Annotated in this window: 56 protein-coding genes and 1 pseudogene (2 of these 57 only partly in view); 38 read left to right on the forward strand and 19 right to left on the reverse strand. The window is 56.8% G+C overall.

Annotated features, from left to right (window positions below):
- Nucleotides 1–689, reverse strand: the 5' portion of a protein-coding gene (locus H7K52_RS04960) for a benzoate/H(+) symporter BenE family transporter (RefSeq protein ID WP_039660287.1). 484 nt of this gene lie to the left of the window's left edge; only the first 689 of its 1,173 coding nucleotides appear in the window; the start codon lies at nt 687–689; its stop codon lies beyond the left edge, outside the window.
- Nucleotides 690–810: 121 nt separating this feature from the next.
- Between H7K52_RS04960 and H7K52_RS04965 the strand changes: the two genes are divergently transcribed.
- From H7K52_RS04965 to H7K52_RS04975, 3 genes are all read left to right on the forward strand, one after another.
- Entirely contained in the window at nt 811–1,368 is a 558-nt protein-coding gene (locus H7K52_RS04965; protein WP_039660285.1) for a helix-turn-helix domain-containing protein, read from the forward strand.
- 66 nt (nt 1,369–1,434) lie between these two features.
- Nucleotides 1,435–1,860: a MarR family winged helix-turn-helix transcriptional regulator gene (locus H7K52_RS04970; RefSeq protein WP_003853479.1), complete on the forward strand. Its 426-nt coding sequence runs from the start codon at nt 1,435–1,437 to the stop codon at nt 1,858–1,860.
- Between the two features lie 15 nt (nt 1,861–1,875).
- Nucleotides 1,876–2,436, forward strand: coding sequence for an isochorismatase family protein (locus tag H7K52_RS04975; RefSeq protein ID WP_110411445.1), 561 nt, complete (start codon nt 1,876–1,878; stop codon nt 2,434–2,436).
- A gap of 44 nt (nt 2,437–2,480) precedes the next feature.
- Here H7K52_RS04975 and pqqU read toward each other — a convergent pair whose 3' ends face one another.
- Nucleotides 2,481–4,601, reverse strand: coding sequence for a TonB-dependent receptor PqqU (gene pqqU, locus H7K52_RS04980; protein WP_182629775.1), 2,121 nt, complete (start codon nt 4,599–4,601; stop codon nt 2,481–2,483).
- 193 nt (nt 4,602–4,794) lie between these two features.
- On the opposite strand from pqqU, the gene H7K52_RS04985 reads away from it, so the two are divergent.
- Nucleotides 4,795–5,655, forward strand: a complete 861-nt coding sequence (locus H7K52_RS04985) for an NAD(P)-dependent oxidoreductase (protein WP_078804381.1) — start codon at nt 4,795–4,797, stop codon at nt 5,653–5,655.
- Nucleotides 5,652–6,431 (forward strand): AraC family transcriptional regulator, encoded by a 780-nt coding sequence (locus tag H7K52_RS04990; protein ID WP_033762954.1) that lies wholly within the window; start codon nt 5,652–5,654, stop codon nt 6,429–6,431. Before H7K52_RS04985 ends, H7K52_RS04990 begins: the two co-directional genes overlap by 4 nt.
- Here the strand turns inward: H7K52_RS04990 and leuA are convergent.
- Nucleotides 6,352–8,067 (reverse strand): annotated as a pseudogene (leuA, locus tag H7K52_RS04995) (2-isopropylmalate synthase). The gene H7K52_RS04990 and the pseudogene leuA overlap by 80 nt on opposite strands.
- Nucleotides 8,068–8,234: 167 nt before the next feature.
- On the opposite strand from leuA, the gene H7K52_RS05000 reads away from it, so the two are divergent.
- From H7K52_RS05000 to H7K52_RS05075, 16 genes are all read left to right on the forward strand, one after another.
- A complete protein-coding gene (locus H7K52_RS05000) occupies nt 8,235–9,251 on the forward strand; it encodes a dipeptidase (RefSeq protein WP_105099285.1) in 1,017 nt (338 codons plus the stop codon).
- Between the two features lie 143 nt (nt 9,252–9,394).
- Nucleotides 9,395–9,466, forward strand: a complete 72-nt coding sequence (gene pqqA, locus H7K52_RS05005; RefSeq protein WP_010245082.1) for a pyrroloquinoline quinone precursor peptide PqqA — start codon at nt 9,395–9,397, stop codon at nt 9,464–9,466.
- Nucleotides 9,467–9,520: 54 nt separating this feature from the next.
- Nucleotides 9,521–10,438: a pyrroloquinoline quinone biosynthesis protein PqqB gene (pqqB, locus tag H7K52_RS05010; RefSeq protein ID WP_039660279.1), complete on the forward strand. Its 918-nt coding sequence runs from the start codon at nt 9,521–9,523 to the stop codon at nt 10,436–10,438.
- A gap of 3 nt (nt 10,439–10,441) precedes the next feature.
- A complete protein-coding gene (gene pqqC, locus H7K52_RS05015) occupies nt 10,442–11,197 on the forward strand; it encodes a pyrroloquinoline-quinone synthase PqqC (RefSeq protein ID WP_003853494.1) in 756 nt (251 codons plus the stop codon).
- 3 nt (nt 11,198–11,200) lie between these two features.
- A complete protein-coding gene (gene pqqD, locus H7K52_RS05020; RefSeq protein WP_003853497.1) occupies nt 11,201–11,479 on the forward strand; it encodes a pyrroloquinoline quinone biosynthesis peptide chaperone PqqD in 279 nt (92 codons plus the stop codon).
- Complete coding sequence (gene pqqE, locus H7K52_RS05025) at nt 11,442–12,608, forward strand: pyrroloquinoline quinone biosynthesis protein PqqE (RefSeq protein ID WP_003853499.1); 1,167 nt, start codon at nt 11,442–11,444, stop codon at nt 12,606–12,608. The genes pqqD and pqqE overlap by 38 nt, the downstream gene beginning before the upstream one ends.
- The gene (gene pqqF / locus H7K52_RS05030) at nt 12,608–14,884 is read left to right on the forward strand and encodes a pyrroloquinoline quinone biosynthesis protein PqqF (RefSeq protein WP_182629776.1); all 2,277 of its coding nucleotides are present in this window, start codon (nt 12,608–12,610) and stop codon (nt 14,882–14,884) included. The genes pqqE and pqqF overlap by 1 nt, the downstream gene beginning before the upstream one ends.
- Before the next feature lie 115 nt (nt 14,885–14,999).
- Nucleotides 15,000–15,584 carry a YceI family protein gene (locus H7K52_RS05035; protein WP_003853502.1) on the forward strand — a complete coding sequence of 195 codons (585 nt, stop codon included), beginning with the start codon at nt 15,000–15,002 and terminating at the stop codon, nt 15,582–15,584.
- 444 nt (nt 15,585–16,028) lie between these two features.
- Nucleotides 16,029–17,009 carry a 6-phosphofructokinase gene (locus H7K52_RS05040; protein WP_008925154.1) on the forward strand — a complete coding sequence of 327 codons (981 nt, stop codon included), beginning with the start codon at nt 16,029–16,031 and terminating at the stop codon, nt 17,007–17,009.
- Between the two features lie 9 nt (nt 17,010–17,018).
- Nucleotides 17,019–17,333, forward strand: coding sequence for a PTS sugar transporter subunit IIB (locus H7K52_RS05045; protein WP_003853506.1), 315 nt, complete (start codon nt 17,019–17,021; stop codon nt 17,331–17,333).
- Nucleotides 17,326–18,693, forward strand: coding sequence for a PTS sugar transporter subunit IIC (locus H7K52_RS05050; protein WP_008925155.1), 1,368 nt, complete (start codon nt 17,326–17,328; stop codon nt 18,691–18,693). Before H7K52_RS05045 ends, H7K52_RS05050 begins: the two co-directional genes overlap by 8 nt.
- Nucleotides 18,680–19,522 (forward strand): class II fructose-bisphosphate aldolase, encoded by an 843-nt coding sequence (locus tag H7K52_RS05055; RefSeq protein ID WP_003853511.1) that lies wholly within the window; start codon nt 18,680–18,682, stop codon nt 19,520–19,522. Before H7K52_RS05050 ends, H7K52_RS05055 begins: the two co-directional genes overlap by 14 nt.
- Before the next feature lie 94 nt (nt 19,523–19,616).
- Complete coding sequence (locus tag H7K52_RS05060; protein ID WP_003853512.1) at nt 19,617–19,886, forward strand: hypothetical protein; 270 nt, start codon at nt 19,617–19,619, stop codon at nt 19,884–19,886.
- Nucleotides 19,887–19,895: 9 nt separating this feature from the next.
- Entirely contained in the window at nt 19,896–20,333 is a 438-nt protein-coding gene (locus H7K52_RS05065) for a PTS sugar transporter subunit IIA (RefSeq protein WP_008925156.1), read from the forward strand.
- On the forward strand, nt 20,330–20,953 hold the full coding sequence (locus H7K52_RS05070) for a P-loop nucleotide/nucleoside kinase family protein (protein ID WP_003853517.1): 624 nt from the start codon (nt 20,330–20,332) through the stop codon (nt 20,951–20,953). The genes H7K52_RS05065 and H7K52_RS05070 overlap by 4 nt, the downstream gene beginning before the upstream one ends.
- On the forward strand, nt 20,922–21,362 hold the full coding sequence (locus H7K52_RS05075) for a thiol-disulfide oxidoreductase DCC family protein (protein WP_182629777.1): 441 nt from the start codon (nt 20,922–20,924) through the stop codon (nt 21,360–21,362). The genes H7K52_RS05070 and H7K52_RS05075 overlap by 32 nt, the downstream gene beginning before the upstream one ends.
- Before the next feature lie 49 nt (nt 21,363–21,411).
- Here the strand turns inward: H7K52_RS05075 and H7K52_RS05080 are convergent, their stop codons facing one another.
- A complete protein-coding gene (locus tag H7K52_RS05080; protein WP_182629778.1) occupies nt 21,412–22,347 on the reverse strand; it encodes a quinone oxidoreductase family protein in 936 nt (311 codons plus the stop codon).
- Between the two features lie 73 nt (nt 22,348–22,420).
- On the opposite strand from H7K52_RS05080, the gene H7K52_RS05085 reads away from it, so the two are divergent.
- The gene (locus H7K52_RS05085; RefSeq protein WP_008925160.1) at nt 22,421–22,915 is read left to right on the forward strand and encodes a MarR family winged helix-turn-helix transcriptional regulator; all 495 of its coding nucleotides are present in this window, start codon (nt 22,421–22,423) and stop codon (nt 22,913–22,915) included.
- 14 nt (nt 22,916–22,929) lie between these two features.
- Entirely contained in the window at nt 22,930–23,829 is a 900-nt protein-coding gene (gene psrA / locus H7K52_RS05090) for an L-proline-binding transcription factor PsrA (RefSeq protein ID WP_003853527.1), read from the forward strand.
- Here the strand turns inward: psrA and H7K52_RS05095 are convergent.
- Both H7K52_RS05095 and tcuC read right to left on the reverse strand, forming a co-directional pair.
- Nucleotides 23,804–24,613, reverse strand: a complete 810-nt coding sequence (locus H7K52_RS05095) for a molybdate ABC transporter substrate-binding protein (RefSeq protein WP_003853528.1) — start codon at nt 24,611–24,613, stop codon at nt 23,804–23,806. The genes psrA and H7K52_RS05095 overlap by 26 nt on opposite strands.
- A 10-nt stretch (nt 24,614–24,623) precedes the next feature.
- A complete protein-coding gene (gene tcuC / locus H7K52_RS05100) occupies nt 24,624–25,931 on the reverse strand; it encodes an MFS transporter (protein ID WP_105099194.1) in 1,308 nt (435 codons plus the stop codon).
- 550 nt (nt 25,932–26,481) lie between these two features.
- On the opposite strand from tcuC, the gene H7K52_RS05105 reads away from it, so the two are divergent.
- Nucleotides 26,482–27,375: a dihydrodipicolinate synthase family protein gene (locus H7K52_RS05105; protein WP_110411420.1), complete on the forward strand. Its 894-nt coding sequence runs from the start codon at nt 26,482–26,484 to the stop codon at nt 27,373–27,375.
- A 14-nt stretch (nt 27,376–27,389) separates the two neighbouring features.
- Here H7K52_RS05105 and H7K52_RS05110 read toward each other — a convergent pair whose 3' ends face one another.
- From H7K52_RS05110 to H7K52_RS05120, 3 genes are all read right to left on the reverse strand, one after another.
- Nucleotides 27,390–27,884 (reverse strand): P-loop nucleotide/nucleoside kinase family protein, encoded by a 495-nt coding sequence (locus H7K52_RS05110; RefSeq protein WP_003853536.1) that lies wholly within the window; start codon nt 27,882–27,884, stop codon nt 27,390–27,392.
- Between the two features lie 270 nt (nt 27,885–28,154).
- Nucleotides 28,155–28,394 (reverse strand): hypothetical protein, encoded by a 240-nt coding sequence (locus tag H7K52_RS05115; protein ID WP_008925164.1) that lies wholly within the window; start codon nt 28,392–28,394, stop codon nt 28,155–28,157.
- Nucleotides 28,395–28,659: 265 nt separating this feature from the next.
- Nucleotides 28,660–28,989, reverse strand: a complete 330-nt coding sequence (locus H7K52_RS05120; RefSeq protein ID WP_003853538.1) for a cupin domain-containing protein — start codon at nt 28,987–28,989, stop codon at nt 28,660–28,662.
- A gap of 139 nt (nt 28,990–29,128) precedes the next feature.
- On the opposite strand from H7K52_RS05120, the gene H7K52_RS05125 reads away from it, so the two are divergent.
- Nucleotides 29,129–29,767: an RpiB/LacA/LacB family sugar-phosphate isomerase gene (locus H7K52_RS05125; RefSeq protein WP_003853539.1), complete on the forward strand. Its 639-nt coding sequence runs from the start codon at nt 29,129–29,131 to the stop codon at nt 29,765–29,767.
- A 66-nt stretch (nt 29,768–29,833) separates the two neighbouring features.
- On the opposite strand, the gene H7K52_RS05130 is transcribed toward H7K52_RS05125, so the two are convergent.
- The 6 genes from H7K52_RS05130 to H7K52_RS05155 all read right to left on the reverse strand — a co-directional run bounded on the left by H7K52_RS05130 (nt 29,834) and on the right by H7K52_RS05155 (nt 36,264).
- Nucleotides 29,834–30,598: an ABC transporter ATP-binding protein gene (locus H7K52_RS05130; RefSeq protein WP_033762966.1), complete on the reverse strand. Its 765-nt coding sequence runs from the start codon at nt 30,596–30,598 to the stop codon at nt 29,834–29,836.
- Between the two features lie 9 nt (nt 30,599–30,607).
- Nucleotides 30,608–31,474: an ABC transporter ATP-binding protein gene (locus H7K52_RS05135; RefSeq protein ID WP_182629779.1), complete on the reverse strand. Its 867-nt coding sequence runs from the start codon at nt 31,472–31,474 to the stop codon at nt 30,608–30,610.
- The gene (locus H7K52_RS05140; protein ID WP_003853540.1) at nt 31,446–32,351 is read right to left on the reverse strand and encodes an ABC transporter permease; all 906 of its coding nucleotides are present in this window, start codon (nt 32,349–32,351) and stop codon (nt 31,446–31,448) included. Before H7K52_RS05140 ends, H7K52_RS05135 begins: the two co-directional genes overlap by 29 nt.
- A complete protein-coding gene (locus tag H7K52_RS05145) occupies nt 32,348–33,379 on the reverse strand; it encodes an ABC transporter permease (RefSeq protein WP_182629780.1) in 1,032 nt (343 codons plus the stop codon). The genes H7K52_RS05140 and H7K52_RS05145 overlap by 4 nt, the downstream gene beginning before the upstream one ends.
- Nucleotides 33,376–35,007: an ABC transporter substrate-binding protein gene (locus H7K52_RS05150; protein ID WP_182629781.1), complete on the reverse strand. Its 1,632-nt coding sequence runs from the start codon at nt 35,005–35,007 to the stop codon at nt 33,376–33,378. The genes H7K52_RS05145 and H7K52_RS05150 overlap by 4 nt, the downstream gene beginning before the upstream one ends.
- Before the next feature lie 102 nt (nt 35,008–35,109).
- The gene (locus H7K52_RS05155) at nt 35,110–36,264 is read right to left on the reverse strand and encodes a mandelate racemase family protein (RefSeq protein WP_182629782.1); all 1,155 of its coding nucleotides are present in this window, start codon (nt 36,262–36,264) and stop codon (nt 35,110–35,112) included.
- A 351-nt stretch (nt 36,265–36,615) separates the two neighbouring features.
- On the opposite strand from H7K52_RS05155, the gene H7K52_RS05160 reads away from it, so the two are divergent.
- From H7K52_RS05160 to H7K52_RS05175, 4 genes are all read left to right on the forward strand, one after another.
- Nucleotides 36,616–37,731, forward strand: a complete 1,116-nt coding sequence (locus H7K52_RS05160; RefSeq protein ID WP_003853552.1) for an ABC transporter substrate-binding protein — start codon at nt 36,616–36,618, stop codon at nt 37,729–37,731.
- A gap of 165 nt (nt 37,732–37,896) precedes the next feature.
- Nucleotides 37,897–38,304, forward strand: coding sequence for a DUF2231 domain-containing protein (locus H7K52_RS05165; RefSeq protein WP_003853554.1), 408 nt, complete (start codon nt 37,897–37,899; stop codon nt 38,302–38,304).
- Between the two features lie 12 nt (nt 38,305–38,316).
- A complete protein-coding gene (locus H7K52_RS05170) occupies nt 38,317–39,618 on the forward strand; it encodes a PQQ-dependent sugar dehydrogenase (protein ID WP_003853556.1) in 1,302 nt (433 codons plus the stop codon).
- Between the two features lie 630 nt (nt 39,619–40,248).
- Nucleotides 40,249–40,881 carry a DapH/DapD/GlmU-related protein gene (locus H7K52_RS05175; RefSeq protein WP_039660257.1) on the forward strand — a complete coding sequence of 211 codons (633 nt, stop codon included), beginning with the start codon at nt 40,249–40,251 and terminating at the stop codon, nt 40,879–40,881.
- A gap of 36 nt (nt 40,882–40,917) precedes the next feature.
- Here H7K52_RS05175 and H7K52_RS05180 read toward each other — a convergent pair whose 3' ends face one another.
- Both H7K52_RS05180 and H7K52_RS05185 read right to left on the reverse strand, forming a co-directional pair.
- Entirely contained in the window at nt 40,918–41,304 is a 387-nt protein-coding gene (locus H7K52_RS05180) for a hypothetical protein (protein WP_258195887.1), read from the reverse strand.
- A gap of 113 nt (nt 41,305–41,417) precedes the next feature.
- Entirely contained in the window at nt 41,418–42,620 is a 1,203-nt protein-coding gene (locus H7K52_RS05185; protein WP_182629783.1) for an MFS transporter, read from the reverse strand.
- A gap of 128 nt (nt 42,621–42,748) precedes the next feature.
- On the opposite strand from H7K52_RS05185, the gene H7K52_RS05190 reads away from it, so the two are divergent.
- Both H7K52_RS05190 and H7K52_RS05195 read left to right on the forward strand, forming a co-directional pair.
- Nucleotides 42,749–43,204: a winged helix-turn-helix transcriptional regulator gene (locus tag H7K52_RS05190; protein ID WP_008925175.1), complete on the forward strand. Its 456-nt coding sequence runs from the start codon at nt 42,749–42,751 to the stop codon at nt 43,202–43,204.
- A 236-nt stretch (nt 43,205–43,440) separates the two neighbouring features.
- Complete coding sequence (locus H7K52_RS05195) at nt 43,441–44,871, forward strand: purine-cytosine permease family protein (RefSeq protein WP_003853564.1); 1,431 nt, start codon at nt 43,441–43,443, stop codon at nt 44,869–44,871.
- A gap of 88 nt (nt 44,872–44,959) precedes the next feature.
- On the opposite strand, the gene H7K52_RS05200 is transcribed toward H7K52_RS05195, so the two are convergent.
- Both H7K52_RS05200 and H7K52_RS05205 read right to left on the reverse strand, forming a co-directional pair.
- Entirely contained in the window at nt 44,960–46,282 is a 1,323-nt protein-coding gene (locus H7K52_RS05200; RefSeq protein ID WP_105099188.1) for an MFS transporter, read from the reverse strand.
- Between the two features lie 190 nt (nt 46,283–46,472).
- Nucleotides 46,473–47,483, reverse strand: a complete 1,011-nt coding sequence (locus tag H7K52_RS05205) for a GT-D fold domain-containing glycosyltransferase (protein WP_182629784.1) — start codon at nt 47,481–47,483, stop codon at nt 46,473–46,475.
- Nucleotides 47,484–48,152: 669 nt separating this feature from the next.
- Here H7K52_RS05205 and H7K52_RS05210 point away from each other — a divergent pair.
- The 7 genes from H7K52_RS05210 to H7K52_RS05240 form a co-directional block, all read left to right on the forward strand.
- The gene (locus H7K52_RS05210; protein WP_182629785.1) at nt 48,153–50,510 is read left to right on the forward strand and encodes a membrane-bound PQQ-dependent dehydrogenase, glucose/quinate/shikimate family; all 2,358 of its coding nucleotides are present in this window, start codon (nt 48,153–48,155) and stop codon (nt 50,508–50,510) included.
- A 301-nt stretch (nt 50,511–50,811) separates the two neighbouring features.
- Nucleotides 50,812–51,792 carry a TIM barrel protein gene (locus tag H7K52_RS05215; protein WP_003853574.1) on the forward strand — a complete coding sequence of 327 codons (981 nt, stop codon included), beginning with the start codon at nt 50,812–50,814 and terminating at the stop codon, nt 51,790–51,792.
- A 55-nt stretch (nt 51,793–51,847) separates the two neighbouring features.
- On the forward strand, nt 51,848–52,888 hold the full coding sequence (locus H7K52_RS05220) for a sugar ABC transporter substrate-binding protein (RefSeq protein WP_182629786.1): 1,041 nt from the start codon (nt 51,848–51,850) through the stop codon (nt 52,886–52,888).
- 15 nt (nt 52,889–52,903) lie between these two features.
- The gene (locus tag H7K52_RS05225) at nt 52,904–54,406 is read left to right on the forward strand and encodes a sugar ABC transporter ATP-binding protein (RefSeq protein ID WP_110411410.1); all 1,503 of its coding nucleotides are present in this window, start codon (nt 52,904–52,906) and stop codon (nt 54,404–54,406) included.
- 32 nt (nt 54,407–54,438) lie between these two features.
- Nucleotides 54,439–55,410 (forward strand): ABC transporter permease, encoded by a 972-nt coding sequence (locus H7K52_RS05230; protein ID WP_003853579.1) that lies wholly within the window; start codon nt 54,439–54,441, stop codon nt 55,408–55,410.
- Nucleotides 55,410–56,267: a MurR/RpiR family transcriptional regulator gene (locus H7K52_RS05235; RefSeq protein ID WP_008925181.1), complete on the forward strand. Its 858-nt coding sequence runs from the start codon at nt 55,410–55,412 to the stop codon at nt 56,265–56,267. Before H7K52_RS05230 ends, H7K52_RS05235 begins: the two co-directional genes overlap by 1 nt.
- 2 nt (nt 56,268–56,269) lie before the next feature.
- Nucleotides 56,270–57,080, forward strand: the 5' portion of a protein-coding gene (locus H7K52_RS05240; protein ID WP_182629787.1) for a PfkB family carbohydrate kinase. 50 nt of this gene lie beyond the right edge of the window; 811 of the gene's 861 nt are visible here — the first part of the coding sequence; the start codon lies at nt 56,270–56,272; its stop codon lies off the right edge, out of view.

The raw sequence follows: 57,080 nt of genomic DNA on the forward strand, positions 1-57,080 counted from the left end.
TTCTGCGAGGCCATCGTCACCAGGAAGTAGGGCACGCCCATCCCCAGCAGCGTGGCCAGGGTAAAGTGCGGCATCACCGGCTCCGGCAGAGCCAGCATAATCGACTGCTGCGGAAAGTGGATAGCGTGCTGCGCCAGCGCAATCACAACGCCCACCAGCAGCGTCACCAGAATGGCATAGCGGGTAAGCCAGCGACGCGCCAGCAGCCAGGCCAGGCACATGCTGCCGCACAGCACAAAATTGCTCTGTAAATCGGCAAAGGTCTGAAGTCCGAAGCGCAGCAGAATACCCGCCAGCATCGCCGCTGCCAGTGAAGCGGGAATGTGGTTCATCAGCCGGGCAAACAGACCCGTCACACCCGACACGACAATCAGCAGGTTGGCGAAAACAAAGACGCCAACCGCCTCATTCAGCGAAATGCCGTGGAAACTGGTCGCCAGCAGTGCGGCGCCCGGCGTGGACCAGGCGGCCAGCACCGGCATGCGATAACGCAATGACAGCCCTATTGAGACAATTCCCTGCGCGAGGCCCAGCACTGACAGCCAGCCCCCAATCTGTGCGGGCGAGGCACCTGCCGCCTGAAACATCTGATAGATGATTGCGCCGCTGCTGCTGTAGCCCACCAGCACAGCAACAAAACCCGAGACCAGCATCGGCAGGGTAAAACGGGACGATTCCGCTCTCGTCATGATCAGACTCTCAGTAAGGTTGTGCGTTATAGCGCACATAGTCGCATGATGCGCTATAACGCACAAGTGTTACACTATTACCCTGGTGTCATAGACCCGTGACCGGAATTCAGGAGAGAAAATGGCAGATTTTCAGCAACACCTGAGCGGCGCGCTCAGACAGTTGCGCCAGGCCAATGGCTGGAGCCTGACACTCACGGCGGAGCGAACCGGCGTCAGTAAAGCGATGCTGGGGCAGATTGAGCGAGGTGAATCGAGTCCCACTGTGGCGACACTATGGAAGATCGCCACCGGTTTTAACGTGCCTTTTTCCTTTTTTATCGACGGCAGCGCACTACCTCCCGGCACAGCGACAGGATTCAGTCAGACTAATGCCGAAATGTCCGTGCGCTCGCTGCTGCCTTACGATCCACACCTCCGATTTGATCTGCTGGCAGTGGAGCTGGCAGCGGGCGCGCAGAGTCATTCTTCGCCCCATGAAGCAGGCTGCGTGGAGCAGGTAGTGGTGATTGAAGGTGAACTGCTGCTGGGTGTCGGGGATGTCTGGCGGCGTCTGCTTACCGGTGAAGCCTTTCAGTTCAGGGCCGACGTGCCGCACAGCTACCGGAACCCGCTCAGCACACCGCTGCGCTTCCACAGCCTGATTCACTACCTGCAACGCCCGGACGTTACAAATTGATACCGCAGCAAACTACACAGTTTACCTTCCTATCTTTATACTTTCGCTTATCGATGGAGACGAGTAATGAGCGATCTGACTGAATCTGCTGCCATGCTGCGGATGCTGGTGGGCAAACTGGGCCGCCGGTTACGCGAGTCGGCACCGCCTGGCGAACTCACCTGGTCGCAGGTGGCGGTGTTGGGCCATCTGGTGCGCGACGGGGCAATGACGGTAACGCAACTGGCGGCTGCCGAGGGCGTACGTACTCAGTCAATGGGCACAACTGTCGCTGGGCTGGTGGCGGCAGAACTGGTGACCGGCGAGCCGGATCCCCACGATGGTCGTAAAACCCGCTATCGGCCCACCGAATCAAGCCTCGCGGTGATTAGCTCAAGTCGCGCGATGCGCGATGACTGGCTGGTCCGGACGCTGGATGCGCGGCTTAGCCCGGCAGAACAGCAGCAGCTGACCGACATTCTCCCTCTATTGCAACGACTTACTGACGATTAACCCCGAGGATTCAACATGGCTGTCACCACACTTGATGCAAAAACTGCGCTGATTGTTATCGACCTGCAACATGGCATTGTGGCGCTGCCGCTGGTTCACGAACCGCAGCCAGTGATCGAACGTTGTGCCGATCTGGCCGAAGCGTTTCGCGCACACGATCTGCCGGTCGTGCTGGTTAACGTGGCCGGTGGAGCGCCAGGCCGCAACGAGCAGGGGCGTCACAGCGGCGAATTCCCTGCCGACTGGGCGACGCTGGTTCCGGCGATGACCCCGCAGCAGAATGACCTCACCGTCACCAAAAAAACCTGGGGCGCTTTTCATGCCACGTCACTGCACGATGAGCTGCAACAGCGCGGCATCACTCAGGTGGTGATTTGCGGTATTGCGACCAGCATCGGCGTGGAATCGACCGCGCGTCAGGCGTATGAGCTGGGTTACAACGTCACGTTAGCCACGGATGCGATGACCGATCTGAACATGGATACCCACAACAACAGCGTAAAATTGATCTTCCCGCGTCTGGGTGAAACCGGCAGCTGTGAGGATATTAAGGCGCAGTTGAAAACACGCGGCTGATTAGCGAGTAGATCGGGGCCACCGCCAGGGTGGCCCGGATGCTTTTAGCGGAAGGCGTAACCCAGCGTTAAACCGACACTGTAGTTACGGCCAGGTGCTGACTCGAAGTAGCGACCATTACTCTCATTCACAATCACTGAACCCACATAGTGCCGGTCAAACAGGTTATCGACCCGGCCAAACAGATCCAGCGTCCAGTTCCCAACCAGCCACTTATAGCCACTGTTCACCGCCGCCACGGTGTAAGACGGGGTATTCACGTTGTTCTGATCTTCAGCGGCGATCTGGCTCAGATAGCGAACCTCACTGCCTGCGTAAAATCCCTGTTCCGGCAGATAGCCGAGTCCGGCATAGGCCATGTTGCGGGCGATGCCAGGGATGCGATTGCCGTCACAGCTGTCGCTGCCACAGGCGTTACTGCGGTAGCGCGCATCCAGCAGCGTATAGGCCATCTTCAGCCGCCAGTTCCAGGCGAACTGTTGATCCAGGCTTAACTCCAGACCGCGACGACGGGTCTGACCGGCATTTTTATAGGTCGTGCGGCCGCCGCTGCTGGCATCCGCCACAATCTCATCACGGGTGTCGGTCTGGAACAGCGCCGCGCTGACCAGGCCATTGCCGATGCGTTTTTTGCTGCCGATCTCCAGCGTGTCGCTGGTGGCCGGTTTCAGGCCCAGATTCAGGCCCGTCGCGTCATCTGAACGGTAAGACAGCTCATTAATGGTCGGAGTTTCAAAGCCGCGACCGGCAGAAACATAGGCATTCCAGCCCGGGTCAAAGGCATATTTCAGCGCCGCAGCGGGCAGCCATTTGTGATAGCGCGCCTCACCGCTGTCGTCACCGTTACCAGGCCGGATATAGAAGTCATTGGAGTCAAAGTTCACGGTGCTGAAGCGCACGCCGGCATCCAGCGACAGCTTATCGGTCAGCTGCCAGGCGGTCTGCAGATAAGGATCAAGCGTCCACATCAGATTGCGTTCATTGCGGCGCAGATTGCCCTGTTCACCCAACTGCGTCACGCCGTTGCTGACCGTGAAGTTCTCATAGCCCTTGCGGCGCTCGGTCATAGTTTCGTAGTCGAGGCCGCCGGTCACCGCCACCGGAATCGACAGCAGCGTGTCGCGATGGGTCCAGCGGGTATCGACGCCCTGATAGTGGCGGGTCAGGGCGATGACGCCACCCGGATGAGACGGAGTGCGCTGAACAGCGGCAGGAATTGACTGGAACTGCGTGGTTTCGCGCATCCCGGCATAGAGCATCACGCTGAGGTCGTCGTTTTCACTCATCTGGCGCTGATAACGCAGGCCACCCTGAGTCTGATCCACCGTTTTACGGGTGTTATAGAGCGAAACGTTACTCACCACCTGACGCGGATTGTCACGCCATTGCGCTTCGGTTAAACCGCCAGGATCCTGTGCATCAATGTGAACGCTGTTAAACAGCAGCGTCAGGGTACTGACATCATCGATCCGCACGCCCAGCCGGGCATTGCCGAGGTTCTTTTGCGCAGCACTGTGATCGCGATAGCCGTGAGTGGTAAAGCGTGAGGCGGAGACCGTGTAGTTCACATCCCCGGCGTGGCTGCCGTCACCGGTCGCACCACTGGCTTTGACGCTGTTGCGCCAGCTGCCATAACTGCCGTACCAGCTGCTGGCTTCAAGCGTGGTTGGCTGCTGTCCCTGCTGGGTCGTCACGTTGATCACGCCGCCCGAGGCATTGCCATACAGCGCAGAAAAGGGGCCGCGCAGCACTTCGACATGATCAATTGAGCCGATATCAATATTGGAGGTTTGTGCCTGCCCATCCGGCATGGTGGCCGGGATGCCATCCACGTAGATGCGCAGACCGCGCACGCCGTAGGTTGAACGGGAGCCGAAGCCACGCATCGACAGCTGCAGGTCCTGTGCGTAATTCTGCCTGTTCTGGATCTGCAGACCCGGCACGCTGCTGAGGTTTTCCGACAGATTAACGCGCGGTGCTGCCTGACGCATATCGTCGCCGCTGACCACACTCAGGGCGGCAGGCGTGTCGAGTTCGTTAAGGCCCGTTTCCGGCGGCGCGGCCGTTACGACCAGCGTATTTTGATTATCTGCCGCCAGCAGCGGCAGCGGCAAAATGGCAGGCAACATCAGCAGCGTCGCCTGACGCAGAGAGATTATTTTCATTATCAGAGGCCTAAAAAAGAAGCGTAAATGAATCAGGTGAAACAATCGCCGCGTATGGTAAGGGTTTGATGCGATGGGGTACACCGTTTCGGGCTGGATTTTTTTTCGGTTTACCGCCAGGCTGGAATTCAGCTTTTCCGTGATAAATCATCCGACAGGGTCGGATACAGACAGATAAACCAGGGGAGTCAACATGCAACAACCTGAAGTGGCGGTTCTGGGATTAGGCGCAATGGGGCACGCATTTGCCGCCAACCTGCTGAAAAAAGGCTTTCGCGTACACGGCTGGAACCGTACCCGCGCACGCGGTGAGGATCTGCTGGAGGCCGGTTTACAGCTGGCTGACTCGCCGGAAGAGGCGGTGCGTCAGGCGGATGTGGTGATTGCCATGCTCTCCGATGGCGACACCACCGAGCAGGTGCTGCATCAGGCGAAAGAGGCGTTTAAGCAGGGCGCGACGCTGTGCCAGATGGGTACCATTGGCATCGAGAAAACCGACGCGCTGATCGCCTTTTTCGCAGAAAAACGGCCCGATCTTTTACTGATCGACGCACCGGTCTCCGGCACCAAAGCGCCCGCAGAGAACGCACAGATTCTGGTGCTGGCCAGCGGCGATCAGAGCCGGGCGCAGGCGGCAGATGCGGTGTTTGCCGCCATCAGTAAAGGGACAAAGTGGCTGGGTGAGGCGGGCAAGAGCAGCCGCATGAAACTGGTCATCAACAGCTGGCTGATCGGCATGATGCAGAGCCTGGCGGAGAGTACCAAACTGGCCGGGCAGTTCGGCTTCTCCACCGACGATCTCTGGCAGGTGCTGGAGGGCGGTCCACTGGCTGCGCCTTATGCGAAAATGAAGCTTGGGATGATCGCCAGCGACGACTATACACCGCAGATGCATCTGATCTGGGCGCTCAAAGATGCCCGCCTGGCGCTGGATGCGGCAGAGACGCCATTACCGGCGCTGGAGAACATCGCGCAGCTCTGGCAGCAGGCGGTTGACGCCGGACACGGCGAAGAGGATCTGGCGGTCATCTACCGCTACCTGAAGGCGCAATGAGTCAGCAGCATTTTGACTTCAGTACGCGCCCGCTGGTGCCGCTGGCGCACGACTACCTGCACGGGGCCAGCGAACCCTGGCATCATCACGCCTGCGCCCAGCTGATCCATACTTTAAGCGGCGTGGTGCGGGTCGAGACAGAGTTTGGCAGCTGGGTTGTGCCGCCGAGTCGCGGCGTCTGGCTCCCGGCTTTTACCCGCCATGCGCTGCAGATTACCGGCAGCGTGGCGGCACGTACCCTGTTTATCGACCCACTGGCGCGCGCCGATCTGCCCGCCAGTTGTCAGGTGGTACAGATCTCGCCGCTGCTGCGTGAGTTAATCGTCACGGCCCTCAGCCTGCCGGAGCACTACAGCGCCGGGAGCCGGGCTGAGCGGGTGATGGAGTTAATTCTGGATGAGATTCGCGGCATGGATGTGCTGCCTTTTGCACTGCCGACACCCAACAGCCCCCGTTTACAGGCGCTGTGCGAGCAGATCAAGCAGACACCCGGTGAAAACTGGACGCTGCTGCGCGCCAGCGCCCACCTTAACGTTTCGGGCCGCACCCTGGCCCGTCATTTCATGCGCGAAACTGGCCTGCAGTTCAGTGACTGGGTGCGGCGCGCCCGTCTGGCCATCGCCCTGACGCGACTGGCGCAGGGCGACTCCGTGCTGCGGGTGGCACTGGAGCTGGGCTATGAAAGCCCCAGTGCGTTTAGTGCGATGTTTCGTCGTCTGCTGGGCGTTGCGCCCACGGACTATTTTCCCCCTCTAGAAACTGGCCTGCCGCGCTGAGCAGCGCCTGCAATGCGGCACGGGCCGTGTCGTTATCAATACTCACTCCCCAGGCCCGCACACCACGGACATCCACACAGCTGATATAGGCCACCGAGCGGCTGTCACTGCGCCGTCCCAGCGTGTGCTCGTGATAGTCCTCAATGGTCAGATGCAAATCAAACGCGCTGCGCAGGGCATTCACCGCCGCAGAAAGCCAGCCATTGCCGCTGCCGGTCAGTGTCAGTGAGCGGTCCTGAACCACTACGCTGGCGCTGATCTGCGTCTGCCCGCCGCTGTCACTCTGGCTGTCCGCCCGCTGTAACGCCACCATGGGCCGTGTGACACCATACTGATGGCAGAAGAGCTGCCACAGCGCGTAGTGCGTCATCTCGCCACCGTGCCGGTCTGTCTCATGCTGAACACAGCGGCTGAAATCCTGCTGCAGCGAACGTGGCATTTGTAATCCATGATTCTGCTCCAGCAGCCAGGCAGCACCGCTTTTTCCCGACTGGCTGTTCACACGGATCACCGCCTCATAGCTGCAGCCAATGTCGGCTGGATCCAGCGGCAGGTAGGGCATCTGCCACACTTTCTCCTGCCGTTCGGCGCGGATGGCGAAGCCTTTTTTTATTGCATCCTGATGAGAACCCGAGAAGGCAGTAAAGACCAGTTCACCCGCATAGGGATGACGGGGATGAACCGGCAACTGGTTGCAGCGTGTCACCACCTCAATCACCTCATGCATCTGGCTGAAATTGAGCTGCGGCGAAATGCCCTGGGTATAGAGATTCAGCGCCAGCGTCACCAGGTCCACATTGCCAGTACGCTCACCGTTACCAAACAGACAGCCCTCGACCCGGTCAGCGCCCGCCAGCAGGGCCAGTTCGGCACAGGCTATGCCGGTGCCGCGATCGTTGTGCGGATGCACGCTGATACAGACGGCGTCACGACGGCTGAAGTGACGGCAGAAAAATTCAATCTGATCGGCATAGACATTGGGTGTGTTCACCTCCACCGTGGCGGGCAGATTAATAATCATCGGCCGCTGCGCGTCAGGCTGCCAGACATCGGCTACCGCCTCGCAAATCTCCAGCACAAACTCCGGCTCGGTAAAGCAGAAGGTCTCAGGCGAATATTCAAAGGTCCAGTCAGTCCCGGGTTGCGCCTCGCATTCCGCGCGGATCTGGCGTGCGCCCGCGGTGGCCAGCTCTACGATTTCCGCTTTGCTCTGTTTAAATACCCGCTCACGAAACAGCGGCGCGGTAGCATTGTAGAGATGTACGATGGCACGCGGAACACCCTGTAATGACGCAAACGTGCGGGTAATCAGATCCTCGCGTGCCTGAGTCAGCACCTGTAACGTCACATCCGCCGGGATGCGTTGCTGCTCAATCAGGTCGCGCACAAAATCGAAATCCGTTTGTGACGCCGAGGGAAAGGCGACCTCAATTTCGCGGAACCCGCAGCGCAGCAGCAGATCCCAGAATGCCATCTTCCGCTCCCGATCCATCGGTTCTGCCAGCGCCTGATTGCCGTCACGCAAATCGGTGGAGAGCCAGCGCGGGGCCTGGGTGAGCTGGCGTGAAGGTCACTGGCGATCGGGCAGAGACACGACCGGAGAGGCACGATATTTATCAGCAGGTTGGGTCAGCATAGTATTCTCCTTGTGTTTTTTTACCAGTCTGACGACAAGCCCTGCAAACCGCGCGCGCAACGCTGACAACCTGATGTGCAAAAGTGACAACACCCTCCGTGCGCTCTGGTTTGATGAATCCGCCTGGTGGGGTTAGCATGGTCGCCTGTTTAACTGGGTGGACGCTTATGCTGATTTTTGACGGTCACAACGATCTGTTGCTTAACCTCTGGCTGCATCATCGTGATGCGCCCGCGCAGGCGTTTTATCAGGGTATTGAGCGGGGGCATCTCGACTTTCCGCGCATTCAGCAGGGCGGAATGGGTGGCGGGCTGTTTGCGATCTTTGTGCCGCCGCAGGAATATATCGCCCGCACCGTTCCGGTTCGGGCCGATGAGCCGTATCGCCCGCTGGAGATCATGTGGCAACAGCTTGAGATCCTGCAGCAGCTGGCCGATGCGTCAGGCGGGCGGGCGCGACTCTGCCGCAGCAGTGAAGATATTATTGCCTGTCGCGCCGACGGTGTACTGGCGATGGTGGCTCACATTGAAGGTGCTGATGCGCTGGACGAGGAGGGCGAACAGCTGCACGCCTTCTGGCAGGCGGGGGTGCGCAGCATCGGGCCATTCTGGAATCTGCGCAGTCGCTTTGGTGAAGGCGTCAGCGGCAGTTTTCCCGGCTCGCCCGACACCGGACCGGGCCTGACCGCTGCCGGCGAAAGGTTGATTCAGCAGGCGGGTGAACTGAAGATGATGATCGACGTGTCGCACATGAACATGAAGACGTTCCAGGAAACCGCCCGGCTTTCCACTGCGCCGCTGGTCGCCAGCCACTCCAACGCGCACGCCCTCTGTCCGCAACCGCGCAATTTGACCGATGACCAGCTGCTGGCGATCCGCGACAGCGGCGGTCTGGTCGGCATTAATTTTGGCAATGCGTTTTTGCGCGCCGACGGTAAACGCGACGCTGACACGCCATTAACAGAAATTGTTAAGCATTGTGATCACCTCCTGAAGATAATGGGCAGCGACCATGTGGCGTTTGGCTCCGATTTCGACGGAATTACCCCGCCAGCAGCGCTGGGCGATGTCAGCGGAATGCCGCGATTGCTCGCTGCTTTTCAGGAAGCAGGCTATGATCAGACACTGACTGAGAAACTGGCATGGGGAAACTGGCAGCGGGTTTTACAACTGACCGGGCTGTGATAACAATTTCCTTACGTTCCGGACTTGATCCCGACGCGCCATTGGCGCAACATCTGCCTGGAAATTGTGACGGCCGTCTCATTCATTGCCGGTCACGCTGATTTCAGACAGCTTTTTTACTGTTAACCAAGAGGAAGTAACTCATGTGGAAAAAACCAACTTTCGTTGATATGCGTCTCGGTCTGGAAGTCACTCTGTACATCTCCAACCGTTAATCGTTCTGCCCGCCCTCTGAGCGGGCATTTTTTTTCAACTTCTGGTTTTCCTCTATGTTTATCAAAATCCTCGGTTCAGCCGCGGGTGGCGGATTTCCGCAGTGGAACTGTAACTGCGCCAACTGCCACGGCGTGCGTAATGGCACGATTCAGGCCCAGGCACGCACGCAATCGTCAATTATCCTGAGCGATAACGGCGAAGACTGGGTGCTATGCAACGCTTCACCCGATATCAGCCAGCAGATCCTGCATACGCCAGAACTGACCCGCCAGGGCGTGCTGCGCGGCACGGCGATTGGGGGGATTATCCTCACCGACAGCCAGATCGATCACACCACCGGGCTACTGAGCCTGCGTGAAGGCTGCCCGCATCAGGTGTGGTGTACGCCGGAAGTGCATGCTGACCTCAGCACCGGCTTCCCGATCTTTCCGATGCTCACCCACTGGAATGGCGGCTTACAGCACCGGCCGATTGCGCCACTGACGCCGTTCAGCGTCGATGTCTGCACAGATCTGAAGTTCACGGCGATTCCCATTATCAGCAATGCACCGCCTTACTCGCCCTTCCGCGACAGGCCGCTTGCCGGCCACAACGTGGCGCTGTTTATTGAAAACCGGGCGAATGGCCAGACGCTGCTCTACGCACCCGGTCTGGGCGAGCCCGATGCGGTGATATTGCCGTGGCTGCAAAAAGCGGATTGCCTGCTGATTGATGGCACCGTCTGGCAGGATGATGAGCTGCTGGCTACCGGCGTGGGTCACAACACCGGCAAGGCGATGGGCCATCTGGCGCTGGCGGAAGAGCAGGGACTGATGGCGTTGCTGGCGTCTCTGCCGGCCAGACGCAAAATTCTGATCCACATTAACAACACCAATCCGATCCTTAACGAGCAGTCACCGCAGCGTCAGTTTCTGACGGGGCAGGGAATAGAGGTGAGCTGGGACGGGATGGCGATCCATCTTCAGGGCTAAATCATGCAGATCACTGACACGCTGTCACCACAGGCTTTTGAACAGGCCCTGCGCGACAAAGGCGCTTACTACCATATCCATCACCCGTATCACATTGCGATGCATAACGGTCAGGCCACGCGCGAGCAGATTCAGGGCTGGGTGGCAAACCGCTTCTATTACCAGACCACCATTCCGCTAAAAGATGCGGCGATCATGGCTAACTGTCCCGATCCGGCGACCCGCCGCAAATGGGTTCAGCGCATCCTTGACCACGACGGCAGCAATGGCGAAGAGGGCGGCATTGAGGCCTGGCTGCGGCTGGGCGAGGCGGTCGGTCTGACGCGCGAAGAACTCTTGTCAGAGCAGCATGTGCTGCCGGGCGTGCGTTTTGCGGTGGATGCTTACATTAACTTCGCCCGCCGCGCCAACTGGCAGGAGGCGGCCTGCAGCTCGCTCACCGAACTGTTCGCTCCGCAGATCCACCAGTCACGGCTTGAGAGCTGGCCGCAGCACTATCCATGGATCAAAGAAGAGGGCTATTTCTACTTCCGCAGCCGCCTGGGTCAGGCGAACCGCGATGTGGAGCATGGTCTGGCGCTGGCGCTGGAGTACTTCACTACCGCTGAAACGCAGAACCGGATGCTGGAAATTTTGCAGTTTAAGCTCGATATTTTATGGAGCATGCTGGACGCCATGACCATGGCTTACGAGCTGAAACGTCCGCCTTATCACACCGTCACAGACAAGGCGGCGTGGCACACCACCCGACTGGTATAACAGATGAATGAAAACTCGATTGCCGCGTTTCGTCGCGGCTACCGTATGCAGTGGGAAGCTGCTCAGGATACGCACGTGGTGCTTTATCCTGAAGGCATGGCAAAGCTGAACGAAACCGCCGCCGCCATTCTTGAGCTGGTGGATGGCAAACAGAATATCGCCGCGATTATCGCGACCCTGGATAACCGTTTTCCGGAAGCGGGCGGCGTGGGTCCGGACGTCTTAGAATTCCTGCAGTCAGCCTATGAACAGAAGTGGATACAGTTCCGTGACCCCGCATAAACCTGGTGTGAATCCGCCGCTCTGGCTGCTGGCAGAGCTGACCTATCGCTGTCCGCTGCAGTGTCCCTACTGCTCTAACCCGCTGGATTTCGCCCAGCAGGAGAAGGAGCTGACGACTGAGCAGTGGATCGAAGTCTTTCGTCAGGCGCGCGCGATGGGCAGCGTTCAGCTCGGATTTTCCGGCGGCGAGCCGCTGGTGCGAAAAGATCTGCCTGAGCTGATCAAGGCGGCGCGCGACCTTGGCTTCTATACCAACCTGATCACCTCCGGCATTGGCCTGACCGAGAAGAAGCTGGATGCGTTCAGCGAAGCGGGTCTGGATCATATCCAGATCAGCTTCCAGGCGAGTGACGAAACCCTGAATGCGGCGCTGGCGGGATCGAAAAAAGCGTTTCAGCAGAAGCTGGAGATGGCGAAAGCGGTGAAAGCCCACGGCTATCCGATGGTGCTGAACTTCGTGCTGCATCGTCATAACATCGATCAGATCGATAAAATCATTGACCTCTGTATTGAGCTGGAGGCAGATGACGTTGAACTGGCGACCTGTCAGTTCTACGGCTGGGCGCAGCTTAACCGTGAAGGTCTGCTGCCGACACGTGAGCAGATCGCCCGTGCGGAAGCCGTGGTGAAAACCTACCGTGAGCGGATGAGCACCACCGGCAATCTGACCAACCTGCTGTTTGTGACGCCAGACTACTACGAAGAGCGACCCAAGCCCTGCATGGGTGGCTGGGGCGCTATCTTCCTCAGCGTGACGCCAGAGGGCACGGCGCTGCCGTGTCACAGTGCGCGCCAGCTGCCGGTGGAATTTCCCTCTGTACTGACGCAAAGCCTGGACGATATCTGGTATAACTCGTTTGGCTTTAACCGTTATCGCGGTTTCGACTGGATGCCGGAGCCGTGCCGCTCCTGTGATGAGAAAGAGAAAGATTTTGGCGGCTGTCGCTGTCAGGCTTTCATGCTGACCGGCAATGCCGACAACACCGATCCGGTCTGCAGCAAATCGCCGCATCACGGCAAAATCCTTGAAGCCCGGCGTGAGGCGGATTGCAGCGACATTAAAATTGGTCAGCTGCAGTTCCGTAACCGCAGCAACTCGCAACTGATCTACAAAACACGGAACCTCTGATGAAAACGCGCGGCCTGGTGATAAACGGTCTGATGATTGAACTGGTGCATCAGGCAGATGCCAGCCAGGCCGCTGCCCTGATTCAGGTGGGTGCAGGGAGCCACGATGAGCCAGAACGCTGGCCCGGACTGGCGCATCTGCTGGAGCATCTGCTGTTCACCGGCAGCAGCGGCTGGCCTGATGAGGGCCGGCTGATGAGCTGGATTCAGACCCAGGGCGGGAAGGTCAACGCCACCACGCTGGCCCGGCGCAGCGCGTTTTTCTTTGAGGTGACGCCGTCGTTGCTGGCTGACGGGCTGGCCCGACTTCAGGATATGCTCGTCTCTCCGCTGCTGGATAATCAGGCCATCGCGCAGGAAGTGGCGGTGATTGACGCCGAGTATCAGCTGTTGCAGCGCCATGAGCCATCCCGCATCGAAGCGGCACTGCTGCATTCCGCGCAATCACCTGCGGAATTTCAGCGCTTCCATATCGGCAGCCGGGCGAGCTTTGGCGACGAGATGTCTGCGCTGCAACGGGCGCTGCGTCAGTTCCATCAGCGTTACTATTTCGCCAGTAATATGCGGCTCTGGCTTCAGGGACCGCAGTCACTGGATGAACTGGAGCAGCTGGCACGTCAGTTTGCCAGCGCGCTGCCTGCTGGTCAGTGGCAACAGGATCTGCCACCGCCGCAGCTGAACAGCCAGACCTGCTGGCGACTGGCGGATAGCGCCTCGCCAGCGTTATGGCGCACCTGGCTGATTGAAAGTAGTGACGGTGTCACTTTGTGGCGTGAATTTTTGCTGGATGAGGCACCCGGATCGCTGCTGGCAACGCTGCGCGAGCAGGGGCTGGCGGAAACGCTGGAGCTGAAGTGGATCTATCAGGCAGGCGGTGCGCTCTGGCTGGCGCTGGGTGTCGAAACTGAGATGCCAGAAACCGTGAATGCGCTGATTGATAGCTACCTGCAGGCACTGAGCCAGATCGGTGAGGCACAGCATCAGCACTATCATGAGCTTAGTCAGCAACGATTTGTGACGTTGTCACTTATGGAGCAACTCCGTCAGCGCGCCGTTGGCTTTGCGCCTGATGAAACGCTGCCTGTACTGCTACTGTTGCTGGAGAGGCTTAACAGCGCGCCGGGCACCCTGCTCTGCTGTACGCCGCAACCGCCATCAGAAAACCTCATCACACAGGGTTACAGTCTGGCACTGACCCACTGGCAGCCAGCACCACCTGACGCGCTGCCCGCGGTGAATTTCACATTCTATCCGCTTAATGTCGCCATTACGCCTGATCCCCTGCCCGAAGAGTCGGTGGCGTTACCGCATTATCAGTCAGATAACCCGAACCCCGTGCTGATTCTGCGACCCGAGTTTTACTCAACGTTTACCGCCGAGGTGGGCGAAGCGCTGGGGCGGCGGTTGCGTCCGCTGTTTGCTGCGCTGCGTCACCAGGGCGGTAACGGCTGCTGGCAGGAAGTAGAGGGCGTATGGCAGCTCACGCTTCAGCTGACGACAGATGAGGCGGTCACTGATCAGGCGCTGAGCCAGATTGTCTGTGCACTGTCGCTGCCGGTTGAGGCAAACCTGCCGTCACCTGTCGAAAGCATCGCAATCCGCGCGCTGCAGCAGCAGCTGCCTTATCAGCTGGCAGCGACCTTTGCGCCGGATTGCTGGCGGGCGGCGCTTAAAGGCGGCAACGCGGCGCTGCATTCGCTGATTGCCCGGCGGCTGAGCGCGCTGTCGCTGCCGGTTAACCCTGACACGCCACCAAAACGCATGACCACACAAACGGGCATGACGCGTCTGCTGCACGCCAGTACGGACAACGCGCTGTTGCTGTTTATTCCACTGCACCGTCCTGAACAGCTTGCGGCATTACGTGCGCTGGCGCTGATCTACGAGCCGCGTTTCTTCCAGCGCTATCGGGTTGAACAACCTATAGGGTATGTCGTTAACAGCCGCTATATGCGCTGTGCCGATGAAGATGGCGTAGTGTTTGCGCTGCAGTCGCCCGATTACAGCGCGCTGTCACTGTTGCGCTACTGCCGCAACTTCCTGCGTTCCCTTAACGAGACGCTGGCAGAGTGTGACCTGGTGGCACTGAAAACGCGTCTGCTGAGCCGGGAAGTGGCGCAGCCACTGGCGCAGTTACGCCGTGAAAATGGTCTGGCAGAACCGGATGCGGCGCAGATAGAGGCGCTGACCCTTACCGATCTGCAACAGCTGCACCGCACACTGATTCAGGATCGCCGCCGCTGGCGCGTGCTGTTTACCGGGGGAGAAAATGTATAGCGCCCGATATAAAGTTGCTGAATTTATTTGAAAATTACGGACAAATCTCTTCACTGTCTATTTCGGGCTAACTGAACCACACTCAGTTCACTTTTGTCCGGATAAGGAATTGACTGTGAAGAACTTCAAACGTATCGCACTGCCCCTGTTAGCCGCTGCTACCCTTTACGCCCCGTTATCTCAGGCTGAGGCGATGCACTACCAGCTGAATCCTGAGCATACGTCTGTCATTGTGGCCTGGAACCATTTTGGCTTCTCAAATCCTACCGCGGATATTCCGGATGCAACCGGTACGCTGGTGTTTGATAAAGATCATCCGGAAGCATCACGCGTTGACGTAACCCTGCCAGTCAGCAAAATCGACAGCCATGTTGCGGCGCTGACCAAAGAGTTCAAAGGCGCTGAGTATTTCGACACGGCCAAATACCCAACTGCGACCTTCCACAGCACCAAAGTGGTTGCAAAGGGCGACAACAAATTTGACGTTGAAGGTAACCTGACCCTGAAAGGGATCACTAAGCCTGTTACGCTGCACGCCACGCTGAACAAGCAGGGCGAGCATCCGATGGTGAAGAAGCAGGCGATTGGTTTTGATGCCACCGGCACCATCAAGCGTTCTGACTTCAGGCTGGACAAATATGTCCCGGCGGTAAGCGACGACGTCACCCTGACGCTGTCTACCGAAGCTTACGCGAAATAAGTGTGTGGGGCGCAGCAGCTCGCTGCGCCCCTGATTCATTTTTCTTCCTTTCCTGCATCTCCTGAAATATTCCCTTTTTTACGTGCACTGAATAATCCAGCCCTCCCGATAAAAACTATTTTAATCGCCTGAACCGGGCCAGAACCGGGAAAAATGAGGTGAAAGTCACAAATTCGCAATGCCATTTTTATGCCCGATCATTCGTTATTCTGTTGGCCAAATCAAAAACCTGTTCGGCAACCTAAGCTGATGATTTGTATTGATTCGTCCGTGAAGTAATAAGTTGGAATAGAGTGACTCAGCTCACAAATAAAGGCCTTAAGCTACTGCTGTCAACACGCCTGCCCGAAAAATACCGCGCGTAACTGTGATCTCCTCTGCAAATAGCAACGCCGTGAACCGGAAGAATGGCCCTCAGCAGAGTAAGCCAGCGGGGTGAGGGAAATGCGCATTGGAATGGTGATCAGTGGCGGGGATGTCACCGGAATAAATAACTTTGTCTTCCAGATAGGGCGTCTCGCGCAGGCTGAGATGGTGATATTTGACGGCGGCATTCCCGGCCTTCTGGCAAATAACCATCGTGATATCAGCCAGCGCGATCTGCTCGACTTTGCCATCGCCCCGATTCCGGTGATGCAGTCCGGAAGGACGGAAAAGAAACTGGTGCGCAGCGAATATGATTTAATTGCGCGCCAGCTGAAAAGCGCACGTATTGACGTATTAATCATGGCGGGTGGTGACGGATCGCTGCAGTTTCTCCACATCCTGTCGGAGTCTGGCGTTAATTGTTTCGGCGTCGGTATGACCATCGATAATGATGTCTTCGGCAGTGATTACACGCTGGGATTTTCTACCGCCTGCGAGCAGGTATTAAAAGAGGTCGCAAAGCTGCGTAATACCGGCCGCGCCTTACCGGGCCGGGTTTTTATGCTGGAGTTACTCGGCGGCTATTGCGGCGAATTAACGCTGCAATCGGCGATTAAATCCAATGCGGATATCGCCCTGATTCCGGAGTGCCAGATTCCTTTGCCACAACTGGCACAGCGCATCACCGGACGGCTGGCCGAACAGAACAGCGTGGTCATCCTCTGTTCAGAAGGCTACACCCGTGAATATTCGCCCGGTTTTCAGGGGGCGATCGACACCTTGATCAAACAGCTTGAGCCGCTTATTGGCGTACGCATCCGTAAAACTATTCTCGGTTACGGACTGCGCAATGGTGATCCCACCTGCGAAGAAATTTATCAGGGCACCATTATGGCCAGTGAAGTGGTGCGTTGTATTCAGTCAGGCATGCGGAATAAAGCGGTCATTATTAATGGCAGCAATAAACCGATCCCGATTGATTTAATAAGCATGCAAAAACGCCTGGTCGATATTGACGGGCACCATTACAAACTCGCTAAACAACTCAATATAGTGTGAGGAAAAACCATGCTGAAAATATTATGTGTCTGTGGTTGTGGATTAGGCTCCAGTTTTGCGATTGAGATGAGCGCAAAAGCAGTATTAAAAAAACTGGAAATTGAGGCTGATATCGATCACACCACCATTTCAGAAGCGAATGCATTTAAGTCAGATATGATCCTGACGCAAAAAGCCTTTGCCGATGTATTAAATGCCGACGCCAGTCCGGAGCAGATTAAACGGGTCATTATTCTTAACCGGCTCACCGATAAAGTGGAAATAGAGCAGAAGATCCTGGCCTTTTTAAAAGAACGTAACGAGAAGGTCGCTGCCCATGAATAGTGTGATCGACTTTCTGGTAAAAGATCTGCTGGGGCAGGCCTCAATTCTGATCGCGTTTATTGCGCTGATTGGTCTGCTGCTGCAGAAGAAATCAGCAGGCAAGGTGGTGGAAGGCACCTTTAAAACCCTGCTCGGCTTTTTAATTATGATGGCGGGTATCAATATTATTGTGGGGACGCTGACGTTCCTCAATACCATTTTTACCCACGGTTTTGGCATGCGCGGTTATATCACCGATGTAGCCGCTATCGCCGGACTGGCTAACCGTGAGCTGGGATCTGAAGTGGCGCTGACGCTGCTGGTGATCTTTATCGTCAATATCATCATCGCGCGGCTGACACCCTTTAAGTATATCTTCCTGACGGGCCAGGCCCTGCTGTGGATGGCGACGATTGGCGCTGTCATCGGCTACAAAGCGGGGCTGACTGGCCTGCCGCTGATCCTGACCGGCGGCATCTTCGGCGGGATCATGGCGGTCGTGATGCCCGCGCTGGCACAGCCGGTGGTGCGGCGTATCACCGACTCCGACGATGTGGCGCTGGGTCACTTCTGCACCATTGGCTATCTGGTCACGGCGGCGGTCGCCAAGGTGGTGGGCAAAGGATCGCGCTCCACCGAAGACCTGAAGCTGCCCGATAACTTTAAGTTTCTGCAGGATACCTATCTGTCGATGGCGCTGGTGATGGTGCCGATGTACCTGATCCCCGCCGTGGCGGCCGGTCCGGCATTCATTGCCCAGTACAGCAACGGCATGAACTACCTGATGTACGCCTTTATGCAGTCGATTCAGTTCGTGGCCGGGGTCTTTGTGCTCTACAGCGGTGTCCGCCTGCTGCTCAACGAGCTGGTGCCTGCTTTCCGGGGCATCGCCATGCGCGTGGTACCCGATGCCAAACCGGCGCTGGACTGCCCGGTGATGTTTCCTTACGCCCCGAACGCGGTGATTGTCGGCTTCCTCGCCACCACGCTCGGCTCCATCGTTGGCATGCTCGTCTTCCCGATGTTTGGACTGGCGATGATCCTGCCGGGACTGCTGACCAACTTCTTTGCCGGGGGCACCGCTGGGGTCTTTGGTAATGCCATGGGCGGACGACGCGGCGCGATGATCGGCGGCTTCGTCCACGGACTCTTTATCACCATTCTGCCCGCCATCCTGGTGCCAATGCTGGAGAGCTACGGCTTCACCGGCGTGACCTTCAGTGACTCGGACGTCATCAGTACCGGCCTGGTACTCGGCCACGCCTTCCAGAATAACTGGCTGTTTGTTGCCCTGTTTATTGCTTTTGTTACCGCGCTTGCCTGGTTTGTTAACGGCAAATCCACCAAACCTCAAGAGGAAAAAATCCATGAAACTTTATAATTTCGCCGACCTGTTAAAGCTGGCTAAACAGCGTGACTTTAAAGCGGTGGGTTCTTTTAATCTTCACTGCCTGGAAATGTTGCCCGCTTATTTTAAAGCGGCAGAGAAGACCAACAGTCCCTTAATGATTCAGATCTCCACCGGCACGGCGAAATATCTCGGTCATAAGTTGCTGGTCGATGCCATTAAATCGCTGTCGGAGAGTATGAATGTGCCGACCTGTTTGCATCTCGATCACTGTTCCGATTTAGCGGCGATTCAGACGGCGATAGATGCCGGATTCAGTTCCGTGATGTATGACGGGTCACATCTGCCGATTGAAGAGAATATTGCCAATACCCGCCGGGTGATTGATATGGCGCGTCCGCATAATGTTTCAGTTGAAGCGGAACTGGGTGCGATTGGCGGTTCGGAAGATGGTAAATGTGTGGAGATGGAGGCGATCGCGTTTACGCCGGTGGAAGATGCACGCCGTTTCGTTGAAGAGACCGGCGTTGATATGCTGGCAATCTCAATCGGCACCGTACATGGCCTTTACACCGGGAAGGCGCATATTCAGCATCAGCGCCTGGCGGATATTACGGCGGCAACCCACACGCCACTGGTGCTGCACGGTGGCACCGGCGTCAGCGATGAAGATATGCGACTGGCGGTAAGCAGCGGGATTGAGAAGGTCAATGTCGGCACCGAAATGAATGTGCAGTGGGTGGCGCAGTGCAAATCGACCTTTGAGAAAGGCAAGGTCAATGACAGCGTGCGTAATTTCCTGGTGCCCGCCAATGATGCAGTGACCAATGTGCTGGTAGAGAAGATGCAGTTATTCCGTTAATTACCCGCGTCGCCATCACCGAATTATTGCGTTAAACGTTTTTATCATCACTATTAATCTGAGACACCCCGGCATATAGGGGGCAGGAGAGCCTATGTTTGGATTCTTAAAAAAGTCTCCGGCTGCGGAACAACCCAGCGAGCAGCAGCAGGATCATCTGGCGGAAGTCAGTCGCGAGAAAATAACGCAACTGGAGCAGCAGCTCGCAATTAACCCGCGTGATGGCGAAACGCAAAAACAATTAATGCTGGAATATAACCGGGCATTAAGTTTATTTGCGAAAAGCCGTCGCTATCGTAATGAAATTGATGCGCTGTTTGTCAAAATCGATGAATTACGCAATGTGGTTCGCCAGTCGATTTAAGGAGAGCTGATGACGATTAAGCAGTTATTGCAAGAGGCCAACGCCATTCAGATTGGCATCGACGCCACGGACTGGCGTCAGGTTATCGCGCTGGCCGCCGAACCGCTGGTTAGCGGCGGCTATCTCGACGCCACCTATCCGGATGCGGTGATCGCGAACACCCTGGCCCATGGGGCGTATTATGTGTTTGAGGAGGGAATTGCCATTCCTCATGCCCGGCCGGAAGCGGGGGTGATCCGCGACTGTTTCAGTATGATCCTGCTGAATGAACCGATCTCGTTTGAGGGCAGTGATAAAGCGGACATTGTGATTATGTTTGGCGCGCGCGACAGCAACGCCCACATTGAAGAGGGGATCCGCGCGATTGTGTCGCTGCTGGAGGATGAGGAGACGCTGGTCCGGTTACGTCGGGCCAGCAGTGTCGCGGAGGTTATCGATATCCTATGACACAAAATATCCCCCCTAAACGCGTGGTGCTGGTTAACGGCATTCCGGCGTCGGGTAAGAGCACCCTGACGCACGCGCTATCACAACACTTTGGCTGGCCGGTGCTGACGCTGGACAGCCTGAAAGAGCCTTTTATGCACGCTTTTGCGCCGGTCGATCGGCAGCGTAACCGGCAACTGGGCTGCGCGGCCTATCAGGCGATCTGGAACATCGTCGAACAGGCACCCGCCAGTCAGGTCTGGCTGATCGATGCCTGGTTTGGTTTTCAGCCGCGCGCGCTGCTGGAGCAGGGACTGCAACAGGCGGGCGTCGAAGAGGTGCTTGAGCTGTGGCTGAAGATTGAACCGGAGGTGGCGGTGGCGCGCTATCAGGCGCGACTGACCCAGCGACTGCCGGGGCATCCAGGCGCTGAGTACCTGCCTGAACTTCATCAGCTGGCACAACAGGCCAGGCCAATGACGCTGGGGCCGTTGTTTGAGGTGGATGCCTGCGCCCAGGATCACGCTGCCGTTATCCACTGGCTGCAACAGCAACTGACCAGAACCCGCTACACTTCAGCTCATCATCAGAGGAGTGAGGAGTTGCAGGATGTCGTCGCCCCCGTATCTGCAAACCGGTGAAAGCGCCGTGCTTTATGACGGCGTCTGTAAGCTGTGTAATGGTTGGGTTCAGTTTCTGCTGCGCCACCATCTGGCGCGGCAGGTCCGTTTTGCCTCGGTGCAGAGCGAGCAGGGCAAAGCGCTGTTGCGCTGGGCCGGACTGCCGGAAGAGAATATCACCACCCTTGTCTACATTGATGGTAATCAGCACTGGCTGCGGGCGCAGGCGGTTTTCCGTGTTATGCAGCACCTGCCAGCACCCTGGCGCGGGCTGGCGGTGCTGCGTCACTTTCCGGACGTGATCAATAACGCGGCTTACGACCGCATCGCGTTAAACCGCTATAAGCTGTTTGGCCGCTATAGCGAGCAGCATGCTCTCACGCCCGATTATCCTGACCGTTTTCTGCATCCGATGCCGTCCGAAGGTTAGTGGCAAGTCTACCCGACAGGCAGGCCCGCGCTGTTGATGCCGCGGGTGACTACAGCGTAAACACTGTTCGACAGCGGCTGTCATCTTCATCCCATGCTGTATCCACCTCAGAAAGAGGCCGTGGTTTAAAAGGCACCGAAAAGCCGTGCTGCCCGGCAGCCTGTAGTAGTTCTGCCAGTGAGTCAATCAGGTCTGCGTTGGATACGCTGCCCAGACCACTCCCCATCAGTGTCAGCCCGGATGCACGCAGCAAATGACTGTGCAAAGGAATCTCCTGTGCGCTGAGTGAGCCAATCTGAACGAAGCGAACGACATGATCACCGCCTCGCACCGCCGCTTCCATGATCGCCAGCGCGCTCTCACCCCAGAGATAATCCAGCACCACATCAATGCCGTCTGCCATCAGGGCAGGAAGTTCAGCGGCCATAGCATCCAGTGTCACGACGCTGTCTGCGCCCTCATTAAGCAGTTGCTGCAGTATCTCCGGGTTCCGGCCGGTCGCAATAATTTTGCCCGCGCCAAGACTGCGGGCGATGCGAATCGCCAGGCGGCCGGATGTGCCGGTTGCGCCGTTAATCAACACGGTTTCCCCTTTGCGCAGTTCAGCCCGGCGGGTGAGTGCGGCCCATGAAGACATGCCTGGATTGGCAAGCGCGGCGGCGACCACGGGGTCCAGCGCTGGAGGAAGCGGAATGACGCAGCGGGCATTGACCACCACACTTTCCGCCATGCTACCCGACGCGGTACCAAAGGTCAGAAAGTAAACGGCATCGCCGTTTTCGAGGTAACCGGTGCCGTCAATGCCTGGCACCAGAGGATAGGGCGCAGTGGCGCTGTAATGCGTGCCTGCCGCCCGTGCTTTGACCAGCTGGCTCATGGCGGCGGCTTTCACGCGAACCAGCATTTGGTTTTCAGCGGGCTGAGGAGTGGGGAAATCCCCATAGTGTGGTTTCTGACCGGCCTGACGAATGATGGCTGCTTTCATAGGTTGCTATCCTTCTAATAATAAGCAATTAAGTGTAAAGTACACACATTATTCCTGCCTCTGGATGGCGTCAATGAAAAGTGTGCAAAATACACATAAATACGATGCGCTGCACAATTGTCTGCTGACGATTGCTGGCGCGCTTAACCGGCCCCAGCGCGATGTAGCGATGATTAAAGCGGCGGGTATCGACCTCGATCGGGCGCTTTTTCCGCTTCTGGTGCAGGTCAGCCGGTTCGGGCCGATCGGCGTGGGTGAACTGGCCGATCGGGTAGGGCGTGACTACAGCACGGTCAGTCGTCAGGTCGCGAAACTGGAAGAAACCGGACTGGTTAAGCGGCAGAAAAACCGGCAGGACAAAAGAATTAACGAGGCAGCAATCACCCTGGATGGCAGAGCGATGACGGATAAAATCGATGCGCAACGTGTGCAGGTTTATCAGCGCGTCTTCCGGCACTGGCCGGAAAGCGATCGTGAAACGCTGGAACAGCTGCTCAGCAGATTCGTGTCCGACTTTGGTCAAACGGAAGGCGATGAAAATGATGAACAAAAGTCTGATGCAGGTTAAGGGAAGAGAAAACCATGCCGGTTAATTTCGATCTCAACGATCTCTACGCCTTTCGCGCGCTGGTGGAGTTTGGCAATTTTCGCCTGGCGGCGGAATCGATCTGCCTTTCACAGTCGGCGCTAAGCCGCCGCATCGATAAGCTGGAAACCACGCTGGGTATTAAGCTGTTTGAGCGGACCACACGCCGCGTCACGCTGACGCTGAAAGGGCATGCGTTTGCTCAGCGTTCGGAAAAGCTGCTGGCCGATTTTGAAGAGGTCATGGCCGATCTGAGTGAGGTGAGCTTAGCCCGCACCGGACTGATTACTGTGGCCTGCGTGCCGTCAGCGGCCTACTATTTCATGCCCAACATCATCCGGCTGTTTCAGGTGCGCTATCCCCGCGTACGCGTGAAACTGATCGACAGCAGTGCGGCTAACGTCTATGACGCGGTGATTGGCGGGCAGGCTGACTTCGGCATCAGTTTTTCCAGCCGCTCGCAGCCGGATGTGCATTTTCAGCCGCTGATGGATGACCCGTACGTGGCGGCCTGCAGGCGAGACCATCCGATAGCAGGCAAAAAGAGCCTGAGCTGGCAGGCGTTTTATCAGCATGAATGGATTGGGCTGGATAAAACCTCCGGCAACCGTAACCTGCTCGATCAGGCGTTACAGGCTGTTATGCCGGAGAAGCCCTGTGTCTGTGAAACCCGGCACGTGACAACTATGCTGGGGATGGTTGAGGCGGGGCTCGGCATTGCTGCCGTCCCCGCCATGTCGCTACCTGGCTACGAGCACGCGCTGCTGACGGCGGTGCCGTTAACCGATCCACCGGTGAAACGCACTGTGGGCCTGCTGCGCAAAAATGGCCGGATACTGTCACATATCGCCAGCGAACTGGAGAACCTGATCATTGAACAGTATCAGCGACTTTAACCGGTTTTGACGCTTTCACGGTGTGCAGGCCGCTGGCGTGGACAGCCTGCTGAGCCTCGGGCGAGGCGAGCCAGTGCAGCAGCTTCGCTGCCTCATCTGGCTGTGCTGACCTGCGCACCACGGCACCGGCAAAACGAGTGGTGTATTGCAGCTTGTCCGGCAGTTCACCAATGAAGGTTACGCCTGAAACAGGCAACAGCTCACTGACCTGCTGAAACCCGATGGCGTATTTACCTTCAGCAACCTGGGAAGCGACCGGGATGCGTTCAACTTCTACCGCCTTGCCTTTAACCTGATCCTCAATGCCCAGCCGTTTGAACAGCTGACTGCTGACATATTTGCCGCTGGCGCTGTCAGAATAGGCGATGGAAGAGGCATTCAGCAGGGCAGTACGCAACTCACTTTCGCTGCCGATTTTAATGGGTGTGGCACCCTTTTTAATGACGGCGCCAATGCGGGAGTCCGCCAGTTCAACCCGTGAGCCTGGCAGCGTCGCGCCCTCTTTTTGCAGATTGCTTAGCGCATCGCCAACCATGATGACCACATCAGCCGGTTCACCGCGTGCCAGCCGGGCTGGAATGGCTTGCGGTGTTTTACCCATTGACGGACCAGCAACGGTGTTGATGGTGATCCCTTCCTGTTTTGCGAATTGTGGCGACAGCGTATCCCACGCCGCTTTAAACCCGCCGGAGATCATTACCGTCAGTTCTTTTGCCTGCGCCGTGGCGCTGCCTGCCACGCTAAACAGCAGGGCAGCATAAAGTGACATCGTTTTCAGTTTCATCTTCCGTTCCTCAGCTAACAGTTTCATGGGCAGGCGTGACGGCACTGCGGGTACGACGATAGAGGTAGAGTGTCGCGCCCAGAGCGCAAACTGCCGCAAAACTCATCCAGTAACCTGGCGAGGCTTTATCGCCGGTCATCTCAATCAGGCCGGTTGACATCACCGGGGTAAAACCACCGAACAGCGCTGTTGCCAGGCTGTAGGCCAGTGAGAAGCCCGCAACACGGACTTCCGCGGGCATAATTTCGGTCAGCGCCGGGATCATCGCGCCGTTGTAGAGCCCGTAGATCATCGACAGCCACAGCAGTACACCCAGCATCATCGAAAAGCCTGGTGCCGCCGCCAGCATGCTCAGGGCCGGATAGGTGGTGACGATCGCCAGCAGTGTCATGGCGACCAGTACAGGCTTACGGCCAAAGCGGTCGGAGATCGCGCCGCCAATCGGCAGCCAGATAAAGTTCGACACCGCTACCAGCAAGGTCACCAGCAGGCTGTCAGAGGCGCTGAGCAGCAGCACTTTTTTGCCAAAGGTCGGCGCATAAACCGTAATCAGGTAAAACGCCGTGGTGGTCATCGCCACCATCAGCATCCCGGCAATCACCACCTGCCAGTTAGCCAGCAGGATGCGGAATACCTGCTTCACATCGGGATGGCTGCGACGGTTGTTGAACGCCTGTGTCTCTTCAAGTTTGCGACGCAATATGAAGATAAACGGCACAATCAGACAGCCAAACAGGAACGGAATACGCCAGCCCCATTCACGGATGGCGCTCTCTTCCAGCACGGCGTTGAGGATAAAGCCCATCGCCGCCGCCACCATAATGGCGACCTGCTGGCTACCCGACTGCCAGCTGGTATAGAAGCCCTTGCGGCCCGGCGTGGCGATCTCCGCCAGATAGACCGACACGCCGCCCAGCTCTGCGCCGGCGGAGAAGCCCTGTAACAACCGACCGATCAGCACCAGCATCGGCGCCCACAGGCCAATGCTCTGGTAGGAGGGGATCAGCACGATCATAAAGGTGCCTGCCGCCATGATGGAGAGCGTGACAATCAGGCCCTTACGGCGACCGACCTTATCGATGTACGCTCCCAGTACCACTGCGCCAATCGGGCGCATCAGGAATCCTGCGCCAAATACGGCAAAGGTCATCATCAGTGAGGCGAACTCACTGCTGGCCGGGAAAAAGGTATGGGCGATGTAAGTGGCATAGAAACCAAACAGGAAAAAATCGAACTGTTCGAGGAAATTGCCGGAGGTAACACGAAATATGGCGCCAATCCTGGCGCGATGAGTCATGGGTGAGGTCGTTTGCATCAGTAACTCCAGTAAGGTTTGACGCTTTTTGCCGCGCCTGTTACTGAAGAGTGGATCAGCGCCCGTCGCTAAATAAGTGCAAAAAGGGCATTGATTGATGTGTGGGAAACATGATTTCTGGGGGTTATCATATAAAACCTATTTTATTCAGTGACTTGAAGCGGGTGGCTGTTTTTCTGCTCATGTTAACGTGAGTGAGATAAGTTTGCGGAATTGTGACAGATTTCATATGCGTGTTACCGTCTAAAACGGAGATTCTGGCGTGACCAGAGGTCAGCGATGCTGGGGGCAAAGAGGTTCAGGACCGAGGTGGCGTGGAGGCATCAGGCAACGGTGATGTCGAAAAACGTACGTAGAGTTGCAGGTAGCGCATCTGATGTTCGGGTCGTGCCTCGGCTTCAAACAGTACGGCAATCATCGCTATTTCCTTTGGGTAAGAGCAAAAAGGGCTGTAGCGCAAAAATAGCGGGCGGGGCAAAGCCATGCTTCGGCCAGTGACGAAATATGACTGTAAAGGTGACAGCCCGAACAGTCTCATGATGGAGCAAAGCGTATGTTCAGCGGACTCAGTGCCTTTCCCCTTACTCCTTTTGCCGATGGCAAACCCGATGAAGCGGCTTTTATTCGGATCCTGCGCAGGCTGACGGAGGCAAAAGTCGATTCTCTGGGCGTGCTGGGGTCCACCGGCAGCTACGCCTGGCTGACACGGGCACAGCGCAGGCGCATTGCCGGGCGGGCCGTTGAACATGCAGAGGCGATTCCAGTGATGATCTGCATTGGCGCGATAAATACTGATGAGGTGCTGGCGCTGGCAGAGGATGCGCAGCAGGCGGGCGCAGCCGCTTTACTGCTGCCACCGCTGGGGTATCAGGCGTTGAAAGAAGATGAAGTGTTTACGCTGTTTGAAACCGTGACGCGACACGCCTCGGTGCCAGTCTGCATTTATGACAATCCGCGCACCACCCATTTTACGTTCTCCGATGCGTTACTGAGCCGGATTGCCTCACTTCCCGGTATCGGGTCGGTAAAAATTCCCGGTGTTCCGGCGGCGCAATCGGCAGCAAATGATCGCCTGGCCCAACTGCGCGACATACTGCCTGCTTCCGTGTCGGTTGGCATCAGCGGCGACGCGTCTGCTGCCAATGCGTTGATTGCAGGCTGTGATGGCTGGTATTCCGTGTGCGGCGGGCTGTTCCCACGTGTCGCGAAAGCAATGACCGACGCAGCAGCAGCAGGTGATCATGAGAGCGTCAGGGCGCAGTCGGAGCGCCTGCAGCCTTTGTGGTCGCTGTTCCGCCAGCACGGCGGCAGCTTCAGGGTGATGAATGCCGCAGCAGGTCTGCTGGGACTGACGGCACGCGACTGCCTGCCGCGTCCGCTGTTGCCACTCTCTGATGCGGATAACCAGCAGATTGCTGAGGTGCTTGCGGCACTCGATCTCTCGTAAATTTGCAGAAGATGTTAACTGTGCCGCACCAGGTTAAAGCCTTCCTCCTCCTGCGGCGGTTCAAAATAGCGGGTAATCAGCGTGAACTGCTCGTCCGTGGCGGCAAAGGCGTGTTCGCCGCTCTGATTACGGGCGTGCAGACGCGCTTTACACAGCGCGTCCGGCACATCCAGGTAATGCATGCGATGGTCGGCAGAGGATGCCTCAATCACCGAGCGCATCCAGTCACGATTCCCCCGGGTGTTGGCCGGAAAATCGAGCACAACCGATACGCCTGCGTTAAGCAATGCGACCAGATGCGGCGTCATCGCCTTCCTGAGCTTTGCCGCAACACGCACGTAATCAGCCACCGATTGCATCTCATCCTTATAGAGTGCGGCCAGCCACTGATCTTCGCTGATCACTACGCAACCGGGCGCAGCACCCAGCTGTGCTGCCAGCGTCGATTTCCCGGACGCTATTTTTCCACACAGCAGATGCAGCGTGGCGGAGAAAGAGGTCATGGTCATAGCACGCCTGAGGAACCTGATAATAAATCGGGAAGATTCAGGCTAACAAAAGAGTTGAAAGAGAAGCAATGAGAGTCGTCGGGTCGGTTTAACAAGGTCGTACACGTATATCAGCTATCAGCTATCAATATTCGCGTCGGTGTAAATTACGGTGCAAAAAAGCGGCAGCTTTTCAGCAGAGGTGACGCGCCTGAACGGGGAAATACGGTCAGGCGGGTTTTCGTGGTAATGCCCGGTGTTGAATCTGTGCTGAACAGCCAGCCACAGACTTCATTTTTGGGCCATCAGCAACGTCAGCAGTTCACGGCAACAGGCTTCTTCTTCAGCACTGTCCGCAGAGGCCAGATGACGCAGTAACTCCATACAGCTTTTTTCCTTGCCCGCTTCCAGTAACTCTTCGATTAGAAAATTAAGTTTATCCTGCTCAGATGCAGCAAAGGATGAACGGAACTCACTATTAACCGGCGCGTTGTGATTCAGCGGCAAGGTAAGGGTATTTTGCATCGGCATATTATTATCCTTTTACGGGTTAAAAAACGAACTGGCGTTGTCATTAAACTTATACAACGATCTTCATTTTGTACAGAAGTGAGCCCGAATGATTTTTTACAGGAAGCTAAGCGCAGCGCGGCCTGAGGGGAAACTGTGGTGAATCATTCAGTTAGCTGGGAAGGGAATGGTGGAAAAATTGTACGCGTTTTAAGTCAAATTTTTCGTGCAGGCAAAATGGGCAGTCATGCGGCAGTTCAGGAGGCGGCCCGCCGGGCCGCCTGCACTATTTCGTGGTCAGGAAATCTTCGCGCTGTGGCGTAAAGGTATCCAGCAGCACGCCAGCCTCAAGACAGACACAGCCATGAACCACATTGGGTGCTTTATAGAGTGTGTCCCCAGCGCCAACTTCCCGGGTTTCACCGTTGATGGTGAAGGCAAAGCGTCCGCTCAGCACATAGGTCAGCTGCTCATGGGGATGATGATGTAGCGGACCGATGGCGTCTTTTTCAAAACGCACTTCAACTGCCATCATTGTGCCGCCATGTGCCAGTACGCGGCGGGTCACGCCGTTACCCAGATCTTCCAGTGGTCGCTCTTTGTGGTAGATAAACATCATTGTCCTCACGCAGTCGTGGGCGCTGCAATGGCCGTTTTGTGATGGGCCTCACAGCACCAGGGTGAATTAATCCATGCACTTTAATGGTTTTTCTCTAAAATGAAACAGTGTTTCATTTATTTTACGAGGGTAGATCATGAAAATCGCGTTAATGATGGAAAACAGTCAGGCCGCTAAAAACGTTACCGTGCTGAAAGAACTGGAAGGCGTCGCGCAGCCGCTGGGCCATCAGGTCTTCAACGTCGGGATGAGCGATGAGCAGGATCATCATCTGACCTACATTCACCTCGGCATCCAGGCCAGCGTGCTGCTTAACAGCCAGGCAGTGGATTTTGTCGTTGCGGGCTGTGGCACCGGCCAGGGCGCGCTGATGTCGCTTAACATCCATCCGGGCGTGGTCTGTGGCTACTGTATCGATCCGGCGGATGCTTACCTGTTCGCTCAAATCAACAACGGCAATGCCTTATCTCTGCCATTTGCTAAAGGTTTTGGCTGGGGCGCTGAGCTGAACCTGCGCTTTATCTTTGAAAAAGCGTTCACGGGCGAGAAGGGCAATGGCTATCCGCCAGAGCGTAAAGAGCCGCAGGTGCGAAACGCCGGTCTGCTGAATCAGGTCAAGGCTGCGGTGATCAAAGAGAACTACCTTGATACCCTGCGTGCCATCGATCCTGAACTGGTTCGCACCGCCGTCAGCGGCCCGCGTTTCCAGCAGTGCCTGTTTGAGCATGGCAAAAACCAGGAGATCGTTGCTTTTGTGCGTCAGCTGACCCACTAACGCATTCGATATCACAGGGCCGGTCCAGCCGGCCTTTTTTGATTCTTTTCAGATACCCGCTGATATTCAGCCCGGCTGCGCCAGCGCCGCATGATTGTGGCGACTCGCTTCCACCAGCATCCTCGTATAGGGCATTGCGGCGCGATCGGCCACCAGCGTCGGCACATCCAGCGTCTCCAGCACTTTGCCCTGTTGCATGACGGCTACGCGATGGCAGAGATGCGCCACCACGCCAAGATCGTGCGTCACCATCAGATAAGTCAGGTTCTCCTGCTGCTGCAGATCGCTGAGCAGATTCAGGATCTCCGCCTGCACCGAAACATCCAGTGCGGAGGTCGGCTCATCCAGCAGCAGCACGCGTGGCTCCAGAATCAGCGCCCTGGCAATTGCCACGCGCTGACGCTGACCACCGGATAGCTGGTGGGGATAACGCGTCTGCCAGGCGCGATTCAATCCAACCTTATCCAGCATCGCCACGACCCGCTGCTGACGCTGCCCGATACCCTGAATCTGCAACGGCTCTTCCAGAATGTCGCCCAGCGTGTGACGCGGATGCAATGAACCGTAAGGATCCTGAAACACCATCTGCACCTGCCGACAGCGCGCCCGAACGATGTGATGCGCCAGTGGCTGACCATCAATCATCAGCTCTCCCTGCCAGTGAGTGAACAGCCCCGCCAGACACTTCAGCACCGTGGTTTTGCCCGAGCCAGATTCACCGACCAGCCCGAAGATTTCACCCTGATTAACCTGCAGATTTACGTCGAACAGCACCTGATTCCGCGCGCCCTCATCGCCAAAGCTGAGGTTGAGATTTTTTACATTAATCATCACCACTCCTTAATCGGTTAACCAGCTTGCGTGACGTTGTAACACTGGCAGGCGTGTGCGGCGGTGATCAAGGTCGGGCAGCGCCGCCAGCAGTCCCTGCGTGTAAGGATGCTGTGCGCGATCGAGGTCACAGGCGGCCAGTGACTCCACGACGCGCCCGGCATACATCACCAGCACCCGATCGCAAAAGCTGCGCACCAGATTGATATCGTGACTGATAAAAATCAGCCCCAGTCCGCGCGCTTTCACCAGATCATTGAGCAGTGCCAGCACCTGCAGTCGTACTGAGACATCCAGCGCAGAGGTCGGCTCATCGGCAATCACCAGTTCCGGTTCGGTGATCAACATCATGGCAATCATCACGCGCTGACCCTGACCGCCGGAAATCTCATGAGGATAGAGCTGATAAACCCGTTCTGGATCACGGATCTGCACCTCCTCCAGCATCGCCAGCGCCCGCTGACGTGCCGCCGATTTCTGATCGCGATGATGACTGCGCCAGGCCTCGGCGATCTGCTCACCAACCCGAATCACCGGATTCAGCGAATATTTCGGGTCCTGCATAATCATTGAGATGCGTTTGCCACGAATGGCGCGCATCTGCGCCGGGCTGGCGTGCAGCAGGTCGATATCGCCAAACTGCATCCGGCTCGCCTCAATGCGCGCCTTCGCCGGATGCAGCTTCAGCAGGGCGCGACCCACGGTCGATTTACCGGAGCCAGACTCGCCGACTATCGCCAGCTTCTCCTGACCGAGCTGAAAAGAGACGCCGCGCACCGCCGGGGTTGCCTGGCGTCCGTTAATAAAGTTCACGTGCAAATCGCGCACGTCGAGCAACGGCGTGGCGTTACTCACTGCGGGGATCAAGCAGGTCACGTAGGCCATCTCCTAAGAAATTAAATGCCAGGCTGTTAATCAGGATCGCCAGACCGGGCACGGTGACCACCCACCAGCACTCAAGCATGTAGGTGCGGCCGCTGGCGATCATCGCGCCCCATTCCGGATCGGGCGGCTGTGCGCCCAGCCCGAGAAATCCCAGCCCGGCGGCAGTGAGGATAATGCCCGCCATATTCATGGTGATGCGGATAATCACCGACGGCAGGCAGAGCGGAATAATATGTTTCCACAGCACCCGCAGCGGCGATGCGCCCTGTAAACGGACCGCTGAGATAAAGTCCGCCTGACGCAGCGACAGCGTTTCGGCGCGCGCCAGACGGGCGATAGGCGGCCACGCGGTGAGCGTAATGGCAATCACCACATGCTCCAGACCCGGGCCCAGGGCGGCAACAAACGCCAGCGCCAGTACCAGGCTCGGGAAGGAGATAAAGATATCGGTGACGCGCATCAGCACGCTATCGACTTTGCCGCCGAAGTAACCGGCGGTGACGCCCAGCAGCAGGCCCAGTGGCCCGACGGTGACCGACACCAGCAGTACAATGTAAAGCGTGATGCGCGCGCCCCAGACCAGACGGCTGAAAATATCGCGGCCAAACTCGTCGGTGCCAAACCAGTGGGCTGCACCGGGCGGTGTCAGGGCGTTGTTCAGATCCTGAATCAGCGGATGATATGGCGCGATCCAGGGCGCAAACAGTGCGACGATGCAGAGCAGCAGCACAATGCCGCCGCCAATGGCGGTGAGGGGATTACAGGCCATGCGCCAGAGGAAATAGCCGCAGCGGGCTGCAAACCGCTGGCAGCGTGCCAGACGCTCGCGGGAGTGACTTACAGAGGCAGTGTCAAAGGAGATCGTCATACTTTGGTCCTCGGATCAAACACCTGATAGAGCAGGTCGGAGATCAGGTTAAGCAGTACAAAAATCAGGCCCACCACCAGCACACAGCCCATCACCGCATTCATATCGCCCAGCATCAGGCTGCCGGTGAGGTAAGAACCAAAGCCGGGCCAGGAGAAGACCGTTTCGATCAGTACCGCGCCCTCCAGCAGCGAGCCATAGGCCAGCGCCACGACGGTCAGTAGCTGCACCAGGATGTTGCGGAAGGCGTGCTGCCAGATCACCTGCCATTCGGTCAGGCCTTTGACCCGTGCGGTCAGGATGAACTCCTGCGAGAGCTGCGCCAGCATAAAGCTGCGCGTCATGCGGCTGATGTAGGCCATAGAGTGAAAACCCAGCAGCGAGGCGGGCAGTACCAGATGGTTGAGTGCGTTCCAGAATACCTGGCTGTTGCCGGCCAGCAGGGCGTCGATCAGCATGAAGCCGGTGCGATGGGGCACAATGCCATCCAGGCTGAAATCCACCCGTCCTGCGCCGCCGACCCAGCCGAGATGGGCATAGAACAGCAGCAGGCCCATCATGCCGACCCAGAAGATCGGCGTGGAGTAACCGGCCAGACTGAGCATCCGCACCGCATAGTCGATGACGCTGTTACGGCGTGCCGCCGCCAGCACACCCAGCGGTACGCCGAGGCCCGCACCAATCACAATTGCCAGCGTGGCCAGCTCTACTGTGGCGGGAAAGACGCGCAGAATGTCGTATACCACCGGCTGACCGGTGAGCAGCGCATGGCCGAGATCGCCATGCAGCAGCGCGTTAAGGTAGATGCCAAACTGTACCCACAGCGGTTTATCAAAGCCGAGCTGGTGGTAGACCTGCTGGTAAGTGGCCTGATCGGCGTCGGGGCCGACAATCGCCAGCACCGGATCCAGCGGCATTACCCGGCCAATAAAAAAGGTCAGCAGCAGCAGGCCGAACAGGGTAATCAGCACCTGCACCGCGCGATGGGTGATGCGACGGCACTGATGTCGGGTCAGGGTCAGAATCATGGGGTGCCTCCCGCCAGGGCTTCAGGGGTTTTCCAGACGTCGCGCAGAAAGGTGGTCGCGGAGGGATGGGGCTGATACGCCTGCACCCGGTTACTGACCACCACGGAGTCGAGCATTTGTGAAATCGGCATCAGCGCAGGCACCAGCTGGTCATAGCGTTGCTGGATGGCGAAATAGTCCTGCTGCTGACGGGATTTGTCGCGTTCAACCAATGCCTGATCGATCATGCGGTTAAGCTGCGCGTCGTAGAAACCGGTGCGCCAGCCCTGAAAGTTAGTCAGCCGGGCGCTGTCCGCATTGTTCGGGTTGTAGACCAGCGAACGCAGGCTGGAGTGGGGATGCGGCTCTACACCGCTGCCGCCGCGTCCGACCAGCAGATTAAACTGACGATCGCGCATCGCGCCATAAATCTGGTTGCCGGTGCCGGTAATGATTTTTGCGCGAATCCCGCCCTGCAGCAGCGTTGACTGCACCGCGATGGCGATATTCAGGAACGGCTGATCGGCCAGCACCCGCAGCGTGGTGTCGAAGCCGTCCGGATAACCCGCCTCAGCCAGCAATGCCCGGGCACGCGGCACATCGAGCCGGTAACCGGGGTCGGGGAGCGTGGCGGGCATCCCGGCCTGAATCGGGCGCTGATGGAGTTCGCCGTAGCCGGTCATCAGGCTCTTATTGATGCCCTGATAATCGACCAGATAGCGGACCGCCTCACGCACTTTGCTATTCCCGAAGTGTGGATCTTTCATGCTCATCGCCAGGTAATAAATCGTCCCTTTTCTGACTGCGTCGATGGTGAGGTCGGGATCGTGGCGCAGGGCGCGCACGTCGGGGATCGCCATGTTACTGGCAATATCCAGGTCGCCTTTCTCCATCATCAGCCGCAGGGTCTGCGACTCCTGAAGGTGGCGGAACACCACCCGCGACATTTTTGCCTCTCCGCGCCAGTAGTCTGCCGCGCGACTCATCCGCAGCACATCTTTTGCCTGCCAGACATCCAGCCGGAACGGGCCGGAACCCGCTTCATGCGTGGTCAGCCAGCGGTTGCCCCAGTCGCCATCAACCTCATGCTGCTGCACCGTTTTGCGGTCCAGGACCACCATGCTGCCCAGCGCCGCCAGCGAGTAAATCACCAGTTGCGGATCGTTTGGCTTAGGAAGTGTGATCACCAGCGTGCGGTCGTCGGGGGCGGTGATCATCTGGTCAACGTTGTCGCGGCTGAAACCGTACGATTTCCACACCGACGCCTGCGCCAGATTCAGATGCAGCACCCGCCGCATCGACCAGACCGCATCGGCGCTGGTGAGCGGATTACCGGAATGAAACCTGACGTTGTCACGCAGGTGAAAGGTCAGGGTGCGGTTATCGGGGCTCACTGACCAGCGTTCGGCCAGCGCCGGGCGCACCTCGGTGAGCTGCTGCGGGTTCAGCTCAACCAGGCCGTCATAAAGATTCACCACTATGCCGACCACCTCGTTGCCGGTCATGGCGGCCGGATCCAGGGTGAGCAGGTTATTCATGTTCATGCCGACGATTAGCTGATCATCCGGCGTTTTTGCCTGGATAGACGCGCTGCCCGTCAGCACCAGCAGCGTGATCAGCCACGCGCCACATCGTTGTGTCAGGGTCATAAGTGAAGTCCAGCAGGTCAGAGGTTTTTTCCCGTTTACCGCGTCGTCAGAGGTGCGCGGTAACGGGGTTCTTATTGTGTGCCGTACTTTCGGAAGTGCGATTTACCAGCGATTCAGCGTATGAGTCTCAATCCAGCTGAAATTAATATCTTCACCCAGTCCGTTTCCCGTGGGCAGGGTGACAAAGCCCTGATCGTCCATCGGATCAATCAGGCTATTGAGGTAGGCAGGCGGCGTCTCATAATCCAGGAAGGGATGCAGCAGGCCGCGCTCATACCAGCGGCAGTTACGAATCGCGCCGACTACCGCCAGGCTTGCTGCACCGTTGCCGTGGACTTCACAATCCATACCAAAGGCTTCAGCCAGACTGGCCACTTTCAGCGTGGCAGAGATGCCGCCTACGCCATTGGCACCCGCACGCAGAATGTCGCACGCGCCGGCGCGAACCCAGTCGGCACGGCTGTGATGTTTACCGCCCAGACTTTCCGGGCCAAGCACGTCAATAGAGAGGTTGTCCGCCAGCCAGGCGTAAGAGGCCATGCTCTCTTCTTCCATTGGCTCCTCAAACCAGGCGAAATTAAGTTTTTCCAGTGCCTTGCCGATGGTCAGCGCGTCACTTCGGCTATACCAGTGGTAGCCATCCAGCATCAGTGCGATATCAGGGCCGACCGCTTCGCGCACTGCCGCGCAGGCTTTGATATCCATCGCCGGGCTGGGCGCAAAGGAGACCGGCGGCATCCAGGTGTGCAGCTTGATCGCCTGATACCCGCGCGCCACCAGCTTTTCAGCAAACTGTGCATACTCATCGGGCGTCGATAAACCACCTTTCAGCTCATCGCCACACATGGTGCTGCCATAAGCCGGGATCTTCTCGCGATAGCCGCCCAGCAGCTTGTGGACCGGCTGTTTCAGTTTGCGCCCAATCAGATCCCACAGTGCCTGCTCCACAGCGGAGAGCGCCCGTTCGGTGAGCTGGTGGGCACTGCCGCGCTGCCAGTGCACCAGGTCCTGCCACAGACGCTCGCGGTCAAAGGCGTTCTGACCGATCAGCACCTTGCGGAAGAAGGCATTAACCACGTGAGAACGCACCACTTCCGGCGGCGCAAAGGCGTAACCGCAGTCGCCATCCTCGCTGGTCAGGGTCAGTAACGCCATCTGGGCATCATTCTCCGGACCCGGATGATAGTGTCCTGCGCTGTCGGCGCAACGCTGGGTGGGATAAGTAAAAAGGGTGACATCAATGGCGCTGATCTTCACGGTTAAGCTCCTGTGGCAGGCTGTCCTGATGAATTATTAAAACGCTGTTTCATTTTAAATTTAGCGATCACAATTCATTAACGCATTAGCCAAAACGATACGATTAATGGCTAAAATATGTGCAGCCGCCCAGGCCGTTGTGAGCATATTCACGAAAGATGCGCGTTTTGTGAGCCGCGACACGCTGCGCTTTTTTGTGCCCGGAGGGAGCATTGTTTACCCTCTTCTCAGCCTGTTAACGCCGCGCTGCAAAAACATTTATTTGGATGACTTCCCCTGACCCCGGTTTTAGGTAATAGTAACGCCGTTTTACATTAATAATTCTCATTATCATTTGTGCGGGTTTTTACAATGAAAAAATGGTTTTTAGCGCTGGGGCTGTTGACGTTAGCCGGGACGGCTTCGGCCAAAATGATTACCGATGTTGCAGGCCGTCAGGTCGAGGTGCCGCAGGAGGCAAAACGCATCATTCTGGGCGAAGGGCGTCAGATCTATCTGCTGGCGGCGTTTGATACGGGTGCGCCGTTTAAGCGGGTGATTGGCTGGCGTGATGACCTGCATAAAGCGGACTGGGACGGTTATCAGGCTTATGAAAAACGCTATCCGGAAATTAAAAAATTACCGACCTTTGGTGGCGCAAAAGATGGCACCTTCAACGTGGAACAGGCGTTAACCCTGAAGCCCGATCTGGTGCTGATGAATCTGGAATCCAAAGCTGCCACCGATGAAGGCAAGCTGATTGAAAAACTGCAGGCGGTGGGTGTGCCTGTTGTGTTTATCGATTTCCGCGAAGCCCCGATGGAGAACGCGGAGAAAAGTATCCGCATCATGGGCGAACTGGTGAATAAACCAGAGCGGGCGCAGGAAATTATTACCTTCCGCCAGCAGCAGATTGACCTTGTCACCTCGCGTCTGAAAAACTTTACCGGCTACCGGCCGAAAGTGATGATTGACCGTGCAGGCGGCTACAGCGACGAGTGCTGCATGTCGTTTGGTAATGAGAACTTTGGTCAGATGGTAGAGATAGCAGGCGGTCGCAATATCGCTAAAGATCTGATTCCTGGTACCTTCGGCACCGTTAACCCGGAGCAGATCATCGCCAGCCAGCCGGATGCGGTGGTGGTGACCGGCGCGAACTGGAAGAACTACAATACCGTGGGCAAATGGGTCGGCGTGGGTCCGGGTGCCAACGTCACTGAAGCCACGGCGCGTCTGAAAGCGCTGATGATGCGCGATGCTTTCAAAACTCTGCCGGTGGCGCACAACGGCAACGTCCACGCCATCTGGCATCAGTTCTATGATAGCCCGTATCAGTTTGTGGCGATTCAGGCGCTGGCGAAATGGCTGCACCCCGATCTGTTTGCTGATTTGGATCCGGACGCCACATTCCGCACCTTCCACGAGAAGTTTCTGCCGCTGCCTTACCAGCCAGGATACTGGGTCACGTTACCCGCGGATAAGTCCTGACAGACCGGCGATGACAGGGACGTCATCCGCCTGATTTGCAATTCCCTTCGAATAAACCCTCTGTTTCTCTTCAGATTTACTAATCTTTTACAGGCGCGGTGTCGGTTGCTCTGAGCAGCGCGACGTCTGACCCGATCCGCATTCACGTTAAAAATGGAGAGAAACATGCGCAATACCCTGGGAAGATCGGCGTTTGCCGTGACGCTTTACGCCTTGCTGGAGCCTGTGCCGCTGGGCTTTTTTGTCGCCGCCTGGCTGTTCGACATTCTCTACATGCAGACCTTTGTACAGTTCTGGACGGATGCCGCCAGCTGGCTGATTGCGCTGGGACTGATACTGGCGATTGTGCCGCGACTCATCGCGCTGGTTTATCTGTTTCGCGGCAGTGACAGTGCGGAAAAGGGCCATTTCTGGCTCTGGCTGGTGGCGATTGCGATCGCTATAGTCAATGCGTTTATTCACAGCCGTGATGCCGCCGCTGTGATCCCGCTGGGTGTGACGCTTTCGACGCTGGTGGTAGCACTGCTGCTGCTGGCGAATGTGCAACTTGCGTTACGTCAGCGTAGCGCTTAAGGAGGAGCCACCATGAACATACCGCATAAAACGCTGCTCGCGCTGACCCTGACCGCCTTGCTGGCAGGCTGTGATGAGGGTGCGCTGGTCGATCCGCAAAAGCAGACGGGACCGAACCCTGAACTGCCGCAGGCGAAGAATTTCTTTATGCCGCCGATGCAGGTACCGGAAGGCACGCCCTGGAAAGCGGGCGAAATGCCAAAAGTGGCTGACGGATTAAAGATTGAAAAAATTGCTGAGAATCTGCAGCATCCGCGTCAGGTCTATGTGCTGCCAAATAACGATGTGCTGGTGGCGGAATCGAACGGACCACCGAAGCCGACGACACGGCCTAAACAGCTGATCATGGGCATTGTGCAAAAAGCGTCAGGCAAAGGGGGAGAAGGCGGCAACCGCATTACGCTGTTGCGCAATGTTAACGGTAAATGGGAGCAGCATCGCTTTATTGAAAATCTGCATTCGCCGTTTGGTATGCAGCTGATTGGTAACACGCTCTATGTCGCGAACGCTGACAGCCTGGTGAAATTCCCCTATCGCGAAGGGGAAACGGAGATTCGCACCGCACCGGAAGAGGTGACAGAACTGCCGGGCGGACCGATTAACCACCACTGGACCAAGGCGCTGTTAGCCAGCCCCGATGGCAGCAAGCTCTATGTCGGTGTCGGCTCCAACAGTAACGTCACCGAGAACGGCATTGGCGCCGAGTATCGTCGTGCGGCGGTGCTGGAGGTGGACGCAGCCAGTGGTGCCAGCCGTATCTTCGCCAGCGGACTGCGCAATCCAACCGGCTTACAGTGGGAGCCGCAGAGCGGCAAGCTGTGGGCTGTGGTCAATGAGCGTGATGAAATCGGCTCCGATCTGGTGCCTGATTACATGACCTCAGTGCAGGATAAAGGCTTCTACGGCTGGCCCTACAGCTACTATGGCCAGCATGTGGATACCCGTGCCGAACCGCAGCGCCCCGATCTGGTAGAGAAAGCGATCAAGCCCGATTATGCCCTGAGTTCACATGTCGCGCCGCTGGGTCTGCTGTTTTATGGCGCCGATAACATGCCGCAATACCGTGGTGGCGCGTTTATCAGTGAGCATGGCAGCTGGAACCGGACACCGCTGAATGGCTATAAAGTGGTGTGGGTGAAATTCGAGAATGGCAAGCCAGTAGGGCAGCCGCAGACGGTGGTCTCGGGCTTCCTGACGGATGACGAAAAGCAGGTGCGCGGTTTGCCGGTGGGTCTGGCCAGCGACAAACAGGGCGGTGTCCTGATTGCTGACGATGCAGGTAATACCGTCTGGCGAATCAGCGCCGCGAAGTAAGTTCCGTGCTGCTTTTTTAAGCAGGAAGCAGGCATAAAAAAAGGATTTGGCATGTCGCCAAATCCTTTATTTTTTTGTTCGCTACCCGGCTGGTAACCGCGCTGCGAACGAGGTGCTCAGCACTCTCCACAGACAAGATTGTAAAATGTGCGGCTAAGGATTTCAAGTTTCGCCAAAATGCTGTATGTTTATACAGGTGTTGAGTGTTGAGCATCGCCTCATTGTCGACTGGCCGCTCCCAGGGGCACGGTTTTAAAATCCCGGCAGGCATCAGGTGGTGCTGGCCTGTGGCTTTAACCATGAGTGCCGCTCAGCCCTCTCCACAAAGATGTGCTTAGGCACCCGGCGGGTAGAGTCAAAGCCCTGGTTTGCCGAACAGCGCGCTCCTGTAAAAGGAGAAGGAAAGTGATGGAACTGACTAAGCTGATTCTGGATCTTATCCGGGTCATCTTGCAGATCATCGTTGCCCTTATGCAACTGACCGGTCACGCAGGTTAACCGGAACTTGAAACAAGGCGGAGCTAACCACTCCGCCTTTTTTCTTTGTCAATTCTCTGTCATCGGCGTTGTGTAAGGTGGTAAGGCAAAAAGCAGGCCGCCGGGGCGCTGCTTATCCAGACCGGGAGTAATATGTCCATTGCCGCCGTTGTACCTGCCCGTTTAGCGCACACCTGGATTGATGACACTGTGAAGATGCGGGAAACCACAGTGGGTCAGCAGTGTGAGATCCTGGCGCACAGTTCACTGGAATATAGCGAACTGGGTGACTTCTCCTATGTCGGCGAGCACTGCTGCCTGGCCGACACCAAGGTAGGGCGATTCTGCGCCATTGCCAATCAGGTGCGTATCGGTGCGCCAAATCATCCCATGGACCGCGCCTCTCAGCATCGCTTTACCTACTGCCCGGAGTATTATCATCACGATGCCCGACGCGATCAGGGCTTCTTTGCCGCTCGTCGCGCCGACCGTGTGGTGATCGGAAATGATGTCTGGATCGGCCACGGTGTGATTGTGCTGCCTGGTGTTACGATTGGAGATGGTGCGGTGCTGGCTGCGGGCGCCGTCGTGACGAAAAACGTTGCGCCTTACAGCGTGGTTGGCGGTGTGCCGGCCCGGCCACTGCGGGTGCGGTTTACCCCAGCGATTGCGGCCCGCCTTCAGCGCATTGCCTGGTGGAACTGGCCGCTGGAGAAATTGATGGCGAATCTGCCCGACTTTCAGCACGGCGACATCGACGCGTTCTGCCAGCGGCACGATAGTTAATTTGCTCATTATCCCGCTGACTGAGGGCGCGTCTGCCTATTTAAAAATAAGCCAGCCCGCCACGCTAAGCAGTCCCACAGTTAAAATGGCAAACACTTCCCCGCGAGCAAATGCATTCGCACTCTGCTGATCTTCGTTTCGAATGTCATGAAAACGCGCCAGCGCACGGTTTTCATCAGGGGCGGTCACTTCTTCGAATTGTTTCTCGTAGCCGCGCTGAGACAGTTCAGCCGCGCCTGCGCTGTCGTTTCTCTCCAGCACGGTAATCTGGCGTCCCTTTTTAAAAAAACAATATTCCGGCATGTGCTCCTCCTGGAACAGGGTGGCTGTGAGAAATAACCTATATGAACCGGCCGCGCGTTGTATAGCGAAGTCTTGAGACTCTGAATACTGGCGTCGCTTACCGCAAAGCATATCTGTCACGGATGATAACTTCCAGGCTGTTGAATGGTCTGCTGTGCCGGTCTGTCCCTCGCACCACACCAGAGAGTCTTACCGAGCCATCAGTGGAATAATGCCCTGCAGAGGTAATGTCATTAGTGACGCATACCGTACCAGCAGAGAAAGGCAGAGGCGCTGGCAGTTGCCCCGGCATAGCAGACCGCCTGCCATCCCCAGTGGGCGTAAAGCTGGGTAGCTGCAATCGCGCCCAGTGCACTGCCCAGCGAGTAAAAGCACATATAGGCACCGACCAGACGACTGGCTGCCTCGGGCCGGGCAGCCACCAGCAGGCTCTGATTAATCACATGTACCGTCTGAATAGCGAAGTCGAGCAGGACCACCCCGACTATCAGCAGCAGTAGCGAGCTTTGCAGCGCGGCTATCGGCAGCCAGGAGAAGGTCAGCAGCACCAGGGCGAAGCCGGTGGCTTGCTGCCCCCGTCCCTGGTCAGCCCATGCGCCTGCTCTGGAGGCCGCCAGCGCCCCGGCCAGACCCGCCAGTCCGAACATCCCAATCGCGGTGTGAGTCAGCGACAGGTCCGTCAGCGGCATTACCATCGAAGACCAGAGCATACTAAAGGCCGCAAAAATCAGCAGCGCGAGGATGCCTCGCCTGCGCAACAGCGGTTCCGTCCGGAACAGCCGAAAAACCGACAGTAACAGCTGAGTGTAGGGGGTGCGCTGCGGCTGGCCGGTTGTGGCGTGCAGCACTTGCACCAGTACCAGCGAGATCAGCAGTAACAGGCAGGCGGCCGTCAGAAAGACCGCCCGCCAGCCCGCCAGATCGGCAATCATCCCGGAAATAAAGCGCGCCAGCAGAATGCCGATCACGATGCCACTGGTCACGCTACCCACCACCTGTCCACGCTGCGTGGGTGACGCCAGCATGGCGGCCCAGGCCACCATCAGCTGCGTGACTACCGCCATTAACCCCACCAGCAGCATCGCACAGAGCAGCGTCATCAGGTCGGGCGCGAAAGCCGCGGCGGTTAACGCCAGCACGGAAAGCACCAGTTGGGTGAGCACCAGTTTTTTGCGGTTGATGCAGTCGCCTAACGGCACCAGAAAGAGTAATCCGAGGGCGTAGCCGGTCTGAGTGACCGTAACCACCGTGCCAATGGTGCCGGGAGAAACCTGCAGGCTGATGGCTATCAATTCCAGCAACGGCTGCGCCGAATAAACATTGGCGACCGCCAGCGCAGAGGTGAGTGAGAACAAAAAGATCATCCGGGGCGAGAGCACCGGCATCGCGGCGGGCGATGGATCGGCTTCCTGAGCCTTGCATGTCGTCGTGGTCATAATTATGCCTTCTGGTTTTTATTTGAAACTGGATTGACATTATCATTGATCGAGCTGGTTTTTTTTTGCAACTTCTTTTCAAGGTGGCTAAGCTGGATTCATCAGACAGGCAGAGTGAGAGAATAAAAATGGCTAAGCAGGAATCCCTGAGAACCAGCGAGTGTCCGGTTGCAAGAACCCTGGAGTCTATAGGTGAGCGCTGGTGCATGATGATCGTGCGTGAAGCCTTTGATGACGTCCGCAGATTCAGTGACTTCCAGCGCAACTTAGGGCTGGCGAAAAATATCCTGGCGTCGCGCCTGAAGCAGCTGGTGGAGATTGGGGTGTTTGAGATTGCGCCGGCCTCGGATGGCAGCGCCTACAGCGAATATGTCCTGACCGAAAGAGGCCGTTCACTGTTTCCGGTGGTGGTGGCTATGCGCCAGTGGGGCGAACGCTATCTGTTTGAAAAGGGCGAGACCCACTCGGTGTTGCTGGATAATGCGGAAGGCAAACCGCTGCCGCGTCTTGAAGTTTACTCGTCTCAGGGGCAGAAACTGGATCCCGCCGACTGCCATCGTCAGCGGGTCGTTGCTGAGGGTTAACCGTCGGAGTATCGCCTCCTCCCTGCACGCTGAGCCTGACCTACCTGGCATCGCACGCGATCCCGATCGGCGTTATCAGCCTGTCGATATCATCACATTTTCCAATGACAGGTTGCCTTGTAACTTTCAGATGTGCATGACATTCTCGCTAATTGTATAGACATGTAATTGCAACCAGGGATAGGGCAAATCACGCTTTCCGTTAACGCGTCTCTTACCGTTTCAGCGAGGAATCTATGTCGGTCAAATCATCCGTATCAGATTATTCAGGCGCAGAGAAACCGCGCCTGTCAGAAACCCGTTCTATTGATTACATCCCATTGCGTGAACGGCATGGTCATCCTTTTAGCCAGTTCACGCTCTGGTTTGGTGGCAACCTGCAAATTACCGCGATTGTTACGGGTGCGCTGGCCGTGGTACTGGGCGGCGATGTCATATGGTCCCTAATCGGCTTACTGGTGGGACAGATTCTGGGTGCAGCGATCATGTCGTTGCATGCGATCCAGGGGCCGCGTCTTGGGTTGCCGCAGATGATCACCAGCCGTATGCAGTTTGGCGTCTTCGGTGCCGTGATTCCTCTGGTGCTGGTCTGCATGATGTATGTGGGGTTTTCAGCCAGCGGGACGGTCCTGGCGGGGCAGGCCCTGGCTAAACTTGTCGGTGTCAGCAATGCAACCGGGATGATCCTGTTCAGCACCCTCATCGTGATCATTGCGGTGCTGGGCTATCGCGTGATTCATCAACTGGGGAAGGTGGCGAGCGTCATTGGCGTGTTAGCCTTTGCTTATCTGTTTATCACGCTGTTCACTACGCATGATTTATCCGCCGTGTGGCAGAATCAGCACTTTACCCCGGCAAATTTTCTGCTGGCGGTCTCTCTCTCTTCCTCCTGGCAGATTGCCTTCTGTCCTTATGTCTCGGACTATTCGCGCTACCTGCCAGCAGATGTCTCTGCGAAGAAACTCTTCAGCGCGGTATTTTTGGGCACCGTACTGGGCACCCAGGCGTCAATGACGCTGGGCGTGATCGTCGCGGCCATTGCCGGAAGTGCGTTTGCAGGCAATGAGGTCGGTTACATCGTGAGTATGGGCAGCACAACAACCATGGCTATGGTGATTTATTTCGCCATTTGCTTTGGGAAAATCACCTTTACCACGCTGAATGCGTACGGCAGTTTTATGTCACTGACCACTATTGTCTCTGGCTTCCGTCAGCAGACCACACTGAGTCGCGGCGGGCGCATACTGTTTGTGGTACTGATGGTGGCGCTGGCCTGCGTTATTGCTCTCCTCAGTGAACCGGCCTTTCTGAAATCCTTCACGCACTTCCTGCTCTTTTTGCTGGCTTTCTTTGTGCCCTGGAGCGCGATCAGCCTGACCGATTTTTATCTGATCACCAAAGGCAGCGTTGATGTCCCGGCGCTGTCTCAGCCGGACGGACGCTATGGACGCTGGAACCTTGCCGGTATTACCGTCTATTTTCTGGGGGTGCTGGTGCAACTGCCGTTTATCGATAATCCGCTGCATCACGGATCGCTGACCTGGATTTTTGCCGGTAATGATGTCTCGTGGATCGTCGGCTGGTTTGCGACGGCACTGTTGTGGCTTGTCGCCAGCCGCTGGGATCGCCGTGGCACACCTGAACAGTCAGTTTATCCTGCGGGGTGACAGATTAAGCCGCCGGGCGGCTGGCATTCAGGGAGAGTCAGCGCGGGTGAGTGATCACCCGCGTGTCAGGGAATCTGCGCGTTTTAAATCAGGCTGCTGAAACATCCGCCGTGCCGGTCTGCGCCTCAGCCACCAGCGGCTTCTCAGGCTGTAGCAGCGTCATCGCCAGCATGCTGCCGAAGGCGATGACTGCGGTGACGGTAAACATGGCGTTATAGCCGTAATATTGCGCCAGCCAGCCACAAAGCATCGGGGAGATAATTGCCGCCAGATTGGCTATCGCCAGTGTCATACCGCTGTAGGTACCCACCGACGCCTTCGGGGTGACATCAATCACCACCGACCAGTAGACATTATTCACCAGTGCATTCAGCGCATTGCCCAGGGTCATCAGTGCAATAATCCCGGCTGCCGACTGGACATAGGGAATGGCCATAAAGCAGCAGGCGGTGCCGCACAGCGTGACTGCGGCAAAGAGATTGCGCGCCAGACGCAAATTACGAAAGCGGGCCAGCAGGGCATCAGCAATGCGACCGCCCAGCAGCACTGTAATACAGGCACCGCTCCACGGAATCATCGCCACGTACCAGAGCGAGTGCAGGTCATAATGAAAATTATCCTGCAGATACTTCGGCATCCAGGTCACCAGGGTAAAGGTGATGTAAAGGAAGGAGAAGTAGCCGAGTGCGTTGCAGACCAGCGTGCGGCTGGTAAAGAAGCGCCACCAGGGCAGTGGAACGCCATCGCCGGCGCTGCGGCGCTGACCGCTCAGGATCAGCGTGCGTTCTGCTGCGCTGGTGTGGGGACTTTTATCCGGGCTGTCGCTGAACGTGCGGGCAAACAGCAGCATTGCCAGCAGAGAGAACACCCCAAGCAGGATAAACATCATGCGCCAGTCATGGGTCAGAAGCAGCAGGCCTACCGCAATCGGCGCGGTCAGCAGTGCGCCAACCTGCGTCGAGAGCAGGCCGATGCCCAGCGCAAAGCCGCGCTCGTTATCGGGTGCCCAGTGGGCGATCGCCTTGTTCATCAGCGCATAGGCCGGGCCTTCGGAAAAACCAAACAGGATGCGCAGGGCAGCAAAGCCCATAATGGCTGAGCCGCCAAACAGCGCCATGCCTAACTCTCCAGCCCAGGCGGTCGCGATTTCCAGCAGCGACCAGAGCACACCTGCCAGCAGCCAGACCTTTTTCGTGCCGATACGATCGGCAAGGAAGCCGCCACATAGCGAACCAAACAGATACCCAAAGCCAAAATATCCCAGCACTGCGCCAAGCTGGACTTTGCTGAAGTGGTACTCGGTCGCAATGGCGTTGGCTGCAAATGACAGGGCGCCACGATCGATGTAATTGATCAGGGCGATCAGGAACAGCAGTGAAAATATGGTGTAACGGTAACGACGGGTATTCATCTTACTTCTCCTGATTAAGTGTCTCAGGAGGACTCAAGCAAGATTGATGCCGGAAAGAAAATTTGCCCGGCTAACACTGGCAGGTAGCGTGCCCGGGCAGTTTACTCTGCCCGAAACGGTATTCGCTGATCTCGCTAATTATTTGCCTGCGCATCAATGCGGTGCAGTTGCTGCCTGACAATGGTGAGTCTTACGCGGCGTTATGATGGCTCGGGCTGACGTGGGGCAGTGGGATAACCACGGCTTCTGCTTCGGCTTCTGTGTCCGGCATTTTGTTCAGTGATTCGCCGACGTGTTGCAAAACCTGCCGCTGGTAAGTTGCATCGGCCACGGTAGTCTGTTCACTCAGCAGCACGCCCGCCTCATTGACGTTTTTACCTTCTACTTTTATTTTTGTAGTGGCACTGGCCAGCATCCACTCATATTCAATGTCAACGTGACCGCTATCGATACAGCGGATACCGCGCTGACTTAAATCATACGCCAGTACCGTTGCCGTCGGCCCTAAAGAAATCAAGACCAGATCAAAGTTGACGGCATTCTCTAATACGGTATCAAAAAGACGGTCATAAACGGAAAAGGCATTACGGTTCAGCGTGGTAATACGTTTAACGTCGCTTGCGCCATCAAGTAAATCATTGCCTAAACCGAGACGTGTGCCACTGCCCTCAACAATTAATACCCGACGGCCCTGATAAAGCTGTTTGAATTTATCAAATATCGTCCGGGACAGTTTTTTTTCTTTATAATCGTGATAAGGACGGGTGACAGACGTATTTCCATACCGGACCTGTTGATTCAGCAGAGTCTCATAATGTTTAAAGTAAAATGATTTATGGAAGAACCAAAACAGGGCCGATCCATTTTTCATATTACGGGTAGTGCGAAAGGCATCCGGCAGACAAATCAGGCAGTTCGGATTAGCCGCAGCGTCCTGTTGCAGCAAGGCTTTGAGCCGCCCTGACAGTTTTGGATCAAAGGGCTGAAAACCGATATTTTTATACCAGGTCATTTCAAGTTCGCCGTCGCCGTAACGGGCCAGAGATAATTGTGGATTACGTAATAACAGATCAATTGTTTCTTCTATCGACATTACGGAATAACGCTTTACTCGTGCCTGAGCAGCAGGGTAGCGAATAGCTGCATTTAAAAACTTAAACGGAAAACGAAACTTGCGATAAATAGCGTTGAGTGCGGACATAATCAACCTGCCTGGGTTATTGCTGCCAGAGAAAATCCTGCCTGCTGGCTGGATAAAAAGAAGTGAGAAGAATGAAATATATCACAATTAGATTTCGCGTCATGCTACGGAATGTCTGAATTACTCTTCAGTCCCGGAACGACTTCTTTTATTAATCTATATATTTTTGAGGTTAAAGTGACAGAAATCATGACAGCGTAAAGTCAACTGCCAGATTTAATAATGTGAAAATCATTGACACCGTATGAGTGCTGATACTCTTTCAGTTTAAAAAAGGAACACAGTAACATTCCCGCTTTAAGCAATAAGAGTTATTGCAGGGCGGTGCAAACAAACCATTATGATTATTTGACGTTAAAAATTGTCCATCAATTACACTTAAGCCAGCTTTATTGAAGCGATGCTTGTCTGATATTTGTTCGCCTTTGAACAAAAGGTGCGATAGTTAGCGGCCTATGGTTAACATTTTGTGATGTATATCTCGTTATTCTCCCTTCAGAAAGTAAAAAAAGCGGTCTGAATACCTCTGAAGGTAACATTTACAATAAATATTGCTAATGATTTACGCCTGTACACGTTTTTACATATTTCACACGTAAGTTAAAATCTCGTTGAATTTATGTTTCCAGCTTAACTTACCTATCGTCGCTAATGACCCGAGGAAGGATCATGATCAATAAATTAACCAGTATAATCATGGTGATATTTGCTATCGCCCTGATTTACATGGGAGGACAACTCCTGCTGGCAGGAGGCAGCGCGTTCTATGCGCTGATGGGTGCAGGCGTTTTGCTCAGCGCTATTCTGCTATTAATGAACAAGCGCAGTGCGCTGACCCTCTATGCGCTGCTGATGTGGGTCACACTCATCTGGACTATCTGGGAAGTGGGCTTTGACAAATGGCAGTGGATCCCGCGCGGTGACCTCTTTGGTGTGCTGGGCGTCTGGCTGGCTCTGCCGTGGGTGGTTCGTCCGCTTTATCAGGGACAGCGTCGCTTCCATCCGTTCCTCGGCGGCTCAGTGGTGCTGATGGTACTGCTGGTGGCTGGCCTCTGCTTCTACGATCCGTTGCCGCAGCAGGGCACTATCAATACGCCGCGTAACGCCTCTGCGACCGGCGGTGCCGCTGACGAGTGGAGCGCCTATGGCGGAACCGCGGATGGCCAGCGCTTCTCGGCGCTGAAGCAGATCACCAAAGATAACGTCAACGATCTGGAAGTGGCCTGGACCTATCACACCGGCGATCTGCGTCAGGGTGATGATGCGACCGAATACACCTTTGAAGCGACGCCGCTGAAAGCCAACGGCATGCTTTACTTCTGTACGCCGCACAACGAAGTCCATGCGCTTGATCCGGAAACGGGTGCGGTGAAGTGGAAAACCGCGCCGGATAAAAACCGCTCTTATCTGCAGCAGCATCAGACCTGTCGCGGCGTGAGCTATTTCGATGCCGGTCAGCAGGTGCAACAGCAGACGGGCGCAGCACCGGCCATCTGCCGCAAGCGTATCTTTAACGCGACCACCGATGCCCGCCTGCTGGCGCTGGATGCCGACACCGGCAAGCCGTGCGCTGACTTTGGTGACAACGGTGTGGTGAACCTGCGCGCCAACATGGGCGAGGTGCGTCCGCATGCGCTGATGCAGACCTCAGCACCGCTGGTGGCAGGCAATCTGGTGATTGTCGGCGGCTCAGTGATGGATAACGGCTTCAACAGCGGCAACCCATCGGGTGTGATCCGTGCCTATGACGCCGTCAGTGGTCGTCTGGTGTGGAACTTCGATCCGGCTAACCCGGATAACACCGCGCCCGTCGCTGCAGGAGCCACTTATCCGCAGGATACCCCGATCGCCTGGGCTACCCTTAGCGCGGACCTGAAAAACGGCCTGGTCTATGTGCCGTTTGGTAATGCCTCGCCGGATGAAGTAGGGATTGAACGCGATCCAGCCAGCAACACCGAGAAATTCCGTGATGCGCTGGTGGCGCTTGATCTGAAAACCGGTGCGTTCAAATGGCGCTATCAGAGTTCGAACCACGACTTGTGGGATCGTGATAACCCATCACAGCCCTCGCTGGTAGATATTAACTATCAGGGCAAGCCGCAGCCTGCGGTGATCCTGCCGACCAAAACCGGCAACCTGTTTGTGCTGAATCGCCTGACTGGCGAACCGGTTTACCCGGTAGAGCAGGTTAAGGTCTCTACCGATGGCATTAAGGGCGAGCAGTATGCGGCGACCCAGCCGGTCTCCAGCCTGAACTTCATCCCGCAACCACTGACTGAGAAGTCGATGTGGGGCATCACGCCGTTTGATCAGATGGCCTGCCGCACCACCTTCCGTGAGTTGCGCTATGACGGTAACCCGTGGACGCCGCTCACCGAGAAAGGCTCGCTGATCTTCCCGGGCAATATCGGGGTGTTTAACTGGGGTTCCGTGGCTGTTGACCCACAGCGTCAGATGCTGATTGCGGCACCGGTACGCCTGGCTTACAAATACAACCTGATTAAGCGCACGCCGGAAACCGAAACGCAGCGTACTTTCACCAAAGATGGCACGCCGTACTGGAATGAGAACTTCCACGGTGACTACGCGATTCACATCCAGCAGATGGCGTCGGGACTGGGTATTCCCTGCATCGCGCCACCGTGGGGACGGATGGTGGGTGTGGATCTGACCACCGGCAAAACCGAATGGCTGCGCCGCGTCGGCACCACCAAAAACCTCAAGACCAGCTTCCTGCCTGGCCGCTTCCCGATCGGTTTCCCGATGGGGATGGTGGCGCACGGCGGACCGCTGCTGACGGCGGGTGATCTGGTGTTCCACGGCGCAACGGCAGATAACTTCTTCCGTGCTTACGACAGCACCACTGGCGAACTGCTGTGGCAGACTGAACTCAGCGCCGGTGCGCAGGCCACGCCATCCACCTTTATGGGTAAAGATGGCAAGCAGTACGTGGTGATTGCCGCAGGCGGCCACGGCTCGCTCGGCACCACGCAGGGCGACAGTGTTGTCGCTTTCCGTCTGAAGTAAGTCATCTCGTCCCGCTGAGCGCCGCCCTGGCGCTCAGCTTTTTTCATTTATTTCTCTGCCAGATTCCATGCCCGGCTTCTCACGACAACCCGTTGTCTTTCAATTAAATTCTCCCTCCACTGCCTGTTATTCATCTGATAACACACCGAAACTATTTCGTGACAGTGCTCCCGGTTTAGAGATTTCCCCATCCTGACAGACTTGCGCATTAAGCCGCGAGGCGTAGATTAATATATAACTTCACAATTAATCGTGAATATGAAAAGTACTTCACAATACGCACTCTGAAGGATTGAGCCTCATGTCGGAACTGAAATTTGCTACCCGTCTCAACTCGTTCGCCTCGGGCGCACACCTCTACTGGCCTGACCTGCAGGGCAAGCCGTCGGTTCTCCAGATGGTTGCCCGTGCGGGAAAGGTAAATGGCTTAACACATCTCGATCTTAACTTTCCGCAGCATCTCACCACTGACATCGCCACTCTGCGCCAGGCGATTGAGGATGCGGGCCTGGCGGTAAATGGCATGCAGATGCGCTGGGATGCACCTCAGTTCAAAATCGGTGCATTTACGCATCCGGATGCGAAAGTGCGTCGTGAAGCGATCGAGCTGACCAAGCGCGGTATCGATGCGGGTCGGGAGTTTGGTTCCCGACTGATGACCCTGTGGATGGGGCAGGATGGATTTGATTACTGCTTCCAGGCCGACTACAAAAAGATCTGGGAGGATGCGGTCAGCGCTGTACGTGAAGTGGCAGAGTACGCGCCGGATGTCGACGTCAGCATCGAATATAAACCGAATGAGCCTCGCGCCTACAGCATCTTCCCCAACGCGACCACCTGTCTGCTGGCAGTGGAAGAGGCCGGCTGCGCCAATCTGGGTATCACGCTGGATTTCGCGCACGTCCTGTTTGCCAATGAGATCCCGGCTTACGCTGCTGCGATGGTGGCACGCCGCTCACGGCTGCTGGGACTGGACCTGAATGACGGCTGGGGCAAACGTGACGACGGACTGATGGTTGCCTCCGTGAATCCGCGCGCCACGCTGGAGTTTCTCTGGCAAATGCAGCGTGACGGCTACAGTGGCGCTTACTACTTCGATACCTTCCCGGATGCCAGCGGTCTGGACCCGATTCGTGAAGCAGAGAGCAACATCGCTACCGTTAAGCGCCTGCTCAGACTCTGTGACCAGCTGCACGGTAACGCGGCATTACTGGCGGCCATTGCGCGTCAGGATGCGGTGGCTTCCCAGCAGATAGTCAACGACATCATGCTGGCTCGCTGACAGTCGATTAATCCTAAGAACATCACACCTCTACCCACATGCTGAGACTATAAAAATGAAAAAACGCCTGCTTGCCTTTATCGCTTCTTCACTGCTCTGCAGCACAGTTTATGCGGCAGATCTGGCACCGCTGCAATCCGACACTGAACCGGATCGCACCGACTGGACCCAGCTTGATACTAAATATGGCGCGCTGCCGAAAGTCGACAAGTCGCTGAAAATTGGCGGGGTATCAAAAACCCTCACTAATGAGTACTGGCGCCTGCTCGGCCAGGGCTACCAGGACGCGGCGAAAAAGTATGGCATTACCGTCGAGTACCAGGCGGCAGCCAATGAGGACGATCAGCTTGGTCAGCTGTCGATTGCAGAGACCCTGATCTCCCAGGGCTTTAACGGCCTGCTGGTTTCGCCGCAGACCGACATCAACCTGCAGCCTGCGCTGGAGAGTGCGAACAGCAAGAATATCCCGGTGGTGAACGTCAACGATGCGGTGATGCCGAATGCGCGTTACTACGTCGGCAACGTGCAGAAAGATAACGGTGTGCGGGTCGCGAAGTGGTTTATTCAGCATCATCCGCAGGGCGGGAAAGTCGCGGTGATTGAAGGGCAGCCAGGCGTGTATGCCGCCGGACAGCGTACCCGTGGCTTCAAAGAGACACTGGACGCAAATGGCAAGTTCACCATTGTTGCCAGCGTGCCGGCGAACTGGAGTCGCGAGCAGGCCTTTAATGCGGCGTCAACCATCCTTCAGCAGCATCCTGACCTGATCGGCTTCTATGCGAACAACGACACCATGGCGCTGGGCGTGGTGGAAGCGGTGAGGGCGCAGAACAAAGCGTCACAGGTGGCGATTTTTGGCACTGACGGCATTTCGGATGCGTACGCCTCAATCAAGCGCGGCGAGCTGACCGGCACGGTGGACAGCTTCCCGGTGCTGACCGGTGAAGTGGCGACGGACGTCATGATCCGTCTGATCAATGGACAGAAACTGTCGCGCGTTATCTCCATGCCACAGGCGTTGATCACTAAAGAGAACGTCGACGCGTTCTCGACCAAAGACAACAACCGGTTGCGTGAGCTGCTGGCTCAGCAATAGTCGGCGGAGGCGGGTATGGAACAGTTTCGCTTAATGATGCGCGGCATCAACAAAAGTTACGGTAACGCCGCCGCACTGCAGGAGGTCGATTTTTCAGTGCGACCCGGCGAGGTGCATGCGCTGATTGGGGAAAACGGCGCGGGTAAATCGACACTGCTGAATATCCTCTCAGGCGTGCGCGGCGCTGACAGCGGAGAGATCAGCGTTAATGGCAACAGAGTGCAGATTCGCAGCCCGCTCAGTGCACGTCAGGCCGGTATCGCCATGATTCACCAGGAGTTGCAGCATGTTCCTGAGCTTTCCGTGGCGCAGAACATGTTCCTGGGTCGCCCGCTGACCCGTGCCGGTGGCTGGTGGGTGGATAAAAAAGCGCAGCTGGCGCGGGCGACGCTGATTCTGAAGACGCTGGATCCCACTATCGATCCCGATACGCCGATCAGAAATCTCAAGGTGTCGCAGCAGCAGATTGTTGAGATCGCCCGTGCGCTGCTGGATGACGCAAAAATCATCGCCATGGATGAGCCGACTTCCAGTCTGACGCCCCGCGAGTTCGACCGGCTGGCGGAGCTGATAGGCGATCTGAAGTCGACCGGCGTCTCGCTGATCTATGTGTCGCACAAGATGAATGAGATTTTCCGGGTCTGCGACCGCGCCACCATTATGCGTGACGGAAAGCAGGTGGGTGTGGTCAACATCAGTGATGAGGATGAAGAGAGCATTGTCGCCAAAATGGTCGGACGGAAGATCGACAAACTCGACCATCAGGCGTTTGTCAGCGAACGCGAGGTGCTGCGGGTAGAGGATCTGACGCGGGGCAATGACGTGGTAGCCGCCAGTTTCAGCGTGCGAGCTGGTGAAGTGCTGGGCATTGCCGGGCTGGTGGGTGCGGGGCGGACCGAACTGCTCAAGCTGATTGCCGGCATCGACAGGCGTACCGGTGGCACGGTGAGCGTCAACGGCACCGCAGTGCAGAACCACAACGTGCGTGCGGCGATCAAAGCAGGTATTGGCCTGGTGCCGGAGGATCGCAAGAAAGAGGGCATCATTAAAGAGCGGGCGGTGAAGATGAACATGGCGCTGCCGTCGATGCACCGCTTCACGCTGGCGGGGCTGATGAACCATGCCCGGCTCGACTGTGAGGCGCTGAGGGTGATGGGCGACCTCAAACTGCGTCCGCTCGACATTGAGAAAACCATCGGCACGCTGAGCGGCGGCAATCAGCAAAAAGTGATTATTGGCCGCTGGGTGGCGGCGGATGCCAACGTGTTTCTGTTTGATGAGCCGACGCGTGGCATCGACATTGGCGCTAAGTCTGAGATCTATCACCTGATTGAGAAACTGGCGCAGGCGGGCAAAGCCATTGTCGTGGTGTCGTCAGAGATGACCGAGATTATGCGCATCTCTGACCGGGTGCTGGTGATGCGCGAGGGGCGTATCACCAAAGAGCTCACTGGCAGCGCGATCACCGAAGAGAACATTGCCCGCTATGCCATTAAAGATATCGACCAGACCGCCTGACCGCTTACCTGACACTATTTAAGGTTAATATTATGACGACTCAGACCTCCACCGCGCCAGGTACCCGACCCGCGCTGCGGCTTAAATTTAACGTGCGTGATGCCGGTACTTTAATTGGCCTGTTGATTATCGTGGTGACATTTTCGTTTCTGTCGCCGGTCTTTTTCACGCTGCCAAATCTGCTGAATATATTGCAGCAGTCTTCGATCAACGCCCTGATTGCTCTGGGCATGACGCTGGTGATTATCTCCGGCGGGATTGACCTTTCGGTTGGCCCCACCGCGGCGCTCTCAGCGGTGCTGGGTGCCACGCTGATGACCCTGGGTGTGCCGGTGCCGCTGGCGATTCTCGCGACGCTGGGCGTCGGCGCGATGTGCGGGCTGTTCAGCGGTTCGCTGATTGCCTATGCCGGGCTGCAGCCGTTTATCGTTACGCTGGGCGGCCTGTCGCTGTTCCGGGCTATCGCGCTGATTTATACCGGCGGCAATCCGGTCTTTGGCATTCCGCTGGCGTTCCGCAGCCTGATCAATAGCACGGTGCTGGGTATTCCGACGCCGATTGTGATTGTGGCGGTGATTGCGCTGCTGCTCTGGACGGTGATGAATAAGACCCCGCTGGGGGAATATATTCTGGCGATCGGTGGTAATGAAGAGGCGGCGCGGGTCGCGGGTGTGCCGGTGAAGCGCACCAAGGTGACGGTTTACATCTTCTCCGGTCTGCTGGCGTCACTCGCTTCGCTGATTCTGATTGGTCGTCTGGGCGCTGCCGAGCCGACTATCGGCAACCTGTGGGAACTGGACGCTATCGCGGCGGCGGCCATTGGCGGTGCATCATTGATGGGCGGCAAGGGCAGTATTTTCGGCACGCTGATTGGCGTGGTGATCCTCGGGGTGTTACGTAATGGCCTGACCTTACTGAACATTCAGGCCTTTTACCAATTGCTCGCTACCGGCCTTATTATTATCATAGCGATGTTGATTGACCGGGCGACCCGAGGCAAGTAATGAAGCAAGATCCGCGAGCCATTGGCGCTCAGATTCGTATGCGTTTGCCCCAACTGACGCCGTTAGAACGCCGTGTGGCGGAGGCGATAATTGCCCGAACCGACATGACTGAGCAGTCGTCTTTAAAGGAGATTGCGCAGGAGAATAATGTCTCTGAAGCGATGATCGTTAAGATTACAAAAAAACTTAACTTCACCGGCTTCAGGCATTTCAGAAGTGGTCTGATCTATTACAACCAGTCTGAAGTGGCGGGACTGCATGCGGAAATTGAGCCGGATGATTCGTCGGAGCAGTTGCTGGCCAAAGTGTTCAGAACCTCTATCCAGGCCATCGAAGAAACATTATCGATTCTGGATGTCTCTGAATTCAATCGTGCGGCGGATATCATCTTTAAAGCGCGTCATATCGATCTCTATGCTGTCGGCGGCTCTGCCGCCGTGGCGCGGGACCTGTCGCACAAGATGCTGAAGATTGGCATCAAGTCGACCGCCTATGACGACGCCCACATCATGCTGATGTCAGCCGCCGTGTTATCTGATGACGATGTGGTTATCGCCATCAGCCATTCGGGTGCGACACGTGCAGTGAACGATCCGGTTAAACTGGCGGGAAAGAATGGCGCGAAAGTGATCGCCATTACTAACTACGCCGAATCCCCGATCGCGCAGAGTGCGCATGTGGTCCTCAATTCAACCTCTCAGGGATCGCATCTGTTGGGTGAAAACGCCGCGTCACGCATCGCCCAGCTCAATATTCTGGATGCGCTGTTTGTCGCTATCGCCAAGAAAGATCTGAAGCGGGCGGAGAAGAACCTGATGAAAACCCAGCATGCGGTTCAGGATCTGCGGGAATTCTAGCTATGAGCAAAATTGCAGTCACCGGCAGTCTTCATTACGACATTATGCTGGACGCACACCATCGCCCGGAGAAAGGCGAAACGGTGATGGGCAGCGCCTGTCACTATAAGTTCGGCGGCAAGGGCGGGAATCAGGCGGTCGCGGCGGCCCGTGCGGGCGCAGCAGTGCGTTTTGCCGGGGCGGTGGGGCGCGATCAGCAGGGGAAATTCCTGCTGGATCATCTGCAGCAGGCCGGTGTCGATTGTACGCAGGTGAGTGTGACCGATGCGCTTCCCTCCGGCATGAGCGTGGCGATTACCGATGCTGAAGGGGATTACGGCGCGGTAGTGGTCTCTAATGCCAATCAGCAAATCCCGCTTGAGACCTTTGCACAGCCAGGCTTCTGGCAGGATGTTTCGCTGCTGGTGCTGCAAAACGAAGTCCCGGAGGCGGTAAATCTCTGCGCGGCACAGGCGGCACGGCAGCGGGGGGTTACGGTCTGTGTGAATGCTGCACCTGCCCGGACATTGTCGGCGGGGTTTGAGGGCTGTATCGATCTGCTGGTGGTGAACGCCATCGAAGCGCGCGATATGTGCGGGATTAACGTGCAGGATCTGACTTCAGCGCGTGCTGCTGCGGCATCGCTGGCGGGACGCTTTGCCCGCGTGGTGGTGACAGCAGGTGAACACGGAGTGGCTTACAGCGAGGCAGGAGAGACGCACACGCTGGCGGCGCAAAAGGTGACGCTGGTCAGTACACACGGTGCCGGGGATTGCTTTGTCGGGGTGTTGTGTCAGCGCCTGAGTCTTGGCGCAACGCTGGGAGAGGCGGTCA

It is taken from the genome of Pantoea hericii (genome assembly GCF_014155795.1).
In the GTDB taxonomy this organism is placed as follows: Bacteria; Pseudomonadota; Gammaproteobacteria; order Enterobacterales; family Enterobacteriaceae; genus Pantoea; species Pantoea eucalypti.

Coding starts and splice junctions, on each gene's coding strand:
- H7K52_RS05050 (WP_008925155.1), top strand. CDS start 17,326: ATGAATAGTGTGATCGACTTTCTGGTAAAAGATCTGCTGGGGCAGGCC.
- H7K52_RS05170 (WP_003853556.1), top strand. CDS start 38,317: ATGAACATACCGCATAAAACGCTGCTCGCGCTGACCCTGACCGCCTTG.
- H7K52_RS05185 (WP_182629783.1), bottom strand. CDS start 42,620: ATGACCACGACGACATGCAAGGCTCAGGAAGCCGATCCATCGCCCGCC.
- H7K52_RS05000 (WP_105099285.1), top strand. CDS start 8,235: ATGCTGATTTTTGACGGTCACAACGATCTGTTGCTTAACCTCTGGCTG.
- H7K52_RS05145 (WP_182629780.1), bottom strand. CDS start 33,379: ATGATTCTGACCCTGACCCGACATCAGTGCCGTCGCATCACCCATCGC.
- H7K52_RS04970 (WP_003853479.1), top strand. CDS start 1,435: ATGAGCGATCTGACTGAATCTGCTGCCATGCTGCGGATGCTGGTGGGC.
- H7K52_RS05175 (WP_039660257.1), top strand. CDS start 40,249: ATGTCCATTGCCGCCGTTGTACCTGCCCGTTTAGCGCACACCTGGATT.
- pqqU (WP_182629775.1), bottom strand. CDS start 4,601: ATGAAAATAATCTCTCTGCGTCAGGCGACGCTGCTGATGTTGCCTGCC.
- H7K52_RS05160 (WP_003853552.1), top strand. CDS start 36,616: ATGAAAAAATGGTTTTTAGCGCTGGGGCTGTTGACGTTAGCCGGGACG.
- psrA (WP_003853527.1), top strand. CDS start 22,930: ATGCCGGTTAATTTCGATCTCAACGATCTCTACGCCTTTCGCGCGCTG.
- pqqE (WP_003853499.1), top strand. CDS start 11,442: ATGAACAGAAGTGGATACAGTTCCGTGACCCCGCATAAACCTGGTGTG.
- H7K52_RS05055 (WP_003853511.1), top strand. CDS start 18,680: ATGAAACTTTATAATTTCGCCGACCTGTTAAAGCTGGCTAAACAGCGT.
- H7K52_RS05225 (WP_110411410.1), top strand. CDS start 52,904: ATGGAACAGTTTCGCTTAATGATGCGCGGCATCAACAAAAGTTACGGT.
- pqqB (WP_039660279.1), top strand. CDS start 9,521: ATGTTTATCAAAATCCTCGGTTCAGCCGCGGGTGGCGGATTTCCGCAG.
- H7K52_RS05190 (WP_008925175.1), top strand. CDS start 42,749: ATGGCTAAGCAGGAATCCCTGAGAACCAGCGAGTGTCCGGTTGCAAGA.
- H7K52_RS05140 (WP_003853540.1), bottom strand. CDS start 32,351: ATGACGATCTCCTTTGACACTGCCTCTGTAAGTCACTCCCGCGAGCGT.
- pqqC (WP_003853494.1), top strand. CDS start 10,442: ATGCAGATCACTGACACGCTGTCACCACAGGCTTTTGAACAGGCCCTG.
- H7K52_RS05215 (WP_003853574.1), top strand. CDS start 50,812: ATGTCGGAACTGAAATTTGCTACCCGTCTCAACTCGTTCGCCTCGGGC.
- H7K52_RS04975 (WP_110411445.1), top strand. CDS start 1,876: ATGGCTGTCACCACACTTGATGCAAAAACTGCGCTGATTGTTATCGAC.
- H7K52_RS05070 (WP_003853517.1), top strand. CDS start 20,330: ATGACACAAAATATCCCCCCTAAACGCGTGGTGCTGGTTAACGGCATT.
- H7K52_RS05060 (WP_003853512.1), top strand. CDS start 19,617: ATGTTTGGATTCTTAAAAAAGTCTCCGGCTGCGGAACAACCCAGCGAG.
- H7K52_RS05065 (WP_008925156.1), top strand. CDS start 19,896: ATGACGATTAAGCAGTTATTGCAAGAGGCCAACGCCATTCAGATTGGC.
- H7K52_RS05210 (WP_182629785.1), top strand. CDS start 48,153: ATGATCAATAAATTAACCAGTATAATCATGGTGATATTTGCTATCGCC.
- H7K52_RS05220 (WP_182629786.1), top strand. CDS start 51,848: ATGAAAAAACGCCTGCTTGCCTTTATCGCTTCTTCACTGCTCTGCAGC.
- H7K52_RS05130 (WP_033762966.1), bottom strand. CDS start 30,598: ATGATTAATGTAAAAAATCTCAACCTCAGCTTTGGCGATGAGGGCGCG.
- H7K52_RS05075 (WP_182629777.1), top strand. CDS start 20,922: ATGTCGTCGCCCCCGTATCTGCAAACCGGTGAAAGCGCCGTGCTTTAT.
- pqqF (WP_182629776.1), top strand. CDS start 12,608: ATGAAAACGCGCGGCCTGGTGATAAACGGTCTGATGATTGAACTGGTG.
- H7K52_RS05230 (WP_003853579.1), top strand. CDS start 54,439: ATGACGACTCAGACCTCCACCGCGCCAGGTACCCGACCCGCGCTGCGG.
- H7K52_RS05115 (WP_008925164.1), bottom strand. CDS start 28,394: ATGCCGATGCAAAATACCCTTACCTTGCCGCTGAATCACAACGCGCCG.
- H7K52_RS05150 (WP_182629781.1), bottom strand. CDS start 35,007: ATGACCCTGACACAACGATGTGGCGCGTGGCTGATCACGCTGCTGGTG.
- H7K52_RS04990 (WP_033762954.1), top strand. CDS start 5,652: ATGAGTCAGCAGCATTTTGACTTCAGTACGCGCCCGCTGGTGCCGCTG.
- H7K52_RS05110 (WP_003853536.1), bottom strand. CDS start 27,884: ATGACCATGACCTCTTTCTCCGCCACGCTGCATCTGCTGTGTGGAAAA.
- H7K52_RS04985 (WP_078804381.1), top strand. CDS start 4,795: ATGCAACAACCTGAAGTGGCGGTTCTGGGATTAGGCGCAATGGGGCAC.
- H7K52_RS05125 (WP_003853539.1), top strand. CDS start 29,129: ATGAAAATCGCGTTAATGATGGAAAACAGTCAGGCCGCTAAAAACGTT.
- H7K52_RS05205 (WP_182629784.1), bottom strand. CDS start 47,483: ATGTCCGCACTCAACGCTATTTATCGCAAGTTTCGTTTTCCGTTTAAG.
- H7K52_RS05040 (WP_008925154.1), top strand. CDS start 16,029: ATGCGCATTGGAATGGTGATCAGTGGCGGGGATGTCACCGGAATAAAT.
- pqqD (WP_003853497.1), top strand. CDS start 11,201: ATGAATGAAAACTCGATTGCCGCGTTTCGTCGCGGCTACCGTATGCAG.
- H7K52_RS05235 (WP_008925181.1), top strand. CDS start 55,410: ATGAAGCAAGATCCGCGAGCCATTGGCGCTCAGATTCGTATGCGTTTG.
- H7K52_RS05165 (WP_003853554.1), top strand. CDS start 37,897: ATGCGCAATACCCTGGGAAGATCGGCGTTTGCCGTGACGCTTTACGCC.
- H7K52_RS05045 (WP_003853506.1), top strand. CDS start 17,019: ATGCTGAAAATATTATGTGTCTGTGGTTGTGGATTAGGCTCCAGTTTT.
- H7K52_RS05195 (WP_003853564.1), top strand. CDS start 43,441: ATGTCGGTCAAATCATCCGTATCAGATTATTCAGGCGCAGAGAAACCG.
- H7K52_RS05105 (WP_110411420.1), top strand. CDS start 26,482: ATGTTCAGCGGACTCAGTGCCTTTCCCCTTACTCCTTTTGCCGATGGC.
- H7K52_RS05120 (WP_003853538.1), bottom strand. CDS start 28,989: ATGTTTATCTACCACAAAGAGCGACCACTGGAAGATCTGGGTAACGGC.
- H7K52_RS04965 (WP_039660285.1), top strand. CDS start 811: ATGGCAGATTTTCAGCAACACCTGAGCGGCGCGCTCAGACAGTTGCGC.
- H7K52_RS05085 (WP_008925160.1), top strand. CDS start 22,421: ATGAAAAGTGTGCAAAATACACATAAATACGATGCGCTGCACAATTGT.
- H7K52_RS05080 (WP_182629778.1), bottom strand. CDS start 22,347: ATGAAAGCAGCCATCATTCGTCAGGCCGGTCAGAAACCACACTATGGG.
- H7K52_RS05200 (WP_105099188.1), bottom strand. CDS start 46,282: ATGAATACCCGTCGTTACCGTTACACCATATTTTCACTGCTGTTCCTG.
- H7K52_RS05095 (WP_003853528.1), bottom strand. CDS start 24,613: ATGAAACTGAAAACGATGTCACTTTATGCTGCCCTGCTGTTTAGCGTG.